49 protein-coding genes and 1 pseudogene (2 of these 50 running past the window's edge) are annotated in these 57,190 nt (G+C 72.1%); 34 read left to right on the top strand and 16 right to left on the bottom strand.

The window, feature by feature from the left end; genetic code table 11:
* The 4 genes in view from tsaB to BJ965_RS15155 are tightly spaced (each overlapping or abutting the next) and all read left to right on the top strand, a layout consistent with a single transcriptional unit that may run on beyond the window.
* Nucleotides 1-374: the 3' portion of a tRNA (adenosine(37)-N6)-threonylcarbamoyltransferase complex dimerization subunit type 1 TsaB gene (gene tsaB / locus BJ965_RS15170; protein WP_184909130.1), read on the top strand. Its footprint begins 280 nt before the window's first position; 374 of the gene's 654 nt are visible here — the last part of the coding sequence; its start codon lies beyond the left edge, outside the window; its stop codon occupies nt 372-374.
* A complete protein-coding gene (gene rimI, locus BJ965_RS15165) occupies nt 371-877 on the top strand; it encodes a ribosomal protein S18-alanine N-acetyltransferase (protein ID WP_313666876.1) in 507 nt (168 codons plus the stop codon). Before tsaB ends, rimI begins: the two co-directional genes overlap by 4 nt.
* A complete protein-coding gene (gene tsaD, locus BJ965_RS15160) occupies nt 870-1,961 on the top strand; it encodes a tRNA (adenosine(37)-N6)-threonylcarbamoyltransferase complex transferase subunit TsaD (RefSeq protein WP_030854618.1) in 1,092 nt (363 codons plus the stop codon). The genes rimI and tsaD overlap by 8 nt, the downstream gene beginning before the upstream one ends.
* Nucleotides 1,958-2,215, top strand: coding sequence for a hypothetical protein (locus tag BJ965_RS15155; protein ID WP_184909129.1), 258 nt, complete (start codon nt 1,958-1,960; stop codon nt 2,213-2,215). The genes tsaD and BJ965_RS15155 overlap by 4 nt, the downstream gene beginning before the upstream one ends.
* An 18-nt stretch (nt 2,216-2,233) precedes the next feature.
* Here BJ965_RS15155 and BJ965_RS15150 read toward each other — a convergent pair whose 3' ends face one another.
* On the bottom strand, nt 2,234-4,534 hold the full coding sequence (locus tag BJ965_RS15150; protein WP_184909128.1) for a beta-xylosidase/alpha-l-arabinosidase: 2,301 nt from the start codon (nt 4,532-4,534) through the stop codon (nt 2,234-2,236).
* Nucleotides 4,535-4,671: 137 nt separating this feature from the next.
* Here BJ965_RS15150 and BJ965_RS15145 point away from each other — a divergent pair, with 137 nt between their 5' ends.
* The 4 genes from BJ965_RS15145 (at nt 4,672) to BJ965_RS15130 (ending at nt 9,060) form a co-directional block, all read left to right on the top strand.
* A complete protein-coding gene (locus tag BJ965_RS15145) occupies nt 4,672-5,745 on the top strand; it encodes a LacI family DNA-binding transcriptional regulator (protein ID WP_184909127.1) in 1,074 nt (357 codons plus the stop codon).
* Between the two features lie 255 nt (nt 5,746-6,000).
* Nucleotides 6,001-7,038, top strand: a complete 1,038-nt coding sequence (locus tag BJ965_RS15140) for an LCP family protein (RefSeq protein ID WP_313666875.1) — start codon at nt 6,001-6,003, stop codon at nt 7,036-7,038.
* A gap of 167 nt (nt 7,039-7,205) precedes the next feature.
* A complete protein-coding gene (locus BJ965_RS15135) occupies nt 7,206-7,562 on the top strand; it encodes a YciI family protein (RefSeq protein ID WP_184909126.1) in 357 nt (118 codons plus the stop codon).
* A gap of 292 nt (nt 7,563-7,854) precedes the next feature.
* Nucleotides 7,855-9,060 (top strand): RNA polymerase sigma factor, encoded by a 1,206-nt coding sequence (locus BJ965_RS15130; RefSeq protein ID WP_184909125.1) that lies wholly within the window; start codon nt 7,855-7,857, stop codon nt 9,058-9,060.
* 3 nt (nt 9,061-9,063) lie between these two features.
* Here BJ965_RS15130 and BJ965_RS15125 read toward each other — a convergent pair whose 3' ends face one another.
* Nucleotides 9,064-10,233: a THUMP-like domain-containing protein gene (locus BJ965_RS15125; RefSeq protein WP_184909124.1), complete on the bottom strand. Its 1,170-nt coding sequence runs from the start codon at nt 10,231-10,233 to the stop codon at nt 9,064-9,066.
* Nucleotides 10,234-10,409: 176 nt separating this feature from the next.
* On the opposite strand from BJ965_RS15125, the gene BJ965_RS15120 reads away from it, so the two are divergent.
* The 5 genes from BJ965_RS15120 (at nt 10,410) to BJ965_RS15100 (ending at nt 15,524) form a co-directional block, all read left to right on the top strand.
* Nucleotides 10,410-11,291 carry a polysaccharide deacetylase family protein gene (locus tag BJ965_RS15120; RefSeq protein WP_313666874.1) on the top strand — a complete coding sequence of 294 codons (882 nt, stop codon included), beginning with the start codon at nt 10,410-10,412 and terminating at the stop codon, nt 11,289-11,291.
* Nucleotides 11,288-12,016 carry a polysaccharide deacetylase family protein gene (locus BJ965_RS15115; protein ID WP_184909122.1) on the top strand — a complete coding sequence of 243 codons (729 nt, stop codon included), beginning with the start codon at nt 11,288-11,290 and terminating at the stop codon, nt 12,014-12,016. Before BJ965_RS15120 ends, BJ965_RS15115 begins: the two co-directional genes overlap by 4 nt.
* Before the next feature lie 238 nt (nt 12,017-12,254).
* On the top strand, nt 12,255-12,563 hold the full coding sequence (groES, locus tag BJ965_RS15110) for a co-chaperone GroES (RefSeq protein WP_003974211.1): 309 nt from the start codon (nt 12,255-12,257) through the stop codon (nt 12,561-12,563).
* Between the two features lie 115 nt (nt 12,564-12,678).
* On the top strand, nt 12,679-14,304 hold the full coding sequence (gene groL / locus BJ965_RS15105) for a chaperonin GroEL (RefSeq protein ID WP_184909121.1): 1,626 nt from the start codon (nt 12,679-12,681) through the stop codon (nt 14,302-14,304).
* A gap of 161 nt (nt 14,305-14,465) precedes the next feature.
* Nucleotides 14,466-15,524 (top strand): hypothetical protein, encoded by a 1,059-nt coding sequence (locus BJ965_RS15100; RefSeq protein WP_184909120.1) that lies wholly within the window; start codon nt 14,466-14,468, stop codon nt 15,522-15,524.
* 162 nt (nt 15,525-15,686) lie between these two features.
* Here the strand turns inward: BJ965_RS15100 and BJ965_RS15095 are convergent, their stop codons facing one another.
* The 5 genes from BJ965_RS15095 to BJ965_RS15080 all read right to left on the bottom strand — a co-directional run bounded on the left by BJ965_RS15095 (nt 15,687) and on the right by BJ965_RS15080 (nt 19,028).
* Entirely contained in the window at nt 15,687-16,292 is a 606-nt protein-coding gene (locus BJ965_RS15095) for a hypothetical protein (RefSeq protein ID WP_246545903.1), read from the bottom strand.
* A gap of 15 nt (nt 16,293-16,307) precedes the next feature.
* The gene (locus BJ965_RS39335; RefSeq protein WP_246545902.1) at nt 16,308-16,463 is read right to left on the bottom strand and encodes a hypothetical protein; all 156 of its coding nucleotides are present in this window, start codon (nt 16,461-16,463) and stop codon (nt 16,308-16,310) included.
* 210 nt (nt 16,464-16,673) lie between these two features.
* The gene (locus BJ965_RS15090; RefSeq protein ID WP_184909119.1) at nt 16,674-17,381 is read right to left on the bottom strand and encodes an ester cyclase; all 708 of its coding nucleotides are present in this window, start codon (nt 17,379-17,381) and stop codon (nt 16,674-16,676) included.
* A gap of 110 nt (nt 17,382-17,491) precedes the next feature.
* A complete protein-coding gene (locus BJ965_RS15085; RefSeq protein WP_184909118.1) occupies nt 17,492-18,265 on the bottom strand; it encodes an SDR family NAD(P)-dependent oxidoreductase in 774 nt (257 codons plus the stop codon).
* Nucleotides 18,266-18,359: 94 nt separating this feature from the next.
* The gene (locus BJ965_RS15080; RefSeq protein ID WP_184909117.1) at nt 18,360-19,028 is read right to left on the bottom strand and encodes an MOSC domain-containing protein; all 669 of its coding nucleotides are present in this window, start codon (nt 19,026-19,028) and stop codon (nt 18,360-18,362) included.
* An 81-nt stretch (nt 19,029-19,109) separates the two neighbouring features.
* Between BJ965_RS15080 and BJ965_RS15075 the strand changes: the two genes are divergently transcribed.
* Nucleotides 19,110-20,009, top strand: a complete 900-nt coding sequence (locus BJ965_RS15075) for a LysR family transcriptional regulator (RefSeq protein ID WP_184909116.1) — start codon at nt 19,110-19,112, stop codon at nt 20,007-20,009.
* Between the two features lie 62 nt (nt 20,010-20,071).
* Here BJ965_RS15075 and BJ965_RS15070 read toward each other — a convergent pair whose 3' ends face one another.
* Nucleotides 20,072-20,401, bottom strand: a complete 330-nt coding sequence (locus BJ965_RS15070; RefSeq protein ID WP_004927066.1) for a WhiB family transcriptional regulator — start codon at nt 20,399-20,401, stop codon at nt 20,072-20,074.
* 380 nt (nt 20,402-20,781) lie between these two features.
* Here BJ965_RS15070 and BJ965_RS15065 point away from each other — a divergent pair, with 380 nt between their 5' ends.
* The 4 genes from BJ965_RS15065 (at nt 20,782) to BJ965_RS15050 (ending at nt 25,321) form a co-directional block, all read left to right on the top strand.
* Complete coding sequence (locus tag BJ965_RS15065) at nt 20,782-21,393, top strand: response regulator transcription factor (RefSeq protein ID WP_003948568.1); 612 nt, start codon at nt 20,782-20,784, stop codon at nt 21,391-21,393.
* A 451-nt stretch (nt 21,394-21,844) separates the two neighbouring features.
* Complete coding sequence (locus tag BJ965_RS15060) at nt 21,845-22,432, top strand: sigma-70 family RNA polymerase sigma factor (RefSeq protein WP_033311556.1); 588 nt, start codon at nt 21,845-21,847, stop codon at nt 22,430-22,432.
* Between the two features lie 153 nt (nt 22,433-22,585).
* Nucleotides 22,586-24,091 (top strand): IMP dehydrogenase, encoded by a 1,506-nt coding sequence (guaB, locus tag BJ965_RS15055; RefSeq protein ID WP_030854672.1) that lies wholly within the window; start codon nt 22,586-22,588, stop codon nt 24,089-24,091.
* Nucleotides 24,092-24,196: 105 nt separating this feature from the next.
* Nucleotides 24,197-25,321 (top strand): GuaB3 family IMP dehydrogenase-related protein, encoded by a 1,125-nt coding sequence (locus tag BJ965_RS15050; protein WP_184909115.1) that lies wholly within the window; start codon nt 24,197-24,199, stop codon nt 25,319-25,321.
* A gap of 67 nt (nt 25,322-25,388) precedes the next feature.
* On the opposite strand, the gene BJ965_RS15045 is transcribed toward BJ965_RS15050, so the two are convergent.
* Nucleotides 25,389-26,597: a nucleotide sugar dehydrogenase gene (locus tag BJ965_RS15045; protein ID WP_030854678.1), complete on the bottom strand. Its 1,209-nt coding sequence runs from the start codon at nt 26,595-26,597 to the stop codon at nt 25,389-25,391.
* A gap of 271 nt (nt 26,598-26,868) precedes the next feature.
* Between BJ965_RS15045 and BJ965_RS15040 the strand changes: the two genes are divergently transcribed.
* A complete protein-coding gene (locus tag BJ965_RS15040; protein ID WP_184909114.1) occupies nt 26,869-28,575 on the top strand; it encodes a glycerol-3-phosphate dehydrogenase/oxidase in 1,707 nt (568 codons plus the stop codon).
* Between the two features lie 214 nt (nt 28,576-28,789).
* On the opposite strand, the gene BJ965_RS15035 is transcribed toward BJ965_RS15040, so the two are convergent.
* Nucleotides 28,790-29,833: a serine hydrolase domain-containing protein gene (locus BJ965_RS15035; protein WP_184909113.1), complete on the bottom strand. Its 1,044-nt coding sequence runs from the start codon at nt 29,831-29,833 to the stop codon at nt 28,790-28,792.
* A 171-nt stretch (nt 29,834-30,004) separates the two neighbouring features.
* Here BJ965_RS15035 and BJ965_RS15030 point away from each other — a divergent pair, with 171 nt between their 5' ends.
* From BJ965_RS15030 to BJ965_RS14995, 8 genes are all read left to right on the top strand, one after another.
* Nucleotides 30,005-32,050: a serine/threonine-protein kinase gene (locus BJ965_RS15030; RefSeq protein WP_184909112.1), complete on the top strand. Its 2,046-nt coding sequence runs from the start codon at nt 30,005-30,007 to the stop codon at nt 32,048-32,050.
* Between the two features lie 153 nt (nt 32,051-32,203).
* A complete protein-coding gene (locus tag BJ965_RS15025) occupies nt 32,204-34,744 on the top strand; it encodes a protein kinase (protein ID WP_184909111.1) in 2,541 nt (846 codons plus the stop codon).
* 167 nt (nt 34,745-34,911) lie between these two features.
* On the top strand, nt 34,912-36,636 hold the full coding sequence (locus tag BJ965_RS15020; RefSeq protein WP_184909110.1) for a protein kinase domain-containing protein: 1,725 nt from the start codon (nt 34,912-34,914) through the stop codon (nt 36,634-36,636).
* Between the two features lie 92 nt (nt 36,637-36,728).
* Complete coding sequence (locus tag BJ965_RS15015) at nt 36,729-37,955, top strand: serine/threonine-protein kinase (RefSeq protein WP_184909109.1); 1,227 nt, start codon at nt 36,729-36,731, stop codon at nt 37,953-37,955.
* 125 nt (nt 37,956-38,080) lie between these two features.
* Nucleotides 38,081-39,736, top strand: a complete 1,656-nt coding sequence (locus BJ965_RS15010) for a serine/threonine-protein kinase (protein ID WP_184909108.1) — start codon at nt 38,081-38,083, stop codon at nt 39,734-39,736.
* 71 nt (nt 39,737-39,807) lie between these two features.
* Nucleotides 39,808-41,730 (top strand): serine/threonine protein kinase, encoded by a 1,923-nt coding sequence (locus BJ965_RS15005; protein WP_184909107.1) that lies wholly within the window; start codon nt 39,808-39,810, stop codon nt 41,728-41,730.
* 145 nt (nt 41,731-41,875) lie between these two features.
* The gene (locus BJ965_RS15000; protein ID WP_184909106.1) at nt 41,876-43,513 is read left to right on the top strand and encodes a succinic semialdehyde dehydrogenase; all 1,638 of its coding nucleotides are present in this window, start codon (nt 41,876-41,878) and stop codon (nt 43,511-43,513) included.
* 38 nt (nt 43,514-43,551) lie between these two features.
* Complete coding sequence (locus tag BJ965_RS14995; protein WP_184909105.1) at nt 43,552-45,339, top strand: GMC family oxidoreductase N-terminal domain-containing protein; 1,788 nt, start codon at nt 43,552-43,554, stop codon at nt 45,337-45,339.
* Between the two features lie 91 nt (nt 45,340-45,430).
* Here BJ965_RS14995 and BJ965_RS14990 read toward each other — a convergent pair whose 3' ends face one another.
* The gene (locus tag BJ965_RS14990; protein WP_184909104.1) at nt 45,431-46,411 is read right to left on the bottom strand and encodes an LAETG motif-containing sortase-dependent surface protein; all 981 of its coding nucleotides are present in this window, start codon (nt 46,409-46,411) and stop codon (nt 45,431-45,433) included.
* A 238-nt stretch (nt 46,412-46,649) separates the two neighbouring features.
* Between BJ965_RS14990 and BJ965_RS14985 the strand changes: the two genes are divergently transcribed.
* The 3 genes from BJ965_RS14985 to BJ965_RS14975 all read left to right on the top strand — a co-directional run bounded on the left by BJ965_RS14985 (nt 46,650) and on the right by BJ965_RS14975 (nt 50,124).
* The gene (locus BJ965_RS14985) at nt 46,650-47,018 is read left to right on the top strand and encodes a hypothetical protein (protein WP_184909103.1); all 369 of its coding nucleotides are present in this window, start codon (nt 46,650-46,652) and stop codon (nt 47,016-47,018) included.
* 48 nt (nt 47,019-47,066) lie between these two features.
* Entirely contained in the window at nt 47,067-48,236 is a 1,170-nt protein-coding gene (locus tag BJ965_RS14980) for a hypothetical protein (protein ID WP_184909102.1), read from the top strand.
* Between the two features lie 649 nt (nt 48,237-48,885).
* Entirely contained in the window at nt 48,886-50,124 is a 1,239-nt protein-coding gene (locus BJ965_RS14975) for an RNA-guided endonuclease InsQ/TnpB family protein (protein ID WP_184909101.1), read from the top strand.
* Here BJ965_RS14975 and BJ965_RS14970 read toward each other — a convergent pair.
* Nucleotides 50,121-50,543: a chorismate mutase gene (locus tag BJ965_RS14970; protein ID WP_281402996.1), complete on the bottom strand. Its 423-nt coding sequence runs from the start codon at nt 50,541-50,543 to the stop codon at nt 50,121-50,123. The two genes, BJ965_RS14975 and BJ965_RS14970, sit on opposite strands and share 4 nt — an antisense overlap.
* A gap of 204 nt (nt 50,544-50,747) precedes the next feature.
* Between BJ965_RS14970 and guaA the strand changes: the two genes are divergently transcribed.
* The gene (gene guaA / locus BJ965_RS14965; RefSeq protein WP_184909099.1) at nt 50,748-52,328 is read left to right on the top strand and encodes a glutamine-hydrolyzing GMP synthase; all 1,581 of its coding nucleotides are present in this window, start codon (nt 50,748-50,750) and stop codon (nt 52,326-52,328) included.
* Nucleotides 52,329-52,358: 30 nt separating this feature from the next.
* On the opposite strand, the gene BJ965_RS14960 is transcribed toward guaA, so the two are convergent.
* Nucleotides 52,359-52,832 (bottom strand): pyridoxamine 5'-phosphate oxidase family protein, encoded by a 474-nt coding sequence (locus tag BJ965_RS14960; RefSeq protein WP_184909098.1) that lies wholly within the window; start codon nt 52,830-52,832, stop codon nt 52,359-52,361.
* Between the two features lie 189 nt (nt 52,833-53,021).
* On the opposite strand from BJ965_RS14960, the gene BJ965_RS14955 reads away from it, so the two are divergent.
* A complete protein-coding gene (locus BJ965_RS14955) occupies nt 53,022-53,816 on the top strand; it encodes a class II aldolase/adducin family protein (RefSeq protein WP_031108514.1) in 795 nt (264 codons plus the stop codon).
* 53 nt (nt 53,817-53,869) lie between these two features.
* Here the strand turns inward: BJ965_RS14955 and BJ965_RS14950 are convergent.
* Nucleotides 53,870-54,091: pseudogene (locus BJ965_RS14950) on the bottom strand (DUF4429 domain-containing protein); the annotation flags it as partial.
* 184 nt (nt 54,092-54,275) lie between these two features.
* Here BJ965_RS14950 and BJ965_RS14945 point away from each other — a divergent pair.
* Together BJ965_RS14945 and BJ965_RS14940 are read left to right on the top strand one after the other, a co-directional pair.
* Nucleotides 54,276-55,652 (top strand): hypothetical protein, encoded by a 1,377-nt coding sequence (locus tag BJ965_RS14945; RefSeq protein WP_313666871.1) that lies wholly within the window; start codon nt 54,276-54,278, stop codon nt 55,650-55,652.
* A 147-nt stretch (nt 55,653-55,799) separates the two neighbouring features.
* On the top strand, nt 55,800-56,330 hold the full coding sequence (locus tag BJ965_RS14940; RefSeq protein ID WP_030841961.1) for a DoxX family membrane protein: 531 nt from the start codon (nt 55,800-55,802) through the stop codon (nt 56,328-56,330).
* A gap of 39 nt (nt 56,331-56,369) precedes the next feature.
* Here the strand turns inward: BJ965_RS14940 and BJ965_RS14935 are convergent, their stop codons facing one another.
* Together BJ965_RS14935 and BJ965_RS14930 are read right to left on the bottom strand one after the other, a co-directional pair.
* Complete coding sequence (locus tag BJ965_RS14935; protein WP_184909097.1) at nt 56,370-56,594, bottom strand: hypothetical protein; 225 nt, start codon at nt 56,592-56,594, stop codon at nt 56,370-56,372.
* Nucleotides 56,581-57,190, bottom strand: partial view of a PspC domain-containing protein gene (locus BJ965_RS14930; RefSeq protein ID WP_184909096.1) — the 3' portion only. The gene runs 845 nt beyond the window's last position; the window shows 610 of its 1,455 coding nt (coding positions 846-1,455); the start codon falls outside the window, past its right edge; the stop codon is at nt 56,581-56,583. The genes BJ965_RS14935 and BJ965_RS14930 overlap by 14 nt, the downstream gene beginning before the upstream one ends.

Genomic DNA, 57,190 nt, shown 5'->3' with positions numbered 1-57,190 from the left:
GCACACTGGACGGCCTCGCCTACGCCGCCGACCTGGAGGGCCCGTTCGTCGTCGCGACCGACGCCCGCCGCAAGGAGGTGTACTGGGCCCGCTACAGCGACTCCCGGACCCGGGTCACCGACCCGGCGGTGGACCGGCCCGCCGACATCGCCGAGCAGGTCGAGGGGCTGCCCGCGGTCGGCGCGGGCGCCCTGCTGTACCCGGACACCTTCCCCAAGGCGCACGAGCCGCAGCACGTGTCCGCCGCCGCCCTCGCCCGGCTGGCCGCCGAGAAGCTGGCGGCAGGCGAGGAACTCCCCGCACCCCGGCCGCTGTACCTGCGCCGCCCCGACGCCCAGGTCCCCAAGAACTACAAGGTGGTCACCCCCAAGTGACCGGACCCGTGACGTGTGAGCTGCGCGAGATGCGCTGGTGGGACATCGACTCCGTGCTGGAACTGGAGCGGGCCCTGTTCCCCGAGGACGCCTGGTCCCGGGGCATGTTCTGGTCCGAACTGGCCCATGCGCGGGGGCCCGGGGCCAACCGGCGCTACGTGGTCGCCGAGGACGCCTCCCGGATCGTCGGCTACGCCGGTCTGGTCGCCACCGGTGAGCAGGCCGACGTCCAGACCATCGCCGTGGCCCGCGAGCTGTGGGGCACCGGCCTCGGCGGACGGTTGCTGGCCGAACTGCTGCGGGCGGCCGGCGCCTTCGAGTGCGCCGAGGTGATGCTGGAGTGCCGGGTCGACAACGTCCGCGCACAGAAGCTGTACGAGCGCTTCGGCTTCGAGCCCATCGGCTTCCGGCGCGGCTACTACCAGCCCGGGAACGTGGACGCCCTGGTGATGCGCCTGACCGCCCCCGAGAACTCCGTACAAGGAACCGAGATCAATGGCTGACGAACCCCTCGTACTGGGAATCGAGACCTCCTGCGACGAGACCGGCGTCGGCATCGTCCGGGGCACCACCCTGCTGGCCGACGCCGTCGCCTCCAGCGTCGACGAGCACGCCCGCTTCGGCGGCGTCGTCCCGGAGGTCGCGAGCCGCGCCCACCTGGAGGCGATGGTCCCCACCATCGACCGCGCGCTGAAGGAGGCGGGCGTCACCGCCCGCGACCTCGACGGCATCGCCGTCACCGCCGGTCCCGGCCTCGCCGGTGCCCTGCTGGTCGGCGTCTCCGCGGCGAAGGCCTACGCCTACGCCCTCGGCAAGCCGCTCTACGGCGTCAACCACCTCGCCTCGCACATCTGCGTGGACCAGCTGGAGCACGGCGCACTGCCCGAGCCGACCATGGCCCTGCTGGTCTCCGGCGGCCACTCCTCGCTGCTGCTGTCCTCGGACATCACCTCCGACGTCCGCCCGATGGGCGCCACCATCGACGACGCGGCCGGCGAGGCCTTCGACAAGATCGCCCGCGTGCTGAACCTCGGCTTCCCCGGCGGCCCGGTCATCGACCGGTACGCCAAGGAGGGCGACCCGAACGCGATCACCTTCCCCCGGGGCCTGACCGGCCCTCGCGACCCGGCCTACGACTTCTCCTTCTCGGGGCTGAAGACCGCCGTGGCCCGCTGGATCGAGGCCAGGCGGGCGGCGGGGGAGGAGGTGCCGGTGCGGGACGTGGCGGCGTCCTTCCAGGAGGCGGTCGTCGACGTGCTGACCCGCAAGGCCGTCCGGGCCTGCAAGGACGAGGGCGTCGACCACCTGATGATCGGCGGCGGCGTGGCGGCCAACTCCCGGCTGCGCGTCCTCGCCCAGGAGCGCTGCGAGGCCGCCGGCATCCGGCTGCGCGTGCCGCGGCCCAAGCTGTGCACGGACAACGGCGCGATGGTCGCCGCCCTGGGCGCCGAGATGGTCGCCCGGAACCGGGCTGCGTCGGCCTGGGACCTGTCGGCGGACTCGTCCCTGCCGGTGACCGAGCCGCACGTGCCCGGGCACGACCACGACCATGTGCACGAGGTCAGCAAGGAGAACCTCTACTCGTGACGGTCGCGTTGATGTGGGAGGCCCGGGCGTCCGAGGGGCGGGGCGCCGACCTGCTCGCCTGGGCGCGGGCGCAGGAACTCGCGCGGGAGCCCCTGCGCCGGGAGATCTTCCGGGCGCCGCAGGACCGGGTCCTCGTCATCACCTGGTGGGACGCGCCCTACGACGCCGAGCTGCCCGAACTGCCGGAGCCGGACCGGGAACTGGTCACGCGGGCGGTGCACCGGTGGCGGTTCGAGTCGGTCACCGACGACTGACCGGGGCCGGCCCGGGTCCTACGACACCTCGGTCTCGCAGCGCAGCCGGCGGTCGGTGCCGAGCATCCGGACCGGACCCGTCAGGGTGAGGTGCGCGGTGTGCCGTACGTCGGAGCTCGACGCCGCCAGCCGCAGTTCCAGAGCACCCGGCTCGACCACCCGGCGGCCCGAGCGGTCGGTGAAGGACGACAGGTCCGCGTGGAAGCGGAAGGTGACCCGGGCCGCGTCGCCCGGGGCCGCCGTCACACGCTGGTAGCCGATCAGCCGCATGTCGGGGCGGGTCACGGACGCCACGGGGTCGTGCAGATACAGCTGCACCACCTCCGCGCCCTCGCGGTCGCCCGTGTTGCGGACGGTCACCGACACCTCGTACGAGCCGTCCGTGCCGATCTCGACCGGCCCGGTGGCGGCGGGCGCCTCCCAGGCGAACGCCGAGTAGGAGCGGCCGTGGCCGAAGGCGTACAGCGGGGTCGGGTCGAGGTTGCTGACCTCGCCCGCGAGGCCCAGGGGCGGCTGGAGGTAGGTCCAGGGCTGCCCGCCGGGAAGCCGCGGAACGCTGACGGGGAGGCGGCCGGAGGGGTTGACCCGGCCCGACAGGACGCCGGCGACCGCCGGGCCGCCCTCCTCGCCCGGGAAGAACGCCTGGACGACCGCGCCCAGCCGGCCGTGCCAGCGCCCCAGCGCGTAGGGCCGGCCGGTCAGCAGCACCAGCACCACAGGGACGCCGGTGGCGACCAGCGCGTCCAGCAGCTCGCCCTGGGCGCCCGGCAGGCCCAGGTCCGTCGCGTCGCAGCCCTCGCCGGAGGTACCGCGGCCGAACAGGCCCGCCCGGTCGCCGAGGACCGCCACGCACACGTCCGCCTCGGCGGTGCGGGCGATGGCCTCCTCGAAGCCCCCGGTGTCCGGGTCCGTCACGTCGCAGCCCTGCGCGAACGTCACCTTGGCGTCGGGGAGTTCGGAGCGCAGGGCGTCCAGCACGGTCGGGATCTCGATGCCGTGCGGCACGTCGGGGTGGTGGGTCAGGACGTGGGACGGGAAGGAGTAGCAGCCCAGCATGGCCAGGGCGTCGGCCGCCCGGGGACCGACCACGGCGATGCGGGTGTCGGGGGCCAGCGGGAGCAGGCCGTCGGGGTTGTCGAGCAGGACCACCGACTCCTCGGCCAGGCGGCGGGCCAGGATCCGGTTGCCCGTCGAGTCGAGGGCGATCGCCGTGGCCGGCTCGGGCGTCCAGTCCTCGTCCAGCAGGCCCAGTTCGCACTTCTGGAGCAGCACGCGGCGAGCCGCGCGGTCCACGAGCTCCTCGGGGACCTCGCCCGACCGGACCGCCTCCAGCAGCGGCCGGCCGTAGCACTTGACGGTGGGCAGTTCGACGTCGATGCCGGCGGTGAGGGCCGCGTGGGCCGCCGCGGCGGGTGTTCCGGCGACCCGGTGGAGGGTCTGGAGGAAGCCGATGCCGAAATAGTCGGCGACGACCGTGCCGGTGAAACCCCACTCCTCGCGCAGAAGGCGAGTCAGCAGCCCGGGGTCCGCGGAGGCCGGGACACCGTCCGTCTCGGTGTAGGCGGCCATCACCGAGCGGGCCCCGCCCTCGCGCAGGGCCATCTCGAAAGGCGGCAGCGTGACATCGGCGAACTCGCGGACCCCGGCCCGCACCGGGGCGAGATTGCGGGCACCGGCCGAGGAGGCGTACCCGGCGAAGTGCTTGAGCGTGGCGACGACCCCGGCCGACTCCAGGCCCCGCACATAGGCCGTGCCGACCGTGCCGACCAGGTACGGGTCCTCGCCGATCGTCTCCTCCACGCGGCCCCAGCGCGGATCGCGTACGACGTCCAGCACGGGCGCGAGGCCCTGGTGGACGCCGGCCGAGCGCAGGTCGTCGCCGATGCGGCGGGCCATCTCCTCGACCAGCGGCGGATCCCAGGTCGCACCCCAGGCCAGTGGGACCGGATAGGCCGTGGCCTGCCAGGCGGTGAAGCCGGCCAGGCACTCCTCGTGCGCGATCGCGGGGATGCCGAAGCGGCCGGCCGCGGCGATGCGGCGCTGGGCGCGCGCCAGGGCCTGCGCGCCGAGCGCCGGCTCCACGGGGGCGGTGCCGAAGGAGCGCGTCAGCTGGCCGAGGCCGTGGGTGATCAGCTCGGCCCAGTCGTACTCGACGCTCATGTCGTGCTGGTGCGGAGCGACTCCGTCGCCGTCCGTCGCGGCGCCCACCCACACGCCGTACAGCTGGGCGGTCTTCTCCTCCAGGGTCATCCGGGAGAGCAGGTCGTCGACGCGGGCGGCGGCGGGCAGCGCGGGGTCACGCCAGGGCGCGGTGGTCATGAAGCTCCTGTCGGGTGGACGGACGGCCCTCTCACGAACGTATCCACGAATGTTTCGTTATGAACTTCGAATGTTCCGGGAACCTATGGCGGTGCGAGGACTTCGTCAAGGGGGTCCGCAGGGTTACGATCGCCGCCATGACATCCCCGGAGCCCGTTGAAAGCCGGACGCAGACCCGGACGCAGGGGCGCACCGCGCAGACCGCGACGCTCGCCGAGATCGCCCGTGAGGCGGGCGTCTCGGCGCCGACTGTTTCGAAGGTCCTCAACGGCCGGGCCGACGTCGCCCCGGCCACCCGGTCCCGCGTCGAGGACCTGCTGCGCGCCCACGGCTACCGGCGCCGCCGTGCCGAGGCGACCCGCTCACCCCTGATCGACCTGGTCTTCCACGAGCTGGAGAGCGCCTGGGCGATGGAGGTCATCCGGGGCGTGGAGAACGTGGCCCGGGACGCCGGGCTCAGTGTCGTGCTGTCCGAGAGCGCGGGGCGGCTCACGCCGGGGCGGACCTGGGCCGACCAGGTCGCCGCGCGCCGGCCGCACGGCGTGATCCTGGTCCTGTCCGGGCTCGACGAGTCCCAGCGGGCGCTGCTGACCAGCCGCTCCATCCCGTTCGTGGTGATGGACCCGGCGGGCGACCCCGGCGCCGACGTGCCGTCCATCGGCGCGACCAACTGGCAGGGCGGTCTCGCCGCCACCCGGCATCTGGTCGAGCTGGGGCACCGCAGGATCGGCGCGATCAGCGGGCCCTCGCAGATGATGTGCAGCCGGGCCCGGGTCGACGGCTACCGGGCCGCGCTGGAGACGGCCGGGCTGCCGGTGGATCCCGCCCTGATCGCGACCGGCGACTTCCACCACGAGGCCGGCTACCGGCGGGGCCTGGAACTGCTGCGCCGCCCGGACCGGCCGACCGCCGTCTTCGCCGGGAACGACCTCCAGGCGCTGGGGCTGTACGAGGCCGCGCGCGAGCTGGGGCTGCGCATCCCGGAGGACCTGAGCGTGGTCGGCTTCGACGATCTGCCGGTGGCGCCCTGGGTCGGCCCGCCGCTGACGACCGTACGGCAGCCGCTGACGGAGATGGCCGAGGCGGCGGCCAAGCTGGTCCTCGACCTCGGGCGGGACGAGGGGACTCCGGCGGCGACGAGAGTGGAGCTGGCGACGAGTCTGGTGGTGCGCAGCAGCACGGCGGGGCCCGCGGAACAGCCGGTGCCATAGGGGCGGGTGTTCCGGACGCCTCCACACCGCACCGACGCCAATCGGTTACACCATCGAAACTTTCGGATGCGCCTGCAACAGCTCTGTGCCGGACGGCGGTTCGGTGACGTTCGGGTGCAACGGCTCGGGGAGCGGCAGCAATCCGGGGCCGGTGGTGTCACCGGGGGTGAGTCCGGGTCCTGAAGTCTGAGAATTTCCGAAGAAAGGGCTCCCTGGGCTCCCTGCCCGTAATAATTCGGACTTACGTTCCTGCCCGTGACGGGACTCAACGGGGACGAGGGCACAGACGTGGGCCGGCGGTCCAGAGCGCTGAAGATCGCCGGCCTGACTCTGGCGGGGACGCTGGTGCTGGGCGCCGGAGCGGCGGGCTGGGCCTACTGGCATCTCAGCGACAACATCACCGGCGTCGACATCGACAACGCCCTGGGCGACAACCGGCCGCCGAAGCCGGTGACCACACCGTCGCCCTCGGGCCCGGCCCTGCCGGGCGAGGCCCTCAACATCCTGGTCCTGGGCTCGGACTCGCGCAGCGGCGAGGAGAACCGCCGGCTCGGCGGCGGCGACAGCTCCGGCGCCCGCTCCGACACGGCGATGGTCGTCCACCTCGACGCCGGGCGGACCAGCGCGACGGTGGTGAGCATCCCGCGCGACACCCTGGTCACCCGGCCGCCCTGCCCGCGCCCGTCCGGCGGGTCGACGGCGGTCGCCCACCACTCCATGTTCAACAGCGCCTACGAGGTCGGCGGACCGGTCTGCGCGGTGAAGACGGTCGAGGAGATGACGAACGTCCGCATGGACCACTACCTCGAGATCGACTTCTCGGGGTTCGCCCGGCTGGTCGACGCGCTCGGCGGCGTCACCGTCACCACGGACGAGGACATCTCCGACGAGGACAGCCATCTGCGGCTCGAGGCGGGCACCCACCACCTCGACGGCACCCGGGCCCTCGCGCTGGCCCGCACCCGGCACGGCATCGGCGACGGCAGCGACCTGGGCCGCATAGGCCTCCAGCAGAAGCTGGTGAAGGCCCTGCTGGAGCAGATCGCCTCCCAGGACCTGCTCACCGACCCGGCCCATCTGTACCGCGTCGCGGACACGGTCACCGCCGGCCTCACCACCGACACCGGCCTGGACTCCCTGGCCGAACTGACCCGGCTCGCCCAGAGCCTGAAGGGCCTCCCGGCGAGCAGGGTACGGACGGTGACGATGCCCGTGGTGCAGGCCCCGTCGGATCCCAACCGGGTGATGGCGGAGGAGCCGGAGGCGGGGAAGCTGTGGGAGTCGCTGCGCTGACCTGCGGGGCTGCGCTGACCCGCACGGGCATGCGCTGACCTGCGCGAACGTGTCCCGGAAAAAATCTTCGAGAAATTCCGGCGGGCATGTCGATCCGGCGGTCTCCCGATCGACGCAGGGGTGAGAGCGGGGAGGAGCCCCGCTCCCGAAGCCCCCTGGGAGTCACCATGCCGCGCTTTCTCACCCTGATCCGCATCGACGAGAAGAACGTACCCGCCGAGGGCCCCAGCCCCGAGCTCATGGAGCGGATGGGCAAGCTGCTGGAGGAGATCACCAAGGCGGGGGTCATGCTCGACACGGCCGGGCTCACGCCGACCTCGGACGGCAGCCGGGTGACCTGGGAGGGCGGGCAGCTCTCCGTCACCGACGGGCCGTTCACCGAGTCCAAGGAGGTCATCGGCGGTTACTCGATCAGTCAGTGCAAGGACAAGGCCGAGGCGATCGAGTGGACCAAGCGGTTCCTGTCCCTGCACGAGGACTACTGGACGATCACCGCGGAGGTCCGGCAGATCGCCGAGGACTGACCGGCCCGCGCGCCGGTTCCGCTCCGCTTGGCCGACCGGCACCACGGGTGTCTGATGGTGGGCTGTGACCCCGCAGCCCACCCCGGCCTCCCAACCCCCACCGGACCCGCAGCAGGTCCCGGCCTCGCAGCCGGCGTCGGACCCGCAGCCCCATCCGGTCTGCCGGCCCCCGTCGGTCTCGCAACCGGTCCCGGCCCCGCAGCCGCCGTCGGACCCGCAACCGGCCCCGCCCCCGCGGCCCGCCCCACCCCGGCCCGACCGGATCGCCGAGGTCATCGAGACCGTCTTCCGTATGGAGTCGCCCCGGATCATCGCCGGTGTCACCCGGGTCGTCCGGGACGTCGGGATCGCCGAGGAACTCGCGCAGGACGCGCTGGTCGCGGCGCTGGAGCGGTGGCCGAGGGACGGGGTGCCCGACAACCCGGGCGCCTGGCTCATGACCACCGCCCGCCACCGTGCCGTCGACCTGGTCCGGCGCCGGGAGAACTACGCCCGCAAACTCGCGGACATCGGCCGCGACCTGTCGGCCACGACTCCCCCGGAGGAGCCCGCCGACCCCGACGACATCGACGACGACCTGCTCCGCCTGGTCTTCACCGCCTGCCACCCGGTGCTGTCCACCGAGGCCCGTACCGCCCTCACCCTGCGTCTGCTCGGCGGCCTGACCACGGCCGAGATCGCCCGTGCCTTCCTCGTCCCGGAGCCGACGATCGCGCAGCGCATCGTCCGCGCCAAGCGCACCCTCGCGACGAAGAACGTCGCCTTCGAGGTGCCGCACGGCCCCGACCGCGAGGCCCGTCTCGGTTCGGTCCTCGACGTCATCTACCTGATCTTCAACGAGGGGTACGCCGCCACGGCCGGGGACGACTGGCTGCGGCCGTCCCTGTGTGAGGACGCCCTGCGCCTGGCCCGGGTGCTCTCGGGCCTCATGCCGAAGGAACCCGAAGTGCACGGCCTCACCGCGCTCCTGGAGCTCCAGGCCTCCCGCACGGCCGCCCGCACCGGCCCCTCCGGCGAGCCGGTCCTCCTGAAGGACCAGAACCGCTCCCGCTGGAACCGCATGCTCATCGCCCGCGGCATCACCGCACTGGGCCAGGCCGAGGCCACCTCCTCCGGCGCCCCGGGCCCCTACCTCCTCCAGGCGGCCATCGCCGCCTGCCACGCGCACGCGTACACCTACGAGGAGACCGACTGGTCCCGCATCGCCACCCTCTACAGCCTCCTGGCCGCCCGCTCCCCGTCCCCCGTCGTGGAGCTGAACCGCGCGGTGGCCGTCTCGATGTCCGAGGGCCCGGCCGCGGCCCTCGCCCTCGTCGACGCCCTGACCGGCGCCCCCGCCCTGCGCGACTACCATCTGCTGCCCAGCGTCCGCGGTGACCTCCTGGCCCGCCTCGGCCGTACGGCCGAGGCCCGGGCGGAGTTCGAACGGGCGGCGGCCCTGACCCGGAACGAGCGGGAGCGGGAGCTGTTGCTGCGCCGAGCGGCGGAACAGTCCTGACGGCTACGCCCGGACGGGGTGCCCGATGAGCATCGCCGGTGCCCCCGCGACCCGGGTCAGGAACACCGTGGCCGCGTTCGGGCCCTGCGGCTTGACCTTCCTGCGGAGCTCCTCCGGTTCGACCGCCGAGCCCCGCTTCTTCACGGTCAGCGTGCCGACCCGCCGCTCCCGCAGCAGCGCCTTCAGCTTCTTGACGTTGAAGGGCAGATGGTCGGTGATCTCGTAGGCGGTGGCGTACGGCGTCGGGTGCAGGGCGTCGGCCGTGACGTACGCGATGGTCGCGTCGAGCAGCCCGCCGCCCACCCGGTCGGCCACCTCGGCGACCAGGTGGGCGCGGATGACGGCGCCGTCGGGCTCGTAGAGGTAGCGGCCGGGCGGGCGGACCTCCGGGTCGGGCAGGCCGCGGGAGAGCAGGGTGCGGGGGCCCGGCAGGAGGGTCGCGCGCACCGCCCCGGGCTCGGTGCCGAACCACAGCACGGCCTCCTTGACGTCCCCGCCGTCGGAGATCCACTCGGCCTCGGCGTCCTCGGGGACCGCCTCGTGCGGGATGCCGGGGGCGACCTTCAGCGCGGCGCCGCGAGGGGCCCGGCGGGCCGCGGAGACCGCCCAGGACAGGGGCGGTGAATAGGCCTCGGGGTCGAAGATCCGGCCGCGGCCGCCGCGTCGGGCGGGGTCGACGAACACGGCGTCGAAACCGGCCGTGTCCACGTCCGTGACATCCGCCTCGCGCACCTCGACGAGGCCCGAAAGGCCCAGCGCGTCGGCGTTCGCCCGGGCCGCCGCGGCCGTCTGCGGGTCCCGGTCCACGGCCAGCACCCGGATCCCGGCGCGGGCCAGCGCGATCGCGTCCCCGCCGATGCCGCAGCACAGGTCGGCGACCGAGGTGATGCCCGCCTCGGCCATGCGCCGGGCCCGGTAGGCCGCCACGCTCGCCCGGGTCGACTGCTCGACGCCGTTCGGCGTGAAGAACATCCGGCCCGCGTCCTCGGCCCCGAACTTCACCACCGCCCGCTGCCGCAGCCGCGCCTGCCCGAGCGCCGCCGACACCAGCTCGGCGGGGTGCTCGCGGCGCAGCCGGGTCGCGACGGCCAACTCCTGCGCCGGGTCGGTGTCCCGCACCTCGTCGAGGAGGGCGCGGCCTTCGGGGGTGAGGAGGGGAGCGAGGTCGTTCACCGGTTCATTGTCGGCCACGGCGGCGGGCGGGTGGCTTGTGGGCCAGTCGGTGGAAGGCGGGGCGCCGGTCGCGGTGTCGGGCCGGGACCGACGGGGGGCGGCTGCGAGGATCCGGCACCATGCGAGCAGTCGTACAAAATGACAAAAGCCGGGCATTGGGGCAGAGGTCCGCGGGTGTGCGGATCGGCCTCGCCGTGCTCGTCCTCGCCGCCATCGCCTCCGGCTGCGCGCAGGACGGCGGCACCGACCAGGTCACCCCGGCGGGTGGCCAGCAGCCCCTCGACGCGCCCCCGGCCCGCGCGCTCGACTCCTACGCCACCAAGCTGCGCGCCGCGCACGCCGCCCGGGTCGCCGCCGCGCACCGCTGGGGCCTGCGCAAGGTCCCCCGGGCCGCCCCGCCGGCCCCCGCGCACAAGCCCAGGATCAGGACCCGCGAGGGCTTCGAGGTGAAGGGCCACCGGGAGCTGGACCTGCCGCCCGTCTTCACCCGGGTCCCCACCCGGGACAAGGTCGTCTTCCTCACCATCGACGACGGCGCCGAGAAGGACCCCGCGTTCCTGCGGATGATGGGCGACCTGGACGTCCCGTACACCGCCTTCCTCAGCGGCTACCTGATCAAGGACGACACCCGCTACTTCCGGAGGATGCAGTCCAAGGGTGTGGTCCTGAACAACCACACCCTCCACCACCCCAACCTGCGGGGCATGTCCTACCGGGCGCAGAAGCGCGAGATCTGCGGGATGCAGCGCTACATGGAGAGGCAGTTCGGCAAGCGCCCCACCCTCTTCCGCCCGCCCTACGGCAGCTACGACCGGGCGACCCTGCGCGCCGCCAGGACCTGCGGCATCACGTACGCGCCCCTGTGGAACGAGGAGGTCTTCGCCGACCACTGGGAGTACCGCGAGGGGGATCGCAAGCTGCGCCGGGGCGACATCGTCCTCACCCACTTCCGGGGCCGCGACCAGTGGAAGGGAACCATGACCGACATGATCCGCCGTTTCCTGAACAAGGTGACGGCCCAGGGGTACGCGGTCGGGCGGCTGGAGGACTACCTGTGAGGCGGCCGGTCGCCGCCCTGTTCTGTGCGGTCCTGCTGGCCGGCTGCGCCGGAGGCGCGGGGGAGCGGCCGGAGGCCTCCGACGGCCGCGCCCAGGACCCGCCCCGCGCGGTGAGCGCCCCCGGCTCCCTGCCGCCCGTCGTGGACCATGTCCCCACCCGCGAACCCGTCGTCTTCCTCACCTACGACGACGGCGCCGAACGCGACCCCCGCTTCGTCGGCCTCGTCCGCGAACGGCGCCTCCCCGTCAGCATGTTCCTCACGGACAGCGTCGTGGGCCCCGGCTACGGCCACTTCGCCCGGCTGCGCGCGGTCGGCGCGTCCATCCAGAACCACACCCTGGACCACCCCGCCCTGCGCGGCCTGCCCTACGCCGGCCAGCGCGCCGAGATCTGCGGCCAGCAGCACAAGCTCCGCTCCCGCTTCGGCGTCAGCCCCCGCCTCTTCCGCCCGCCCTACGGCACCTACGACCGGACGACCCTGCGCGCGGCGGCCGACTGCGGCATCACGGCGGTCGTCCTGTGGCGCGCGTCCCTGACCGCCGACGGCGAACTGACCTACACCCGGGGCGAGCCCGCCCTGCGCGCCGGCGACATCGTCTCGGTGCCGGCGGGGGAGTCGATGTCCCCGAGCCTGACGGAACGGACCGGGCGGCTGCTGCGCGAGATCGAGCGGAGGGGGCTTCGGGTGGGGCGGCTGGAGGACCACCTGGAAGACCACTTGTAGGGCCACCTGGAGGACCGCCTGGAGCGCCGTCCGTGGAGAACACCCGGCCGACGCGCCGCCGGCAATTAGCAGTCCGCTTGACCGAGTGCTAATCGCAGTCATAGTCTCGGCTCTGGCACTCCTCCTAGGAGAGTGCCAACACAGCGACGGGCAGGTCCGGCACCCGCGACGACGGATCCACCTGGTCGCCACCTCAGACAGTTAACCCCGTGAGATCTCCGAAGGGGGAGGTCGGATCGTGACGACCACCAGCTCCAAGGTTGCCATCAAGCCGCTCGAGGACCGCATTGTGGTCCAGCCGCTCGACGCCGAGCAGACCACCGCCTCTGGCCTGGTCATCCCGGACACTGCCAAGGAGAAGCCCCAGGAGGGCGTCGTCCTGGCCGTGGGCCCGGGCCGCTTCGAGGACGGCAACCGTCTTCCGCTCGACGTCTCCGTCGGCGACGTCGTGCTCTACAGCAAGTACGGCGGCACCGAGGTGAAGTACAACGGCGAGGAGTACCTCGTCCTCTCGGCCCGCGACGTGCTCGCGATCGTCGAGAAGTAATTCACCCCAAGCACGTTGCTTTGAACTGCGCCCCTGGCCCCCGCGATCGACAAGAGCCGGGCGCCCGGGGCGCAGTTGCCGTTACCCCAGATTCCGGAAGAGGGCTCACGCTCCCATGGCGAAGATCCTGAAGTTCGACGAGGACGCCCGTCGCGCCCTCGAGCGCGGCGTCAACAAGCTTGCCGACACGGTCAAGGTGACGATCGGCCCCAAGGGCCGCAACGTCGTCATCGACAAGAAGTTCGGCGCTCCCACCATCACCAACGACGGTGTGACCATCGCCCGTGAGGTCGAGGTCGAGGACCCGTACGAGAACCTCGGTGCCCAGCTGGTGAAGGAGGTGGCGACCAAGACCAACGACATCGCGGGTGACGGTACGACCACCGCCACCGTGCTCGCCCAGGCGCTCGTGCGCGAGGGCCTCAAGAACGTCGCCGCCGGTGCCTCCCCGGCCGCCCTGAAGAAGGGCATCGACGCGGCCGTCGCCGCGGTCTCCGAGGAGCTCCTGGCGACCGCCCGGCCGATCGACGAGAAGTCCGACATCGCCGCCGTCGCCGGCCTGTCCGCCCAGGACAGCCAGGTCGGCGAGCTCATCGCCGAGGCCATGGACAAGGTCGGCAAGGACGGTGTCATCACCGTCGAGGAGTCCAACACCTTCGGTCTGGAGCTGGACTTCACCGAGGGCATGGCCTTCGACAAGGGCTACCTGTCGCCGTACTTCGTGACGGACCAGGAGCGCATGGAAGCCGTCCTGGACGACCCGTACATCCTCATCACGCAGGGCAAGATCTCCGCCATCGCGGATCTGCTGCCGCTGCTGGAGAAGGTCATCCAGTCCAACGCCTCCAAGCCGCTGCTGATCATCGCCGAGGACGTCGAGGGCGAGGCCCTGTCGACCCTCGTCGTGAACAAGATCCGCGGCACCTTCAACGCCGTCGCCGTGAAGGCCCCCGGCTTCGGCGACCGCCGCAAGGCGATGCTGCAGGACCTGGCCGTCCTCACCGGCGCCACGGTCGTCTCCGAGGAGGTCGGCCTCAAGCTCGACCAGGTCGGTCTGGACGTCCTCGGTTCCGCCCGCCGCGTCACCGTCACCAAGGACGACACCACGGTCGTCGACGGCGCCGGCAACAAGGACGACGTGCAGGGCCGCGTCGCCCAGATCAAGGCCGAGATCGAGTCCACCGACTCCGACTGGGACCGCGAGAAGCTCCAGGAGCGCCTCGCGAAGCTGGCCGGCGGCGTGTGCGTCATCCGCGTCGGTGCCGCCACCGAGGTCGAGCTCAAGGAGCGCAAGCACCGTCTGGAGGACGCCATCTCCGCGACCCGCGCCGCGGTCGAGGAGGGCATCGTCTCCGGTGGTGGCTCCGCGCTGGTCCACGCCGTCAAGGTCCTCGAGGGCAACCTCGGCAAGACCGGCGACGAGGCCACGGGTGTCGCGGTCGTCCGCAAGGCCGCCGTCGAGCCGCTGCGCTGGATCGCCGAGAACGCCGGCCTGGAGGGTTACGTCATCACCTCCAAGGTCGCCGAACTCGACAAGGGCCAGGGCTTCAACGCCGCGACCGGTGAGTACGGCGACCTGGTCAAGGCCGGCGTCATCGACCCGGTGAAGGTCACCCGCTCCGCCCTGGAGAACGCCGCCTCCATCGCCTCCCTCCTCCTCACGACCGAGACCCTGGTCGTCGAGAAGAAGGAAGAGGAGGAGCCGGCCGCCGGTGGTCACAGCCACGGCCACTCCCACTGAGGCTCACACCTCACGCCTGACGACGTAAGGTCGCCAGACACCGAGTGAAGGCCCGGCACCCCGGAAACGGGGCGCCGGGCCTTCGCCGTTGCGCCCGCCCGTGAAGGGAACCGCCGCGACCGTTCCCGGCCTCCTGAATACCGGAGCAGAAGGGGGTTGCGATGAGCCAGGTGCTCTACGAGGAACGGTCCCGGAATCCGCTGGCGCGCACCGCGGAACTCACCGAGGACCGGCTGCGCAGGGGCGGTCGGACCACACCGCTGGACGAGCTGAACCTGGGCGCCATGGCCGAGGCGTATCTGCGCGGACACTGGCTGGGGGGCGGCGGTGCCGAACGCCCCCTGGAGTCGCTCGTGGAGGGCCCGGGCATCGTCCCGGTCACCCGCGTGACCGGCACCACCACGCCCCTGAAGGTGCGCCGCACCGCCGACTTCGCCCGGGCACTCGGCGAACTCGCCGTCCGCAGGTGCGGCGGGGCGGACCAGGTGGCCGCGCTCGCCGCGCGGGCCCGGGCGGAGGGCGTGCCGCTGTGGATCGCACGCCGCTGTGCGCCGGGGCCCGCCGGGCCGGTCGCCGTCGCCGTGGACCGGCGCCTGGTTCGCGTGGACGTCTGGGGTCCGCACGCGCCCGCCGTACGGCTCCGGGCACCGTGGGGATATCGCCCCGACGCCGCCGACCGTGCAGGCGGCCTGGTCATGACCGTCGGTGACGTCACCGCACGCCTCGAACTGCGCAAGAAGATGCGCAAGTCCAAGAGCAGCGTCGAGATCCGGCTGTCCGACCGGCACTGGACACTGCGCCGCGAGAACGCCGAGAGCTCGTGGCTGCTGCGCGACGACCGGCGCGTCGCGCTGCTGACCCGGCCCTCACGACGGCCCGGCCCTCCGCCCGGCACGGTGCTGCTGCCGCTGGCCGACGTGCACCACGAGAGCCCCGACCCCCTGGACGCCGTCATGGCCCACGCGGTCGCCGTGTCCTTCGGCCTCGGCGACACGACGGGCCTGGCCCGGTTCCGTGCCGTGAGGTCCCGCCGGGAGACGGACGACGAACTCTGGGAGCGCCCCTGGTTCAGCAACCTCGGCAGGGACCGCGACGACAACGAACCCGGCGGAGGCGACGGCTGGGGCAGCGACGGTGGGGACGGCGGAGACGGCGGAGACGGGGGCGGGGGCGGCAGTGATGGCGGCGGAGACGGAGGAGGCGGTGGCGGGGGCGACTAGCCGTCCCGCGGCCCTCCGCTCCGCGTCCTCAGAGCGCCCGTACCCGCCGAGCAGTGCCTCGTCGACGCCGGCCGTGCCCGCCAGGTGGTGCGACACCATGAGGAACCACCGCCCGCGCAGCCAGAGGGCGGCGCGGTTCGGCGCGGGCCGCGGCGCGGTGGATCAGGCGCGCAGCCGGCGCACTCCGTTGTCGTCCGTCACCTCGTACACGTCGATCCGCAGAAGTTCGCGCACATGGGCCGGCACCCGCTCCACGGCCGTCACGGACGAGGACGGTACGACGAGTGCGTACCGTGTCCGGGGAGCCCGGCTCGTCATGCGGCGCAGCAACTGCCCGTAGGCGATGTCGGCGTCGACGCCCTTGTCGTCGGTGCGGCCCTTGGCCTCGCAGATCAGCCGATCCTCGCCGCGCACGGCTTCGAGGTCGCTCCAGCGGTCCGTGGGCTCGACGGGTGTCCACCCCTCGCCGAGCAGCCAGGCGCGGAAGGCGTCGGTGACCCGGTCCTCGTCGCTGTCCCGGGCCAGGATTTTCCGCAGCGCCGCCAGGTCGGCCTCCTCGTCGCGCCGCAGCCGCCCACGTCGGTCCGAGTCGAGGTCGGCGGGCCGGACCACGATCAGCCGCAATCCGTGAGCGGGGATCTCGGTGTGGCGGCGGGCGTCGTACAGGGCCCGCTGCTCGCCCCGGTGGACACCGCTCACGGTGAGCCGGTCCGGCTTGTCGAAGTGCGGCACCGGCTGGTCGTGCTGGAGCTCCCGGTACTCCACCACGAGTCGATGGCCGGGTCAGTACGCGTCGACAGGCAGCCTGACCTGCCGGCCCCCGGCCCCCGGGTCGCCCAGCAGCCAGTCGAACCGGTGCTGGGTCAAGGCCTCTTCGCCGAGCACGCGGTTGCACAGGCCCACCACGTACGCCTCGTCGCTGTCACCTCTCGATGCCATGGCGCGCATCTTGCCAGGTGTCAACGACAACACCGGATGCGCGGTGAGTGCCTTCTGCGGCAGCTTCGTGGCGACCTGTCTCGACATCATCCCCGCGACCTCCCGACGGCCGCTGGGCGAACGGCAGGTCCGCCCACACATCGATCATCGGCATCGTGACGGCGAAGAGGGGCGCGGAGCGAGTCCGTCGGCCGAGGGAGCGGCGGGTGGTCAGAGCTCCGCGGGATCCAGCGCCCCGAGCTGCTGCATCAGCCCCAGCCGGTCGTACTGCCACCAGCCCTCGGCGATCTTCCCGTCCGGGGTGCAGCGGTGGACGGTCGTCCCGGTCATGGTGACCTCCTGACCGGTCGGCGGGATGCCCAGGAACTCGCCGGTGTGGCGGCCACGGAAGGTCCACCTTGTGCATACCCGGTCGCCCTGGGCCATCTGGTCCTCGATGGTGAAGGAGAAGTCGAACCCGCCCCGCCACACCTCCACCTCGCGCCGGAGCGCGTCCAGCCCGATCACGTCCTGCACATTGGCGGGGTCGTGGTCGTGGTAGTCCTCGATGAACACGTCGTTGAACGGCGGAGCGCTCCCCTGGCCGGGCGCGAGCTCGAAGAACCTGCGCGCGGTGGCCGCGTACAGCTGCTCGTCCCGCACCACGTCCAGGTCCGTGAAGGTCGGCGGCCCCTCGCAGAGCGCCACCATGTCCTGGAAGATCCGGTCGGTCTCCGGCAGCCCGGAGTTGCGCATCGCCTCCTCGTACGACGGGAACTCCACGATCTCCACGATGTGCGAGGCATCGGCCCGGTCCTTCGCCACCACACTGTGCGACGCGGTCCGCTTCCCCTTGGTCTGCTCGACCCACCGGTCCATCAGCAGGTTCATCTCGTCGAGCCGGCTGGTCCTGCATTCGATGAGCTGTACGAAGGTCATGGCCTCGCCTCCGGCCCCCCTGGGTCCGGGTGAACCGTTCCATTGTCCCAAGGGGAATGCCCGGGTGCCTCTCGGCTCATGGCGTAGAAGAGGAGCCGGCCGACGCGCGCCTACTGCGGCCCGTACTTCCGTCCCGTCCTGGAGGAAACGGCCCCGAGCATCCCGCGCGGCACCAGCTTCGCCGCACCCATCAGCGCCTTGTAGCGCGGGTCGGGGACGGACAGCGTCTTGCCGCGCGCCAGATCGTGCAGCGCCGCCGCCACCAGCTTGTCCGCGTCGAGCCACATCCAGCCCGGGATGTTGTCGGTGCCCATCCCGGCCCGGTCGTGGAACTCGGTGCGCACGAACCCCGGGCAGAGCGCCATCAGCCGTACGCCGCTGCCGGCCAGGTCGCGTGCCGCGCCCTGGGTGAACTGCACGACCCAGGCCTTGGACGCGCCGTAGGTGCCCCGGGGGACGAAGGCGGCCACCGACGCGACGTTGACCACGCCGCCCCGGCCCCGCTCGCGCATGGCCTCGGTCGCCGCCGACGTCAGCCGCAGCACCGCCTCGCAGTGCACCTTCAGCATGCGCAGCTCGTCGGCCATCGAGACGTCCAGGTAGCGGCCCTTGTTGCCGAATCCGGCGTTGTTGATCAGGAGGTCGACGGGATTCCTGCGGTCACCGAGGCGTCCGGCCACCGCCTCGATCCCCTTGTCCTCGGCCAGGTCGGCCGTCAGGACCTCTGCCTCGATGCCGTGCCGGTCGTGCAGCTCGGTCGCCTGTTCCCTCAGCCGCTTGGTGTCGCGGGCCACCAGCACCAGGTTGTGCCCGTCGGCCGCCAGTCGCCGCGCGAACGCGGCCCCGATGCCTGCCGTCGATCCCGTAATCAGAGCCGTTGTCATGGCAGAAGGTTAGTGACCTGGACTGCGTGCATCCGCTTCGCCGTGGGGCCGTCCGTGGTGAAGGGTCGGTGGAGACGGGCGTGGTGAGCGGCGGTCAGGCCCCGTACCTCTCCTTGTACTCCCGCGCCGTCCGCAGCAGTTCCGGGTGCAGGGCCTCGCCCGCCGCCAGCAGCCGCGGCAGCAGCGTCCGCTCGGTCGTCACCGCCCGGAACTGCAGGGCCACGGTCACCTCGTGCCCGGGCCGGTGCACGATCTCGACGGCATCGCCCGCACGGATCTCCCCGGGCACGATCACCCGCAGATACGCCCCTGGCGCCCCCCGCTGCGTGAACCGCTTCACCCAGCCCTTCTCGTCCATGTGGCCCTGGAACGTGCGGCACGGAATCCGCCCGGAGGTGACCTCCAGCACTACCTCGGGCCCGACCCGCCAGCGCTCGCCGATCAGGGCACCGGACACGTCCAGCCCACGGGTCGTGAGGTTCTCGCCGAACGCGCCGTCGGCCAGCGTCCGGCCCAGCTCGCGCTCCCACTCGTCCATGTCCTCGCGGGCCATGGCGTACACCGCCTGGTCGTCGCCGCCGTGGTGCTCCAGCTTGCACACCGCGTCACCGGCCAGCCCGCTCCCGCCGATGCCCTTGGGCCCGGGCGCGGACACCCGCACCGGCCCGTCCACCGGCCGCTTGTCGATCCCGGTCACGCCCCCCGGGGCGTCCGCGTAGGGCACAGCCTCGGCACGGCCCAGATTCACAGACAGAAGCTTCATGCACCGCACGGTAGGCGACAGCACCCCAAAGCGTCGACGCATTATTCGCATCTTCATCAAAGGGTCGCTTATCCTCGAAGGGTGATCGAAGCTCGTCATCTCCGCGTCCTGCGCGCCGTCGCGACCACCGGCTCCTTCTCCGCCGCGGGCCGCGAACTGGGCTGCACCCAGCCCGCCGTCAGCCAGCAGATGAAGGCCCTGGAAACCTCCGTCGGTACGCCGCTGCTGATCCGCACGGGTCGTGAGATGCGCCTGACCCAGGCCGGTGAGGCCCTGGTGCGGCACGCCTCCGGGATTCTCGCCGGGCTCACGGCCGCGGAGGAGGAGGTCGCCGCCATCGCCGGGCTGCGTGCGGGCCGGGTCCGGCTCGTCTCCTTCCCCAGCGGCAGCTCCACCCTGGTCCCCACGGCGCTGGCCGCGCTGCGCGAGGCGCACCCCGGCACCCGCGTCTCCCTGGAGGAGGCCGAGCCGCCCGCCTCCGTGGGCCTGCTGCGCGAGGGCGACTGCGACGTGGCGCTCGCCTTCCGATACGAGGGGGCGGCGGGCGCGGAGGAGTGGGACGACCTCGTCGTACGGCCGCTGCTGTCGGACCGGCTCGTCGCGCTCGTGCCGGAGCGGCACCGGCTCGCCGGCGCGGAGTCCGTCGACATCGGCGAGCTCACCGAGGAGCCGTGGATCGCGGGCTGCCCGCGCTGCCGCGGACAGCTGGTCGAGGTGTGCGCGGCGGCCGGGTTCACCCCGCGCATCGACTTCGCCACCGACGACTATCCGGCCGTCGTCGGGCTGGTCGGCGCCGGTCTGGGCGTGGCGGTGCTGCCCCAGCTGGCCGTCGAGTCGGTACGGCCCCGGGGGGTGCGCACCGTGCGCCTCGAACCGGCGGTGCGGCGGGAGATCGTCGCGCTCACCCTGCCCGACCTCGCGCAGGTCCCGGCCGTGGCCGCGACCCTCGACCAGCTGACCCGGGCCGCCCGCCGCCAGTAGCGGCCCACCCGCGTCAAAAACCAACGGCACGCGTGCGCGTGCCCGTTCGAAGAAACGTTCCTTCAGTTGTTCGAGGCGGTGTGCCCGCCCGATGCCGACGCCGACACCAGCCGGTTGCGCGCCCGCCCCATGAGCTCTTCGCGCTCGTCCTCGGTCAGCCCGCCCCACACGCCGTACGGCTCGCGCACCGCCAGGGCATGGGCAGCGCACTCGGCGCGTACCGGGCACCTCATGCAGACCTCTTTGGCCGAGTTCTCACGAGCGCTCCTCGCCGCACCGCGCTCACCCTCCGGATGGAAGAACAGCGAGCTGTCCACCCCGCGACAGGCAGCCAGCAGCTGCCAGTCCCACAGGTCCGCGTTCGGTCCGGGAAGGCGGGAGAAATCTGCCATTACGTGACCCCTTGTAGCCGTTTTGGGCGGATCCGGTGTCTACGACCGTACAACTACGATCTAAGGAGATGAAAATATGACTCATTGCGAATCTAGCTCCAGACACTGGCAAAGCGGAAGAAATGGGTCTGAATGGGGCATAGGTTGTGATGAAAGTTCGAGGGTCCGCTGCGCATATCTGCACCGTGTCCGCCCCCTCACGTAGAGTGCCGAAGATGGCAGCCACCCCCGTAACTCTTTCGAGTGACCGTCGTTGAGAGTGCGAGGCGGTTGAAGGAACAAGCGCTCGGACGGGTGTCCGAGACGGTCGACCGCACAGGTGACGATTTCGTACCAGCCTGGAGGCTCAAGGTGACGCGCATCAGCTGCGGAGGGCGGTCATGACATCCGTCCTCGTCTGTGACGACTCCCCGCTTGCCCGAGAGGCGCTCCGTCGCGCGGTCGCGACCGTGCCCGGCGTAGAGCGCGTGACGACGGCGGCCAACGGCGAGGAAGTCCTCCGCCGCTGGGGGGCCGACCGCTCGGACCTGATTCTGATGGACGTACGCATGCCCGGACTGGGCGGCGTCGAGACGGTCCGGCGGCTGCTGTCCGCGGACCCCGGTGCGCGCATCATCATGCTCACCGTCGCCGAGGACCTGGACGGCGTGGCCCTCGCGGTCGCCGCCGGTGCCCGCGGCTATCTGCACAAGGACGCCTCCCGCGCGGAACTGCGCGCGACGGTGACCCAGGCCCTGGCCGACCCGACCTGGCGGCTCGCCCCGCGTCGGCTGCGCTCGGCCGAGATGGGCGCGGCGCCCACGCTCACGGCGCGTGAGATCCAGGTCCTCGAAGGCATGAGCCACGGCCGCTCGAACGCCGAGATCGGCCGCGAGCTGTTCCTCTCCGAGGACACCGTCAAGACGCACGCCCGGCGCCTGTTCAAGAAGCTGGGCGCCTCGGACCGGGCCCATGCCGTGGCGCTCGGCTTCCGGTGGGGTCTGGTGCGCTAGGGCCTGTCCTTCGGATCGGGTCGGCTTCGACGCGCGGCCTCCGGCGAGGGTCGGAGAGCGGGGGCACCTGGATGCCCCCGCGCGGACCGGAGCCGGCGGCCGACGGCAACGCCGACAGGGAGCCACTCCCGCCCGGGCGAGGCCGAGAGCCCGGGAGGGCGTGGGCGCGGGCCGACGTCCCCGGGATGATCCGAACGGCAGGTCCCAGCTGTCGTGGTGAGAGCACGGAACACCAGGTGGGCGCGGGTGGACCGGGGGTCCGTCGGAGGCCCGCTGCTCGTTTCGCCGCGGATGCCGCATCCTTGAGGGTGTGGAGTTCCTCGGGGACGAGTCGGTCGAGCGGAAGGGGAGGGCGCAGGGGATGAGTGCCGGCGCACCTGCTCATAACGCTTCGGTGCACAACAACGGGCGCGGTGCCGCGGACCCTGCGGCCGCAAGGCACCATGGACCGATGCGCGACGACGAGGCGGCCCATGCCCAGGGCGCGATCGGTGCGCTCGTCCATCGCGCCGTCGACGGGGACGAGCAGGCGACGCACGACCTGCTCGCCCATGTCCACCCCCTGGCCCTGCGCTATTGCCGCACCCGTCTGTCCCGTCTCCCGGGCGACGCGCGGCACTTCGTGGAGGACCTCGCGCAGGAGGTCTGCGTGGCGGTGCTGCTCGCGCTGCCCCGCTACCGGGACACCGGGCGTCCCTTCGAGGCGTTCGTCTTCGCCATCGCCGCTCACAAGGTCGCCGACCTGCAGCGCGCGGCCATGCGGCACCCCGGCTCGACGGCCGTCCCCTCCGACGAGATGCCCGAGCGCCCCGACGACTCCCTGGGTCCTGAGGAGCGCGCCCTGCTCAGCAGCGACGCGGAATGGGCCAAGAAGCTCCTGGCCAACCTCCCCGAGAACCAGCGGGAACTGCTGCTGCTGCGGATCGCGGTCGGGCTGACAGCCGAGGAGACCGGCCAGATGTTGGGAATGTCACCCGGTGCGGTCCGGGTGGCTCAGCACCGGGCTCTGAGCCGGCTGCGGGCGCTGGCCGAGCAGTAGCCCCGCTTCAACAACCCCCCTGCTGAACAGGCGGTGCGCCGCTTCCGTACGAACATACGAAGCCCGGAGCGGGGCGGAACCGTGGAATGAGACAGCCGCGCTTCCCGTTAGCATGGACATCCGCACCGATCAAGGCCATTTGGGGAAGGTGTCATGACTGCCAACGTCGACGGAGTGCCCGGTAAATTCGCGACACTCGGGCTGACCTACGACGACGTGCTGCTGCTGCCGGGTGCATCCGAGGTGCTCCCCAACGCGGTCGACACCTCGTCCCGCATCTCCCGCAACGTCCGGGTCAACATCCCGCTGCTCTCCGCGGCGATGGACAAGGTGACCGAGTCCCGCATGGCGATCGCGATGGCCCGCCAGGGCGGCGTCGGCGTGCTGCACCGCAACCTCTCGATCGAGGACCAGGTCAACCAGGTCGACCTGGTGAAGCGCTCCGAGTCCGGCATGGTCACCGACCCGATCACGGTGCACCCCGATGCGACGCTGGGCGAGGCCGACGCCCTGTGCGCCAAGTTCCGCATCAGCGGCGTCCCCGTCACCGACGGCAACAAGAAGCTGCTCGGCATCGTCACCAACCGCGACATGGCCTTCGAGACCGACCGCACCCGTCAGGTGCGCGAGGTCATGACGCCGATGCCGCTGGTCACCGGCAAGGTCGGCATCTCCGGCGCCGAGGCCATGGAGCTGCTGCGCCGCCACAAGATCGAGAAGCTTCCCCTGGTCGACGACGCGGGCGTCCTCAAGGGCCTCATCACGGTCAAGGACTTCGTCAAGGCCGAGCAGTACCCCAACGCGGCGAAGGACGCTGAGGGCCGGCTGCTCGTCGGCGCGGCCGTGGGCGCCAGCCCCGAGGCCCTGGAGCGTGCCCAGGCGCTCGCCGGAGCGGGTGTGGACTTCCTGGTCGTCGACACCTCGCACGGCCACAACAGCAACGCGCTCAGCTGGATGGCGAAGATCAAGTCGAGCGTGGGCGTCGACGTGATCGGCGGCAACGTCGCCACGCGTGACGGCGCCCAGGCGCTCATCGACGCCGGCGTCGACGGCATCAAGGTGGGCGTGGGCCCGGGCTCGATCTGCACCACCCGCGTGGTGGCCGGTATCGGCGTCCCGCAGGTCACGGCCATCTACGAGGCGTCCCTCGCGGCCCGTCCGGCGGGCATCCCGCTGATCGGCGACGGCGGCCTGCAGTACTCCGGTGACATCGGCAAGGCCCTGGCCGCCGGTGCCGACACGGTGATGCTCGGCAGCCTCCTCGCGGGCTGTGAGGAGTCCCCGGGCGAGCTGCAGTTCATCAACGGCAAGCAGTTCAAGTCGTACCGCGGCATGGGCTCGCTCGGCGCCATGCAGTCCCGCGGCCAGGCCAAGTCGTACTCCAAGGACCGCTACTTCCAGGCCGAGGTCGGCTCCGACGACAAGCTCGTGCCCGAGGGCATCGAGGGCCAGGTGCCCTACCGCGGTCCGCTGGCCAACGTGCTGCACCAGCTCGTCGGCGGTCTGCGCCAGACCATGGGTTACGTGGGCGCCGCCTCCATCGACGAGATGGAGACCAAGGGCCGCTTCGTCCGGATCACCTCCGCGGGCCTCAAGGAGAGTCACCCGCACGACATCCAGATGACGGTCGAGGCACCGAACTACAGCCGCAGCAAGTAGCGGCTCGGCCTTCCGAGGGCGGCTCCGGGGCATCCGGGGCCGCCCTCGTCGTGCCCGTCGGCGATACTGGAAGACGCTGCAACGCATCAGGGAAAGGCCACAGACGTGACTGAGATCGAGATCGGGCGCGGCAAGCGCGGCCGCCGGGCGTACGCCTTCGACGACATCGCCGTCGTCCCCAGCCGCCGTACGCGGGACCCGAAGGAGGTCTCGATCGCCTGGCAGATCGACGCCTACCGCTTCGAGCTGCCCTTCCTGGCCGCCCCCATGGACTCGGTCGTCTCCCCGGCCACCGCGATCCGCATCGGCGAGCTCGGCGGCCTCGGCGTGCTGAACCTCGAGGGCCTGTGGACGCGCCACGAGGACCCGCAGCCGCTGCTCGACGAGATCGCCGGGCTGGACTCGGAGACCGCGACCCGCCGTCTGCAGGAGATCTACGCGGCTCCCATCAAGGAGGAGCTGATCGGGCAGCGCATCAAGGAGGTGCGCGACTCCGGCGTCGTCACCGCCGCGGCGCTCTCCCCGCAGCGCACCGCCCAGTTCTCCAAGGCCGTCGTGGACGCGGGCGTGGACATCTTCGTCATCCGCGGTACGACGGTCTCGGCGGAGCACGTCTCCGGTGCGCACGAGCCGCTGAACCTGAAGCAGTTCATCTACGAGCTGGACGTCCCGGTGATCGTCGGCGGTTGCGCCACGTACACCGCGGCCCTGCACCTGATGCGCACCGGCGCGGCCGGCGTGCTGGTCGGCTTCGGCGGCGGCGCCGCGCACACCACGCGCAACGTGCTCGGCATCCAGGTCCCGATGGCCACGGCGGTCGCGGACGTGGCCGCCGCCCGCCGTGACTACATGGACGAGTCCGGCGGCCGGTACGTGCACGTGATCGCGGACGGCGGTGTCGGCTGGTCCGGCGACCTGCCCAAGGCGATCGCCTGCGGCGCCGACGCGGTCATGATGGGCTCCCCGCTCGCGCGCGCGACCGACGGTCCGGGCAAGGGGCACCACTGGGGCATGGAGGCCGTGAACGAGGAGCTCCCGCGCGGCAAGAAGGTCGACCTCGGCACGGTCGGGACCCTCGAGGAGATCCTCACCGGCCCGTCCCACACCCCCGACGGCTCCATGAACCTCTTCGGCGCCCTGCGCCGCGCCATGGCCACCACCGGCTACAGCGAGCTGAAGGAGTTCCAGCGCGTCGAGGTGACGGTGGCGGACTCGCAGCACCGGCGGTAGGCCGCCCGGGAACGTGGAAGGGCCGGTCACCCCGGGTGGGGTGACCGGCCCTTCTTGTCCGGCCCCCTCAGAGCCGGTGTGCCGCTCCCGTGGGCGCGGCGCCCCGCGTGTCCAGCAGCAGCTGGGCCTTCACCGACAGGCCCTGGAGGTCGTAGGTGCGGTGCTGCTGGAGCAGGATGGTCAGGTCCGCGTCGGCCGCTGCCTCGTAGAGGGAGTCCGCGCGGGGGATGGGGCGGTCGAGGACCCTCCAGGCGGGGACGTGGGGGTCGTGGTAGCTGACCGAGGCGCCCAGTTCCATCAGGCGCAGGGCGATCTCCTGGGCGGGCGTGCCCTGGAGGTCGGCGAGGTCGGGCTTGTAGGTGACGCCGAGGAGGAGCACGCGGGCGCCCCGGGCCGACTTGCCGTGTTCGTTGAGGAGCGCGGCGGCGCGCTGGACGACGTAGCCCGGCATGCGGTTGTTGACCTCTTGGGCCAGTTCCACCATGCGCAGGCCGCGGCCGCCGCCGGTGGTCATGTCCTGGGGGACGGAGTGGCCGCCGACGCCGGGGCCCGGGCGGAAGGCCTGGAAGCCGAACGGCTTGGTCTCCGCGCAGCGGATGACGTCCCACAGGTCGACGCCCAGGTCGTTGCAGAGGACGGCCATCTCGTTGACCAGGGCGATGTTCACGTGCCGGTAGTTGGTCTCCAGCAGCTGCACGGTCTCCGCCTCGCGGAGGCCACGCGCGCGTACCACCTTGTCGGTCAGCCGTCCGTGGAACGCGGCGGCCGACTCGGTGCAGGCCGGGGTGAGGCCGCCGATGACCTTGGGGGTGGTGGCCGGCGTGACGTCGCGGTTGCCGGGGTCGACACGGCTGGGGGAGTACGCGAGGTGGAAGTCGCGGCCCGCGCGCAGTCCGGAGCCCTCTTCGAGGAGCGGACGCAGGAAGTCCTCCGTGGTCCCCGGGGACACGGGTGACTCCAGGATCACCGTGGTGTGCGGGCGCAGATGGGCGGCCAGGGTGCGGGCGGCCGCTTCCAGCTGGCTCAGGTCGAGCCCGCCGTCCGCTCCCCGCGGCGTCGGTACGCAGATGACCGCCGTGCGCACCCGGCCGAGCTCGGCCGGGTCGGTGGTCGGCCGGAAGCCCCCCGAGAGCATCCGGCGCAGCTCGGCGGGGCTGAGCGAGCCCGCCTCGGGTCCGGTCCGGTAGCCGATGGTGGGGATGCCTGCGGCGACTGCGGCCTGGGCCAGGGGCAGGCCGTACGCGCCGAGTCCGATGACGGCGAGATCTGCGGGCATGGCGTGGCCGTCCTTCCCGTTAGCCGAAGTGGGACAGGTGCGCAAGCCCTGTGGACAGGACGGGCGAGCGCAATGTCAGACTAGGAGTAAATATGACCGATATGCGGGATTGCTCGGCCGAGTTTCGGTGAGTGTTCCGTGAGCGTTGTCCACAGGCTGAGGGTCCGTGGTGGCTGAAGTCGGGCAACCCGGTCAGAATCTGGGCAGGGGGATACGGACGGGGTCTCACCCGACGGGTGCGGCCCGCGCTACCGATGAGCGGGAGGCAGCGGTGAGGACAGCGACACTCGGACCGGCGCAGCGCGCCGAGTCACTCGCATCCATGGCCGAGCGCGAGCTGGACGTGCTGGTCGTGGGTGCAGGCGTGGTCGGTGCGGGCACCGCGCTCGACGCCGTGACCCGTGGCCTGTCCACAGGTCTGGTCGAGGCGCGTGACTGGGCGTCCGGCACCTCCAGCCGGTCCAGCAAGCTCATCCACGGTGGCCTGCGCTATCTGGAGATGCTCGACTTCGCGCTCGTCCGCGAGGCCCTGAAGGAGCGCGGCCTGCTGCTGGAGCGGCTCGCCCCGCATCTGGTGAAGCCCGTGCCGTTCCTGTACCCGTTGCAGCACAAGGGCTGGGAGCGGCTGTACGCGGGCTCGGGCGTCGCCCTGTACGACGCCATGTCCATGGCCCGCGGCCACGGCCGGGGCCTGCCGATGCACCGCCACCTGACGCGCTCTCACGCCCTGCGCGTGGCCCCCTGCTTGAAGAAGGACGCCCTGGTCGGGGCGTTGCAGTACTACGACGCACAGATGGACGACGCCCGGTATGTGACGAACCTGGTGCGCACGGCGGTGGCGTACGGCGCCAAGGCCGCCAACCGGGCTCGGGTGACGGGCTTCCTGCGCGAGGGCGAGCGGGTCGTCGGCGCCCGGGTGCAGGACGTCGAGGCGGGCGGCGAATACGAGATCCGAGCCAAGCAGGTCGTCAACGCGACCGGCGTGTGGACGGACGACACCCAGGCGATGGTCGGGGAGCGCGGCCAGTTCCACGTCCGCGCGTCCAAGGGCATCCACCTGGTCGTGCCGCGCGACCGGATCCACTCCACGACCGGGCTGATCCTGCGCACGGAGAAGTCGGTGCTGTTCGTCATCCCCTGGGGCCGGCACTGGATCGTCGGCACCACGGACACCGACTGGGACCTCGACAAGGCCCACCCGGCCGCTTCCAGCGCGGACATCGACTACCTGCTGAACCATGTGAACTCGGTGCTGGCGGTGCCGCTCACCAGGGACGACGTCCAGGGCGTGTACGCGGGCCTGCGGCCGCTGCTCGCGGGTGAGTCCGACGCGACCAGCAAGCTGTCCCGCGAGCACACCGTGGCGCATCCGGTGCCCGGGCTGGTCGTCGTGGCGGGCGGCAAGTACACGACGTACCGGGTCATGGCCAAGGACGCGGTGGACGCGGCGGTGCACGGGCTCGACATGCGCGTCGCCGAATGCGTCACCGAGGATGTGCCGCTGCTGGGCGCCGAGGGCTACCGGGCGCTGTGGAACGCGCGGGCGCGGATCGCCGCCCGGACCGGCCTCCACGTGGTGCGGGTCGAGCACCTGCTGAACCGCTACGGGGCGATGACCGAGGAACTCCTCGAACTCATCGCCGAGGACCCCTCGCTGGGTGAGCCGCTGGTCGCGGCCGACGACTATCTGCGCGCCGAGATCGTGTACGCGGCCTCCCACGAGGGGGCGCGGCACCTGGACGACGTGCTGACCCGGCGGACGCGCATCTCGATCGAGACCTTCGACCGGGGCGCGCGCAGCGCACGCGACGCCGCGCAGCTGATGGCGTCGGTGCTCGGCTGGGACAAGGACCAGATCGAGCGCGAGGTCGAGCACTACCAGAAGCGCGTGGAGGCCGAGCGGGAGTCACAGCGGCAGCCGGACGACCTGACGGCGGACGCGGCGCGGCTCGGGGCGCCGGACATCGTGCCGTTGTAGATCCGGCGGGGGTTCGGCAGGTCTGGCGGCGGGGCTTGTCGGGACTTGCCGGGCCCGTCGGGACTTGCCGGGCCCGTCGGGCCTTGTCGGCTCCCGCCGGATTTCGTCGGCCGCGGATTTCGTCGGCCGCCGGGTTCCGCCGGTCTCCCGGTTCCGCCGGATGTCACTCGAACGAGTGTCTGGAAGCGGGATCTTCGTTCGGGGGCGGATCGTTCTACGAGGGGCGGGGGCAGAACTCGGTGGCGAGCATCGCGGGTTCGAGACCGGGATCTGCGATCGCGTCCGTGTTCACGCGGAAGGTGAGGACACGACGGCCGTCGACGGTGGCCGCGGTGCGCACGTAGCTGCCGGATATGTGCCCGTTGTGTCCCCACACCCTCGTGCCGCACGGAAGTTTCTCGGGAAACAGCCCCATGCCGTACGCGCCGTGTGCGGCACGGGTGTCGAGCATCTCGCGCAGCCAGCGTGGGGGCAGCAGCCGGCCGCCGAGCAGAGCCGCGTAGAAGCGGTCCAGGTCGGCGAGCGTGGACACCAGTTCGCCCGCGGCTCCGGCCACCCGCGGGTCGAGTGCGGTGACGTCGGTTCCGTCGGCCGTGTAGGCGCGGCCGTGCGGTGAGGGCAGCGAGGAGCGGGACCCGGGGAAGGAGGTGCCCGTCAGACGCAGAGGCTTGATGATGCGGCGCTCGGCCTCCGTGGCGTACGAGTGGCCGGTGACCTGCTGGATGACCAGGCCGAGCAGGACGTAGTTGGTGTTCGAGTAGGAGAAGCGGCCGCGTTCGGCCGGGGGGTGGGTGAGGGCGAGATTCAGGGCCTGACGGGGTGTGACGGGGGCGGTTCCGTCGGTGTCCGTGGTGAAGTCGTGCAGGCCGCTGGTGTGGGTGAGCAGGGAGCGCAGGGTCAGCGCGCGGCCGTCGTTGCCGGCTCCTCGCACCAGGCCCGGCAGGTGCTGCTCCACCGTGTCGGACAGCGACAGCCTTTGCTCGGCGGCCAGTTGCAGCACGACCGTCGCGGTGAACGTCTTCGTGATGCTGCCGGCGCGGAAGTGGTCCGACCGGGCGATTCCGGGCCCGGCCTCGGCATAGCGGGTGGCGGTGCCCTCCTGGGCGAGCAGGGCCGCGGCCGGGGCCCTGCCCTGCGTCACCAGCAGCGGCAGCACCGCGTCGGTGGGCGGCGTCGAGAGGGCCGACGAGTCGGCCGGGGGCAGCGCGAGGAGCGCGGCGGCCGCAGGCAGCGCCAGCAATGTCCGAAACGGCGGCATGCGGGCTCCTCCCTGGTCAGGGCCCATCATGCAAGGCCGCGTGGGGCGTGCCGCACCCGGGTGTCCGGGCGGCGGGGCCGTGGGGGCTCGCCAGGGGGCCCCTGGGCGCCGGGCACTTGTCGGGTGAGAGACAATGGAGGCTCTGTCAGGGCGGGTTGTATGAGGGGACGCATGTCGGAGGCGGAGCGGGCGGGCACATCTCGTCAGGACACTCGTCAGGACACCAGGGAGCGTCTCCTCGCGGGGCGTTACCGGCTGGGCAAGGTGCTCGGCCGCGGGGGCATGGGCACGGTGTGGCGCGCCGAGGACGAGACGCTGGGGCGGACGGTCGCCGTCAAGGAGCTGCGGTTCCCGACCAACATCGACCAGGAGGAGAAACGGCGGCTGATCACGCGGACGCTGCGCGAGGCCAAGGCCATCGCGCGGATCCGCAACAACAGCGCCGTGACGGTCTTCGACGTCGTCCAGGAGGACGACCGGCCCTGGATCGTGATGGAGCTCGTCGAGGGCAAGTCGCTCGCCGAGGTCATCCGGGAGGACGGCCTGCTCGAGCCGAAGCGTGCCGCCGAGGTCGGCCTCGCCGTCCTCGACGTGCTGCGGTCCGCCCACCGTGAGGGCATCCTGCACCGCGACGTGAAGCCGTCGAACGTCCTGATCTCCGACGACGGCCGGGTCGTGCTCACCGACTTCGGCATCGCCCAGGTCGAGGGCGACCCCTCCATCACCTCGACCGGCATGCTCGTCGGCGCGCCCTCCTACATCTCCCCGGAGCGGGCGCGCGGGCACAAGCCGGGCCCGGCGGCCGACCTGTGGTCCCTCGGTGGGCTGCTGTACGCGGCGGTGGAGGGCGCGCCGCCGTACGACAAGGGGTCGGCCATAGCGACGCTCACGGCGGTGATGACCGAGCCGCTGGAGGAGCCGAAGAACGCGGGCCCGCTGAAGGACGTCATCCACGGGCTGCTCACCAAGGACCCCGCACAGCGGCTCGACGACGCGGGTGCCCGGGCGATGCTGAACTCGGTGCTGCACGCGCCCGAGACTCCCGAGCCGGAGCCGATGGACGCCACGAAGGTCGTGCCGCTGCCGGCGCAGCCCGACAGGTCCTCCCGCAAGGGGGGCTCGTCAGGGTCCGGCGGCAAGCGGGGCGAGGAGGCCGGGGAGCGGTTGCGCGGGGCGCTGCGTTCCGTGCGCAAGGCCGCCTCGGGCTCGGCTGCCGCGGGAGCTGCCGCCGCGTCCGCCAAGTCCGGTGCCGGCGAGGCCTCTTCCGGATCGGCGGGCACGGCTTCCTCCGCGTCCGACAGCGGTGCGGGCCGGAGCGGGACGGCGGGTGCGTCGTCGTCGAAGCCGGCCTCGGGGGTGGACTCCGCCGCCGGTGAGCGCGGGGCGCCGGAGACCAGGACGGCCTCCGGGGGGCGGAGTTCGGGATGGCCCGTGGTGCCGCCGCCGGACCTGCCGTCGAGGCCCGTCCCCCGCGCGCCGCTCACCGACGTGGTGCCGCGGCGGACGTTGATGATCATCGCGGTGGTCGTCGCGATCGCCGTGATCGGCACCGTGCTCGCCATCGCGCTCAGCGGCGACGACAAGGGCTCGAAGGGAGCCTCCGGCGCAGGCGGCGGGAAGACCGTGGCCACGGCGTCGGACGGCGCCGACACCAAGGGCGACGGCACACGCACCGACGGCGCCGAGACCGAGTCCACGCCGTCCGGGCCCGACTCGAACAGCACACCGGCCGGCCAGTCCGGCGGTTCCTCGGACGAGGGCGGATCCGGCAGCGGGAAGGGCGCCGCGACGGAGTCGACTCACCAGGGCAAGCAGGGGTACTCGATCGGTCTGCCGAAGGGGTGGAAGTTCCAGACCACGGCTGCGGCGGGCGACCGCTTCACCGGCCCCGACGGGCAGAAGCTGCTCGTCGCCTGGACGTCCACGCCCAAGGGCGACCCGGTGGCGGACTGGAAGAACCAGGAGCGCTACATGGTGCGCGCGCAGTACAAGAAGATCCGTATAGAGAAGGTGGACTACCGCGGCTGGAACACCGCCGACTGGGAGTTCACCTACACGGACGGCGGCACCAAGTACCGCACCATCGACCGGGGTTTCGTGGTCGACGGCAAGTACGGGTACGCGCTGATGTACACGGCCAAGGCGGCGGGCTGGGGCGGCGACTTGCGCAAGGAGACGTGGCGGACGCTCACACAGACCTTCGAACCCAAGTCCTGAGCATGGGGCGCCCCGGTATTGGGGAGTGAGATCTGGCATCCCCGCATTGCGGGTTGCCTGCGGCACGTATCGTAAATGTTTGCGGACCGTGCGCAGCCGAAACGGACCGCGGGGCGAACGGATGCGACCGACCGGGCTGCCGGGGGAGGCAACGTGGACGACTACGCGGGTCGGGTGCTCGCCGACCGCTACCGCCTGCCACTGCCGCCGTCCGACGAGTACGAACTGACCGAGACCCGGGCCTTCGACACCTACAGCGGACAGGAAGTCCTGGTCCGGCAGGTGCCGTTGCCCGAGGTGGTCGAGGCGGAGGTCCTCGACGCGGAGGGGCTCCCCGACGGTTTCACGGCACGTGACGGTGGTGTCCGGCGGTCCGGCGGCCGGGCGGGCACCCGTGCCGGTACCCGGCGGCCCGCGGATCCGGTGGTGCGACGTGCGGTGGAGGCGGCGCAGGCCGCAGCCGCCATTCCCGACCACCCCCGACTCGACCAGGTCTTCGACGTGTTCGCCGAGGGCGGTTCGCTGTGGATCGTCAGTGAGCTGGTGGCAGCGCGCCCGCTGGCCGCGCTGCTCGCCGAGAAGCCGCTGACGCCGTACCGCGCGGCCGAGGTGGCCTCCGACGTCCTGACGGCCCTTCGGGTGCTGCACGCGCACGGCTGGGTGCACCGGAACATCACCGCGCGGACGGTGCTCGTCTGCGACGACGGCCGTGTGATGCTGACCGGCCTCGCGGTGGGCGCGGCCGAAGAGGCACTCTGCGGGTACGACCCGGTTCCCGAACCGCCCTTCGAGGACTCCGGGCAGGTGCCGGGGCAGCAGGGCGGCGCTGCCGGGACGTCCCGCGGCGTCGGCGGCCCGGGCGGTTCCGGGCCGGGCGGTGGCATCGGCGGCGCGGGGGATCCCGAGGCGGCGCGGCGCGCGGCCATAGAGGCCCGGGAGGCCAGGGGACTGCCGTCGGCGGGGGGCGAGACCGCGAGCGGTGGTTCGGTCGTACCGGCGCGTGGGCCGGTGGAGGGCGGCGGGGACCCGCGGGCGGCGCGTGCCGGTGCGATCGCGGCCTACCGGGCCGGCGCCCGGGCCGCCGCACGGGTGCAGGAGGCGCAGCAGGGCGGGTGGGCGGCACTGCCCGGAGCCCGCACCGACCCGGACGGCGGGGACGCGCCCCACGGCAACGGATCGGCGCAGTCGCCGTACATCCCCGGGCAGGGCACCGCCCCCGGGGCCGCACCGCCCGGGCGGATCGCCGACCCCTACGGTGTGAGCGGCAATCCGCGGACGACGGCGTGGCACGGTGCGGCGCCCCGCGGCACGACCGGCGGGGCTCCGGCGGCGCAGGGCCGGGAGCAGGCGGCGCTCCCCCCGGCCACGGACATGGACACCGCGGCCCACGGCGAGCCCACCCGGTGGGACGACCTGGTCGCCGATGCCCCCGCACCCCGGCGCGGTCCGGCCACGGCGCTGGCCGCCGAGCGGGCGCGGCAGGCGCGGATGGCCGTGGTCGGGCCCGTGACCGAGCGCTGGGCACCCGAGCAGGCCGGACCCGTGCACGAGAACTGGCAGCTGGCCGCGCCGATCGGTCCCGCGACCGACCTGTGGGCGCTCGGAGCGCTGCTCTTCCGGGCCGTGCAGGGGCATGCGCCCTACCCGGAGGAATCGACGGCCGAGCTGGTGCAGATGGTGTGCGCCGAGCCGCCCGCGTACGCCGAGGAGTGCGGGCCGTTGCGGCCGGTCGTGGAGTCGCTGCTGCGTCAGGATCCGACGGAGCGCCTCGACTTCGAGGAGGTGCGCGGCTGGCTGCGCTCGCTGGTGCGCTCGGCGCCCGAGCCGGAGGCCGGGCTGCACGTGGTCGCGGCGCCGCCCGTCGACGCCCGGCGGCTGCCCGTCGTACGGCGTCGGGGTGAGCTCGTGCGCCGGCGGAAGGCCGGGCTGCCCGCGCACCACGGGCGGCACAAGAGGGCCAAGCAGGAGTCCGGTTCGCCGCGCCGCCTCGGCCGCACCCTGCTCGTGCTGGTCCTGCTCGCGATGGCCGCGGCGATCGCCTACGCCATGCTCTTCATGCCCAAGGCGAAGACCGACGGCGCGGACGGAACCGACCGCACCGGAGCCGCCGGTGAAGTCAGCCGGGCACCCGAACCGGACGCCAGCAGCGAGCCCCGGACCGAGCAGACCTCGCCCGGGCCGGAGAAGAGCCCGTCGTCGTCGGCCGGCACCACCGAGACCCAGACCACCGGCCCGGACGTCGCCGACGGCTTCACCCTGCGCAAGGACTCGGCGGGCTTCCAGGTCGCCGTCGCCAAGGGCTGGGACCGCGCTCCCCGCAACGGCAGCGGCCAGATCGTCTACTCCAAGGGCGACTTCGAACTCATCGTCGTCGCGGGCCGGGACAGCGCGTCCTCGTACGGCAGTGATCCGATGGCCTACCAGCGGGAGAAGGAGCGCGAGTTGCAGCCGTACCGCGACTCCAGCTGGGCCACCTCCACCGGGCTGAAGACGATCGAGGTGGGCGGACGGACCATGGCCGAGGGGCAGTTCACCTGGACCGGCGGCGACGGGGGCGAACTGTACGTCCGCAACCTGGCGATGCTGGTCGAGGGGCGCTACCACGTGGTCCAGGTGCGCGGCCCGGAGTCCGAACGGGACGAGGTGACACGGCTGTACGAGCAGGCTGCGGCGACGTACAAGGTGACGGGGTGAGCGACCGGCGCGCCGCCTGTACGCCGCAGTTCACACTCTGGTTGCCTCCCGTCCCGGCAGTCGACAACCGTCACAGTGCGGTCACCGTGGTACCCCGCTTGTTCCCTGGGTGAGGGCGGGTCCTTACGCTGACCCTGTCAAGACCATTGCGGGGCAACGTGAATCAGATGCAGGGCCTGCTCATCGCGGGCCGCTACCGGCTGGCCGAATCCATCGGCAGTGGTGGCATGGGCCGGGTCTGGCGTGCGCATGACGAGGTGCTGCACCGGTCCGTCGCCATCAAGGAGCTGACGGCCGCCCTCTACGTCTCCGAGAGCGAGCAGGCGATCCTGCTGGCGCGCACCCGGGCGGAAGCCAGGGCGGCGGCGCGCATCAACCACTCCGCGGTCGTCACGGTGCACGACGTGCTGGAGCACGACGGCCGCCCGTGGATCGTGATGGAGCTGGTCGAGGGCCGCTCCCTGGCCGACGCGGTCAAGGAGGAGGGGCGGGTCGAGCCGCGCGAGGCGGCGCGCATCGGCCTCTGGGTGCTGAGGGCCCTGCGTGCCGCGCACAACGCCGGCGTCCTGCACCGCGACATCAAGCCGGGCAACGTCCTCCTCGGCCGCGACGGACGCGTCCTGCTCACGGACTTCGGCATCGCCCAGATCGAGGGCGACACGACCATCACGCGCACCGGAGAGGTCGTCGGGTCGGTCGACTACCTGGCGCCCGAGCGCGTACGCGGCAACGACCCCGGCCCGTCCTCCGACCTGTGGGCCCTGGGCGCGACGCTCTACACGGCGGTGGAGGGCCGCTCGCCGTTCCGCCGCACCACGCCGCTGACCACCATGCAGGCCGTGGTGGAGGAGGAGGCCGCCGAGCTCCGGCACGCCGGTCCGCTCGCGCCCGTCATCATCTCCCTGCTGCGCAAGGACCCCAGCACCCGGCCCGACGCGTCAGAGGCCGAGCAGATGCTCGCCGAGGCGGCGGAGGGGCGGCGGCCGAACGGGGCGCAGGCGTACGTGCCCACGCAGTACGGCGGGGCGACGCCGTACCGGGACTCCCACAGCGGCACGGGGAGGGCCGTCACCGGCACCTCCGGCACCGGTCCCGTCGGCACCGGCCCCATGGGTACCGGCTCGGGTTCGCACACCGGGACCCCGCTCCCGCCGATGGCCGGCACTCCGGCCACCGGGACGTCCCCGGCCGGCACTTCGCCGTACGGCCCCACCGGCCCCACCACGATCGGGCCGACGGGGACGGGCCCGCAGCCGACCGGTACGGGCAGGCGCCGCAGACTGCGCACCCTCGCCCTGGTCGTCGCGCTCGCGGCCATCATCGGCGGGGGCACGGCCGTGGTGCTCCAGCAGTGGCACCAGAACCGGCAGGGCGGCTCCGGCTCGTCGGTCTCGACGACGCAGGGGCCGGGGGGATCGGTTCCGGCCAGCTGGACCCGCTACGACGACCCCGCGGGCTTCAGCCTCTACCTGCCGAAGGGCTGGAAGCGCTCGCCCTTCGGCCCGCAGGGGGAGCTCAAGCAGATCGACTACTCACCGGACGGCGGCCGGCACTTCGTCCGGATCGCCGTCGACACGTCACCGGACTTCGCCGACCCCTACGCCCACCAGCTCGACCTGGAGCAGCAGCTTCGGCGGCTGGTCCACTACAAGAGGGTCACGCTGGAGCGCAACGTCTACCGGGACCGGGAGGGCGCCCGGTGGGAGTACACCTGGACGGCCCAGCCCAAGGACATCAAGTTTCCCGGCCCGCGCCGGGCCGTCGAGGAGACGTACGTGGCCCGCGACGGCACCGAGTACGCGCTCTACATGTCGGCCCCCGCCGCGGACTGGCCGACGGCGAGCAAGCAGTTCACCGCGCTGTTGCAGGGTTGGCAGGAGAAGACCTCCTGAGGCGAGGACACGTCTGACGAGGGGCTGTCTGTTTCGGCCACCGGCACTTCACCGCCCCGGAGTGGTTCCGTCCGTTGGGGCATGATTGCCACATGGGGACCGAGGGGCACAGCAGGCGTGTCATCGCGGGCCGTTACCAACTCGAGGAGAAACTCGGGCGCGGCGGCATGAGCGTGGTCTGGCGGGCGACCGACCGGTTGCTCGGCCGGAGCGTGGCCGTCAAGGAGCTCCCCTACGACGACACGCTCTCCGCGGCTCAGGCGCGCCGGCAGCGGGACCGTACGCTGCGCGAGGCCCGGGCCGTCGCCCAGCTGAGCCATCCGCACATCATCGTCGTCCACGACGTCGTCGAGGACGACGAACGCCCCTACATCGTCATGGAGCTGATCGAGGGCGGCTCGCTCGCCGACCGGCTCGCCCACCGGGGTCCCGTCGACGCCGCCGAAGCGGCCCGTATCGGCATCGCCCTGCTCGGTGCGCTGGCCGCCGCGCACGCGGGCGGGGTGCTGCACCGCGACCTCAAGCCCGACAACGTGCTGCTGGAGACGGGCACCGACCGGGTCGTCCTCACCGACTTCGGCATCGCCCAGGTCGCGGGCACCCCCACGCTCACCGAGAACGGGGCCTTCGTCGGCTCCCCCGAGTACACCGCGCCCGAGCGGATGTCCGGGGCCAGGACCGGGCCCGAGTCCGACCTGTGGTCGCTGGGCGCACTGTTGTGCACGGCACTCAGCGGTGAGTCGCCGTTCCACCGCGACTCGCTGGGCGGCATCCTGCACGCGGTCGTCGTGGGCGACATCCAGCCGCCCGCGCAGGCCGGGCCGCTCATGCCCGTCGTACGCGGTCTGCTGGAGCGCGATCCGGACCGGCGGCTGGACGCGGCCCGGGCGGAACGGATGCTCCGGGCCTTCCGTGACACGGGCTTCACCCCCATGTCGCCGCCGCCCGAGTACGCGCCGACGGTGGGGGAGGCGCCGCGCCGGCGGCCGCTGGATCTCGTCGTCCGGCGACCGTCCGCGGCACCGGTGGACCCGTCCGGTGGGAGCCGGCCGGAGGAACCCTTCCTCCGGCAGCCCGCCCGGCGCGTGCTCATCGCGGCGCTGCTGGTCGCGGCGATGGCGGGAGCGGGGGTGTCCGCGGCGGCCCTGCTCAGGCAGGAGAGCGACAGGGACGGCGGCCCCGCGCCGACGCGTTCCGCATCGACGCCGCCGAAGGCGCCTGCGACGCCGAAGGCACCGGAGACTCGGAAGGCACCGGAGACTCGGAAGGTGCCGACGACTCCGGCGGCCTCCCCGAGCGCGCCCGCGCCCACCCCGTGACGATGGCCGAACTCCGCTCGGCACCGGAACAAAGAGGGCGATAAGCCCCCTTCGACGTCACGGGTCGGTGACCGGCTCGCGTCCTTTGTGGATCCGCGGGCGGTTGGCGCGATATGGATGAACCCATGAGCAACAACGGGGGAGCCCGATCCGGGGCCGACGAGCCAACGAGTTTTGTACTGCAACCACCGAACCAGCAGGCGCCGGTGCCGGGCAATCCCTACGCCACGCCGGCCGCGTCACCCACCCAGGTCGTGCCGTCCCAGTCGGCCCAGGCGGCCGAGGGCCCCGGTGCCGGGCGTCTCATCGCGGGACGTTACCGGCTGCTGGCGAAGCTCGGGCACGGCGGCATGGGTACGGTGTGGCGGGCCAAGGACGAGACGGTGGACCGGGAGGTCGCCGTCAAGGAACCTCGCGTCCCGGAACATCTTCCCGAACGCGAACGTTCCAACGCCTTCGAGCGAATGCGCCGCGAGGCCCGGGCGGCGGCCCGGCTCGACCACCCGGCGGTGGTCGACGTGCACGACGTCGCCGTCGTGGAGGACCAGCCCTGGATCGTGATGGAGCTGGTGCGGGGCCGCTCGCTGGGCGACGCGCTCCAGGAGGGCACCCTGTCCGCGCGCGAGGCCGCCCGGATCGGCCTGGAGGTGCTCGGCGCGCTGGAGGCCGCGCACGCGGCGGGCATCCTGCACCGTGATGTGAAACCGGACAACGTGCTGCTCGGCCGGTACGACCGGGTCGTCCTCACGGACTTCGGGATCGCCCAGATCGAGGGCGAGACCAACCTGACCGACACCGGCGGCTTCGTCGGCTCGCCCGAGTACATCGCGCCCGAGCGCGTGCTGGGGCAGCGCCCGGGACCGGCCAGTGACCTGTGGTCCCTCGGCGTGGTGCTCTACGCGGCGACGGAGGGCGTCTCCCCGTTCCGCCGCAGCAACACCCCCGCCACGCTCCAGTCCGTCCTCAACGCCACCCCCGCGCCGCCGGCTTCGGCCCAGGGCCCGCTCGCCGAGGCCATCAACGGCCTGCTGCACAAGGACCCGGCCAGCCGCCCGAACGCCGCGCAGGTGCGGGCCCTGCTGGAGGCGGCCGCGCACCCGCCCGCCGCCCGGCCCACGCAGGCCGTGCGGGTCATGGGCCCGGGCGAGGGCGGCCGGGGTGTCCGGCTCGGCCGGAAGGCCTGGATCGGACTGGGTGCCGCGGTCGTCGCGGCGGCGGCGTCGTCGTACCTGGTGATCGCGGACCCGTTCGCCGGGCCGCTGCCCGAGGGCTGGAAGGTCAAGCAGGAGAAGGACCTCGCCGCGTCGCTCGCCGTCCCCGCCGGATACCAGCGGACCGTGCCCGACCGGAAGTCCGACCAGGGTCACTGGGTCACGTACAGCGACTGGAGCGGCAGCATCTGGATCGGCCTGAGGCTGGAGAAGAAGGCCGAGGACACCGGCGGCACCATCGCGGGATCCGCGGCTGCCGAGATGTACGACGACGACACCGGGTTCAAGGAGAGCGGCAGCTACGAGCTGGACATGGACGAGGGGCCGAAGAAGTCGGACCCCAAGGTGACCACGTACCGGGACAAGAAGGCCGCCCGGAACACCGTCCCCTTCAGGACCGACGACAGCGAGAACCCGCGCCCCCGGGAGCTCCAGATCTTCTACTACCGGACCCCCGGCGGAGACATGTACAAGCTCACCGTCAGCTACCCGGACAAGAGCGACTTCACCGCCCGCGGACGCGAGGTGGCGAGCCTGGCGATCGCGAATCTGGACATCGACAACACCTGATCCCGGTGGATCAACTGCCTTGAAATCGACCCGCGTCGACAAGGGTGCGTCCCGCGGGGTACTGATGGGGCATGAGCAACGACGGGGGCGGGACGGACGACGCCCGGGGCCGGCTGGTCGGCGGACGGTACCGGCTGATCGAGCGCATCGGCTCCGGCGGCACGGGCACCGTCTGGCGGGCCCAGGACGAACACGCCGAGTGTGAAGTCGCCGTCAGACAGCCCCGGTTGCCGGGCGGCCCGGACGACGAGGGTCACCGGCGGGCGGCCCACCGGCTCCACCGCGAGGCCCGGGCCGCCGCCCGTGTCGACCACCCCGCAGCCGTCACCATTCACGACGTGGTCGTCGAGGCGGAGCAGCGGTCCGAACGACCGGGCCCCGTAGGCCCCGACGAACTCGACGCGGCCGAGGCGCTCGACGGGCTGCCGTGGATCGTCATGGAGCTGGTGCCCGGCGAGTCCCTGCGCGAGATGCTCCGGCGCGGTCCGGTCGACGTGCGCGAAGCCGCCCGGATCGGGCTGGCCGTGCTCGGTGCCCTGCGCGCGGCGCACTCCGTCGGCATCGTGCACCGGGACGTGAAACCCGCCCATGTGCTGCTCGGCCCGCACGGGCGGGTCGTCGTCACCGACTTCGGTATCGCCCATGTCCAGGGCGAGGGCTTCCTCACCGCGAGCGGGGAGTCCGCCGCGGGCTCGCCGGAGTTCGTCGCCCCCGAGCGGATGTCCGGCCGCATCGCGGGGCCCGCGTCCGACCTGTGGTCGCTGGGCGCTCTGCTGTACGCGGCCGTCGAGGGCTCGTCTCCGTTCCTGCGGACCACGCCGGAGGCCACGCTCGCCGCGATCCTCGCCGCCGAGCCGCCCGAACCGACACGGGCCGGCCCCCTCGGGCCGCTGATCACGCGACTGCTGGTGGCCGACCCCGACCGGCGGCCGGTCGCCGAGGAGGTCGCGAAGGATCTGGAGGCGGTGGCGGGACCGGCACCGGGCGAGCGGACGCGGCAAGCCGAACGGCCGCGGCCGGCCGAACAGATACGCACCCCCGACGACCGTGCCGCCCGACACCCCGGCCGTGCGCCTTCGCGACAGGCCGAGCCGACACCGGCCGCGGTGCCCTTCGGACAGACCGGCCAGGTGTCCGCCGCGGTGCCCTTCGGGCAGAGTGACGCGGTGCCCGCCGAGCAGACAGGCCCGGTGTCCGCCGCATTTCCCGCAGGGCAGACAGGCCCGGTGTCCCCCGCAGGGCCCTCCGGGCAGACCGCCCCTGTCCCCGCCGCAGTGCCCTCCGGCCCAGACCCGTCCCCCGCCGCCGCCTCCGGCCGGCCGGCCCCGTCCCCCGCCGCGGCGTCAGGCCCCGTACCCACGCCCCGGCCCGCTTCCGCCCCTGACGCCGCCCAAGACGCTCCTGCGACCGCCGCCCGCCAGAGCCTCCTCCGCCCCGGCCCCCTCGCGCTCCTCTCCGCGTTGCTCGCCGGCGGCATCGGGGCCGTCACCCAACTCGCCGAGCCCAGCAGCGCGGAGAGCGCCGGACAGGTCGCCGACGTGGCCGGCGTCTGGATCCCGCACCCCGAGTCGGACATGGCGGCCGTTCTCCACCTGCCGCCCCACTACCGCCCACTCGAGCGCACCGGCAGCGCGTCCGACCAGCCCCGCACGGCGCTCTACGGCGACGGACGGACGGGCACGATCCAGGTCCGTCTCCTCTCCTGGGACAAGGCCCCGGCAACGCCGATGGACCAGGCCAGGAAGGCGGACGGCGCCCAGGGGAAGGCGCGGTACACCCGCACCAGCGTCCAGGGCCGGGAGGCCGCCCTCGCCGACACGGCGTACCTCCGGGGCGAAACCCCGAGACGGGTCATGCGGCTGATCGCGCGCACCGGTGACGACCGCATGTACGAACTGCGCGTCGACATGCCCAGGGGCACGCCGGAAGAGGAAGAAGGCACCTCGGTGTTCGAGGGGGCCAGGGAGCGGCTCGGCAGCGCCCCGGGATCGTAAAAGGCCGAATCACCTCAACCGGCCACCGCACAACGTCCTGATCAGCACGTTTGTTGCCAGCAGTCACTGGCGTCGTGTGAGCACTCGGTGAAGCCGTATTACCGACGGGTACCCAAAGCCTGCGTCGCGGCATACCCTGCGCCTCATGACGGACGCGCAGGCCGCAGAGAAGACGGCAGAGACCGGCACGGCACCCACCGGTACGAACCCCCTCGCCCCCGCCCCGGAGGGCGCCCGCACCGCCGCGGACGTGGTCACGCCCGAGCTGGTCGCCCAGCTCACCAAGGGCGTCGCCGGCTCCGGCCGGACCGCCAACCACACGCCGTTCACCGGCGAGAAGCTGGCCGACCTCCCGGAGTCGACGCCCGAGGACGTGGCGAAGGCCTTCGAAGCGGCCCGCACCGCCCAGACCGTATGGGCGCAGACTCCCGTACGGCAGCGCGCCGCCGTCCTGCTCCGCTTCCACGACCTGGTGCTGGAGCGCCAGGCCGAGGTGCTCGACCTCATCCAGCTGGAGACCGGCAAGGCCCGGCTGCACGCCCACGAGGAGGTCCTGGCCGTCGCGGTCGCCGCCCGGCACTACGGCCGCAAGGCCCCCGCCTACCTCCGGCCCAAGCGGCACGCCGGCGCCGTGCCGACCTTGACGAAGGTCACCGAGCTGCGCCACCCGCGCGGTGTCGTCGGCCAGATCGCCCCCTGGAACTACCCCCTGGAGCTGTCGGTCGGCGACGCCCTCCCGGCCTTCGTCGCGGGCAACGCCGTCGTCATGAAGCCGGACACGGAGACCTGCCTGACCGCCCTGTGGGCCCGTGACCTGCTGATCGAGGCCGGCCTGCCCGCCGACGTCTTCCAAGCCGTCCTCGGCGACGGCCCGGTCATCGGCCCCGAGGTCGTCCGGCACGCCGACTACGTCTCCTTCACCGGCTCCACCCGCACCGGCCGCGAGGTCGCCCAGGGCGCGGCGGCCCGGCTGGTGGGCGTCTCCCTCGAACTCGGCGGCAAGAACGCCATGCTGGTCCTGGAGGACGCCGACATCGAGAAGGCCGCGGCCGGCGCCGTCCGCGCCTGCTTCTCCTCCGCCGGCCAGCTCTGCATCTCCATCGAGCGGCTCTACGTCCACGAGTCGATCGCGGACGCCTTCCTGGAGCGCTTCGCCGCCCGCACGAAGGCGATGCGCCTCGGCACGTCCCTGGCGTACGGCGCCGAGATGGGGTCCCTGGTCGGCGAGCGCCAGCTCGAGACGGTCACGCGGCACGTGGAGGAGGCCGTCGCCAAGGGCGCGAAGGTCGTCGCGGGCGGTGTGGCCCGCCCCGACATCGGCCCGTACTTCTTCGAGCCCACGATCCTCGACGGGGTCGCCACGGACATGTCCGTCTGCGACGAGGAGACCTTCGGCCCGGTCGTCTCCGTCTACCGCTTCACGAGCGAGGACGAGGTGATCGAGCGCGCCAACGCGACGGCGTACGGCCTGAACTCCTCGGTCTGGACGCGCAACGGCCGCCGCGGCCAGGAGATCGCCGCCCGGCTGCGCACCGGCACGGTCAACATCAACGAGGGCTACGCCCCCGCCTACGGCAGCGTCCAGTCCCCGATGGGCGGCATGAAGGACTCCGGCCTCGGCCGCCGCCACGGCTCCGAGGGCATCCTCAAGTACACCGAGGCCCAGACGGTCGCCCACCAGCGCATCCTGCCGATGGCCCCCTCCCTCGGCATGGACGACGAGAAGTACGCCCAGTTCATGAGCCGCAGCCTCCGCCTGATGAAGGCGTTCCGGTTCCGGTAGACGATCCTCGCTTCAGCCACTCAAAGGGGAGACGGCACGTGCCTCAGGACGCTTACGACTACGACGTCATCGTCGTGGGTTCCGGCTTCGGCGGCTCGGTGACCGCCCTGCGCCTCACGGAAAAGGGATACAAGGTCGGCGTCCTTGAGGCCGGCCGGCGCTTCACCCGCGAGACCCTCCCGAAGAACTCCTGGGACCTCAAGAACTACCTCTGGGCCCCGAAGCTCGGCATGTACGGCATCCAGCGCATCCATCTGCTGGGCAACGTCATGGTCCTGGCCGGCGCGGGCGTCGGCGGCGGCTCCCTGAACTACGCCAACACCCTCTATGTCCCGCCGAAGCCGTTCTTCGAGGACCCCCAGTGGCGTGACATCACCGACTGGCAGGACGAGCTGGCGCCGTACTACGACCAGGCCCGGCGCATGCTGGGCGTGCGGCTCAACCCGACCATGACCCCCTCCGACGTCCATCTGAAGGCCGCCGCGGAGCGCATGGGCTGCGGCGACTCCTTCCACATGGCCCCGGTCGGCGTCTTCTTCGGCGACGGCGAGGACGCCGACGGCTCGGCGAAGGCCAAGCCGGGCCAGGAGGTGCCCGACCCGTACTTCGGCGGCGCGGGCCCGTCCCGCAAGGCCTGCGCGGAGTGCGGCGAGTGCATGACCGGCTGCCGCCACGGCGCCAAGAACACCCTCAACGAGAACTACCTGCACCTCGCCGAGAAGGCGGGCGCGGTCGTCCACCCCATGACCACGGTCGTGTCGGTCACCGACGACTCGCGCGGCGGCTACGCCGTCGCCACCCTGCCCACCGACGACCGCGGCAAGAAGAAGGGCCGCACCTACACGGCGCAGCGGGTGGTCCTCGCCGCCGGCACCTACGGCACCCAGACCCTGCTGCACCGCATGAAGGCGGGCGGCCGGCTGCCGTACCTCTCGGACAAGCTGGGTGAGCTGACCCGCACCAACTCCGAGGCCCTGGTCGGCGCCCAGACCGACGACCGGCGCTACCGCAAGGCGCACGGCGCGCCCAAGGCCGACTTCACCCGGGGCGTGGCCATCACGTCCTCCATCCACCCCGACGCCAACACCCACATCGAGCCGGTCCGCTACGGCAAGGGCTCCAACTCGATGGGCGGCCTGTCCATCCTCCAGGTGCCGTACGCGGGGACGAACTCGGGCAGTTCGCGGGTCCTGGGCTTCCTTGCCAACGCGGCGAAGCACCCGCTGCTGGTACTGCGCTCGCTGTCGAACCGCCGCTGGTCGGAGCGGACCATCATCGGCCTGGTGATGCAGTCGCTGGACAACTCCCTGACGACGTACGTGAAACCGTCGGGTGTGGGCCGCGGACTGCTCACCGCCCGCCAGGGGCACGGCGCCCCGAACCCGAAGCAGATCAAGGCCGCGACGGAGGGCGCGTCGGCGCTGGCCGCCGAGATCAACGGCTTCGCGGGCTCCAACGTCGGCGAACTGATGGGCACCCCGCTCACCGCCCACTTCCTGGGCGGCTGCCCGATCGGCGACTCCCGCGAGTCCGGCGTGATCGACCCGTACCACCGCCTCTACGGCCACCCCGGCATCTCGGTCGTCGACGGCGCCGCGGTCTCCGCGAACCTGGGCGTCAATCCGTCCCTCACCATCACCGCCCAGGCCGAGCGGGCGATGTCGTACTGGCCCAACAAGGGCGAGGAGGACCCGCGCCCGCAGCAGGGCACGGCCTACGAGCGGCTCCAGCCCGTCGAGCCGAAGTCCCCGGCCGTCCCGGCGGAGGCGTTCGGCGCGCTGCGGCTGCCGTTCCTCGGCATGCCGGCCGTACCGCCGAAGAACTGAGCGACCCGGGAAGACAGAAGAGGGACCTGCGCCCCCCTCCGAGCGCAGGTCCCTCTTCTGCTTGGTGCAACGGCCTGTCGGCCGCTGTGGCTTACGCCTGGACGCCGGCCTTGCGGCGACGGACCACGAAGATCGCGCCGGCACCGGCGACGACCGCGGCACCGCCGACGAGGCTGATCATCGGCAGGGCGGAGCTGGAGCCGGTCTCGGCGAGGCTGCCGGTGACCTCCGGGGTGTTGCCGCTCGGCTTCTCGTCGGTGACGGGGGCCTTGCCGCCTTCCTGCGGCTTGGTGCCGCCGGTGTCGGTACCGGCGGAGACGATCTGGAACTTGTACGACACGTCGCCGAAGCCGGTGCACTCGGCGTCGTTGTCGCCGTAGATCGTCGCGCCGAGCGAGAAGCCGGCGCCGACCGGGGCGGACTTGCTGACGTTGAGGCGCAGCGGGATGTCGACCTCGTACTCGGGCTTCAGCTCGTCGGTGTAGCCGACGTAGCCGACCGCGTAGCCGCCCTCGTTGAGGTCGACCCAGGTCTTGTCCGCGGGGTCCCAGGCCTGGAGCTGGACCTGCTTGCTGGTGAACAGCTCCTCGCCGTTCTTGTCGGGGGAGGCCCCGGCGAAGAAGTCGAGGTCGTTCAGCGTGGAGTCGGAGTTGTTCAGCACGTTCAGCGAGAACTTGTGCCAGCCGCTGCCCGCCGCGATCTTGCCGGGCAGGCCGGAGATGCTGACGTCGACCTTGGTGTCCTCGCACACCGACGGCTCGGGGTCGGGGGACTCCGACTCCTCGGGCTCGGAGGCGCTGGGCGCCGGGGAGGACACGCTGGCGGACGCGCTCGGCGAGCTGGACGTCTCGGGAGCGGACTCGCTCACGGACGTGCTCGGAGCCGGCGACGTCTCGGGAGCGGACTCGCTCACCGACGGCGAGGGCGACGTCTCGGGAGCGGACTCGCTCACCGACGCGCTCGGCGTGGGCGTCGTTTCGTCGGTCGCGTACGCGGCCGGTGCCGCGAGCAGTGCCACCGGGGCTATGACCGCCGTAGCGGCCGCTGCTGCCATGGCGCGGCGAAGCTTCATGAAGACCTCGGAGAGTCCGGCGTACCGCGGGATGCGGTACGAACGTTGGGGGAGGCCTCCGCGTGTGGGGCGCGGGAGTGGCCCTTGGTACGCCGTGTTTGATCAGTGAAGACAGTGAATGGTTGTGCTGGCCCTAACAAGGACTTTATGTGTCCTGCGTCACAGACCTGTCGGCGCGGCGCACGAGGTCCCGGGCGGTACCACCACAGGGCCTGCCGAATGCCCCAGGAGGTGACATATGAGTGACAGGGAGAGGCTGGCCGCGCTACTGGGCGCACCGCCGCACCGAAGGAGCCCGGAGGCGTGGACGCCCCTGGAACGCGAGCTGGGCGTCGGGTTCCCTGATGACTACAAGGAGTTCATCGACGGGTACGAGCCGGTCCGGATCAACTTCCACCTGCACTTCGACCATCCCGCTCACCCGGTCTGGAGTCTCGGGAAGTGGGTCGCCGAGACGGTGGAGACCTACCGCACTCTCGACTGGCCCGGTCCGCTTCGATGCCCTGCCGTATGTCTCGGAGGGCAGGCCGGAGTCCTGGTTCGGTCCCGACAGGCCGGACCCGGTGGAGCAATGACGACGACACGCGGGTCCGTGTCCGAGGGCTGACGTACGCTCGGCCGTCCGACAGGAGATCACGAGAAAGCGCGAAGAATCATGGCCGACAGACCGTCAGAAGGGCCCAGACCCGGCCCCGGTGAAGAAGGCGGCTCCTCCTCGTCGTCCATACCCGACGACATGTGGGAGAAGTTCCTCGAGGACAGCGAACGCGACATCCGTTCCTCCGCCCCCAAGGAACCGTCCGCCCGAGCCCGTATGGTCACCGAGCGGCTGCGTGAGCAGGACACCCGGGGCGAGCTGCCGCCGGGGTGGCGTACCGGTCCCGCCTGGCAGGAGATGGACGGCAGGGCCGCCCGGCGACGCAAGCTGTGGGCCGTCCTCGGCGTGGTGGTCACCGCCGCCGTGGTGCTGGTGGCCCTGAAGCCGTCGCTGCTGCCCGGCGACCCCTTCGGCCCCGGGGAGTCCGAGGCCGCGGAGGCCTCACCGCTGCCCGACGAGACGGCCGCCCCCACCGCCGCTCCGGGTGCGTCGGACCCCGAAACCCCCACCCTGGACCGGCCCTTCGCCGGCTCCCCGGCCGAGCGCTGGGCCGACGGCGAGGCCGGCATCGTCCTGCCGGAGGCGAAGGCCGTCGGCGCGGTCTCCGCGGACCGGGTGGAACAGGCGCTGAAACTGACGAAGAAGCTGCTGGTCGGGGCCAATCTTGACCCGAAGGCCGTGCGCGGGGCCCGCCCCGAGGCCGCGCTCTCCGTGCTCGACCCCAAGCAGCCCGGGCTCCTCGACGACCTCGACACCGGGCTGCGCTCCCCGAGCAGGAAGCACGACCCGGTGACGCTGTTCAGCCGCTTCGACCCCGCCAAGGTGCGGCCGGCCGGCGACGTGATCAAGACCCGCGGGCACATGACGATCAAGAAGGGCACGCAAGGAGGCGTGGCGGTGCACGCCGACTACACCTTCGTCTACCCCGTCGTCCGGGCGGACGGCCCCACCGAGGTCACCCGCACCATCGTGCGCCGGGTCCTCGACGTCGAAGTCGCCGACCCCGCCCGCTACAAGGTCACCCCCGGCCGCCTGCTCCTGATGAACTACGACCAGGAGATAGGCAACTCCTCCTGCTTCGTCTACGACGGCTACCTGCACCCGGAGTTCGCGTCGAGCACGTCCGCGGGCCCTGACCCGAGCGGCCCGGCGACGGACCCGTACGACCGGAGCAAGCCCCTCGAACACGGCGACGGCGGCGACTGCGGGACGGTGACCCGCACCTGAGCCGAGCGAAGGGCCCTGCGGGGTGGAGCCGCAGGGCCCTTCTTCTCGTCAGCACCGACGTCAGGGCTGCGCCGGTGCCTGGAAGCGGCGCCGGGGGGGGGGTGCGCCGCTGGTCTGTACCTCTGGCATTGGGGTAATGCGGGTGCCCGCTGGGGGACTTGGACCGTGTAGGCATCGTGCTTGATGAACGCGGCGCCCGCAACCGTTTGACCCGGACTTGTGCATTTATGCAAGGTCCGCCGGTCGGCCCCGGGCGTCCCCGGAGCCGGCCGTTCTCTTGGGTGACCGGGCTGCTGTCCCCTGCCGTCCGGTCACTCCCTGGAGCGAGGTCCCACGACGCACGGCACGATCCGTGCGTCTCATCGCCCCAGTGAGCCACGCGTGGTTCTTTCGGGCCCGCGCCTGGCTGGCACGGACACCGGGACCAACGATGCGGCTCCGGGACGGTCACGCGCCGTACGGGTGAGGCGGGGGCGTACGTCTGTCCCATGAGTGCGGTTTCAGCTTGTTCTTGCGACCATCCCCAGGGGTACAGCCCTGGGGATTCTTCGGCGGAGCCGGAGGGCGCGCGATGACGGGTTCACCCGGTCGGCTGATCAAAAGGGGAACATGCGGTGGGTGGTCGTACGTGTGTGTACGTTGGGTGATCGTGAAGCTGACCGTGCAGGTGAGGCTGCTGCCGACGCCGGAGCAGGCGACGGCACTTGAGGCGACTCTGCGCGCCTGCAACGAGGCGGCCACCTGGGCTAGCGGGGTGGCGTTCGAGAAGGACGTGAAGCGGAACTTCGCGCTGCGTGAGCACGCCTACGGCGAGGTCAAGGCGCGGTGGGGGCTGGGGGCGCAGGCCGCCCAGCACGTGATCAAGAAGACGTGTGACGCGTACGCCACGCTGAAGGCGAACCTGACGGCGGGGAATCTGGGCAGGCCCGGCTCGAAGCGGTACCGGAAGGCCACCGAGAAGCCGATCGTCTTCCGGCCGGAAGGTGCGCAGCCGTACGACGATCGGATGCTGTCCTGGCAGATCGGCGGGCAGCGGGTCTCGATCTGGACCGTGGCCGGGCGCATCAAGGACGTGGCCTTCACCGCGTCCCCGGAGCAGCTGGCCACACTGGCCCTGTACCGCAAGGGCGAGTCGGACCTGGTGTGCCGGGACGGCACGTGGTTCCTGCTGGCGACCTGTGAGGTCCCCGAGCCCGAGCCGAACACCGATCCGCACGACTTCCTCGGCGTCGACCTGGGCATTGTCAACATTGCCACGACCTCCGACGGCGAGATCATGGCCGGACGCGAGATCAACCGAGCCCGCATCCGGGAACGGACCCTGCGCACCAAACTCCAGAAGAAGAACACCCCGTCCGCCAAGCGTCGCCTGACGAGACGCAGGCGCCAGGAGGCGCGACGGGCGAGGGACATCAACCACAAGATTGCGAAGCATGTGGTGGCCGAGGCTGAACGCACCGGTCGCGGGATCGCCCTGGAGGATCTGACGGGCATCCGTGAACGGGTACGGCTCCGAAAGCCCCAACGGGCCACCCACTCCAGCTGGTCCTTCCACCAACTGGGCAGTTTCATCGCGTACAAGGCCCGGCAGGCGGGAGTGCTGGTGGTGTACGTCGATCCGGCGTACACCTCTCGTACCTGCGCCGAGTGCGGGCACATCGACCAGGCGAACCGGGTCTCGCAGCCCTGGTTCGCGTGCCGGTGCTGCGGATTCGTTGATCACGCAGACCGGAACGGCTCCCGCAACATCCGCGCCCGCGCGTGGGAGTTGTGGCGACGCGGGGCCCAGTCAACGGCCCCCGCCCCACCACCGCGCCCGCGGGACGGGGCTGGACGCGAACGAAGCATCACCGCCAGTGGTGCCCGTTGCGCAAGCCCGGCGCTTTAGAGCCGGGTAGTTGACATCTTGCCGCGGCACAGCTCCAGCAGGGTCATCGCGAGCGCGGTGCCCGGCTTGCCCAGCGCCTCCCTGTAGTGGCCGAGGACGTCCATCTCACGGGAGAGGTTCACGCGCCGGCCGCCGGAGGCGATCCGTGCCTCCTGGATGACGGCCGAGACGGCCACCCGTTCCTGGATCAGGCCGATGATCCGGTCGTCGAGCGCGTCGATCCGCTCGCGCGCTCCGGTGATCACGTCGGCGGCCTCGGTCGTGCGGGCGCCGGTCACGTCGATGGCGGTCATAAGGGGCTCCTGGTGGTCAGGGGCTGCCCCGGGGCGGCAGGGCCCGGACGACGACAGGCGCCCCGGGCCTTGTCGGCCCGGGGCGCCTGGTAAGTCGCTTGTCAGTTGCTCAAGCAGCACGACCATGGCGTCCGGCGGGCCGGATGCCATAGGTAAAGACGAACGTCTGGTGCTTGAGCATGGGGGCAAGTATGCACCGCCTCCGGAGGCCGTCCAAGCCGGTTCGCATCCTGAGACGGGGGCGGTCCTGCGGCACACGGAAAGAGCGCGGCGGCCCCCCGGTAGAATCGGGTGGCACAAGACCCCCGCCCCACCGCCGGAAGGCACCCCGTGTCATCAGCGACTCCCGCTGCCAACGCCGCCGACACCGTCCTGGTCGTCGACTTCGGCGCGCAGTACGCCCAGCTCATCGCCCGTCGCGTCCGCGAGGCGCGGGTCTACAGCGAGATCGTGCCGAGCACCATGCCGGTCCAGGAGATGCTCGCCAAGAACCCCGCTGCGATCATCCTCTCCGGCGGCCCCTCGTCGGTCTACGCGGAGGGCGCGCCCAGCCTGGACCGCGAGATCTTCGAGGCCGGCGTCCCCGTCTTCGGCATGTGCTACGGCTTCCAGCTGATGGCGCGCACCCTCGGCGGCACCGTCGACAACACCGGCGCCCGCGAGTACGGCCGCACCGACCTGCACGTCTCCAAGGTGTCCTCCACCCTCTTCGAGGGCACCCCCGCCGAGCAGCCCGTCTGGATGTCGCACGGCGACGCCTGCTCCGCCGCCCCCGAGGGCTTCTCCGTCACGGCCTCCACGGACGTCGTACCGGTCGCCGCCTTCGAGAACGACGAGAAGAAGCTCTACGGCGTTCAGTACCACCCCGAGGTGATGCACTCCACGCACGGGCAGCAGGTGCTGGAGCACTTCCTGTACCGGGGCGCGGGGCTCACGCCGAACTGGACGACCGGCAACGTCATCGAGGAGCAGGTCGCCGCGATCCGCGAGCAGGTCGGCGACCGGCGCGCCATCTGCGGCCTGTCCGGCGGCGTGGACTCCGCGGTCGCCGCGGCCCTCGTCCAGAAGGCCATCGGCTCCCAGCTGACCTGCGTGTACGTCGATCACGGCCTGATGCGCAAGGGCGAGACCGAGCAGGTCGAGAAGGACTTCGTGGCCGCGACCGGCGTGCAGCTGAAGGTCGTGGACGCGGAGGAGCGGTTCCTCAAGGCGCTGGCCGGGGTCTCCGACCCCGAGGAGAAGCGGAAGATCATCGGCCGCGAGTTCATCCGGGTCTTCGAACAGGCCCAGGCAGAGATCATCGCCGATGAGGGCCCGGCCGTGGAGTTCCTCGTACAGGGCACGCTCTACCCGGACGTCGTCGAGTCCGGCGGCGGCACCGGTACCGCCAACATCAAGTCCCACCACAACGTGGGCGGCCTGCCCGAGGACCTCGAGTTCCAGCTGATCGAGCCGCTGCGCAAGCTCTTCAAGGACGAGGTCCGCATGGTCGGGCAAGAGCTCGGCCTGCCGGAGGAGATCGTCCAGCGCCAGCCGTTCCCCGGCCCCGGCCTCGGTATCCGGATCGTCGGCGAGGTCACCAAGGAGCGCCTGGACCTGCTGCGCGAGGCCGACGCCATCGCCCGTGAGGAGCTGACGGCGGCCGGCCTCGACCGCGACATCTGGCAGTGCCCGGTCGTCCTGCTCGCCGACGTCCGCAGCGTCGGCGTCCAGGGCGACGGCCGCACCTACGGCCACCCCATCGTGCTGCGCCCCGTCTCGTCCGAGGACGCCATGACGGCCGACTGGTCACGCCTGCCGTACGAGGTCCTCGCCCGGATCTCCACGCGGATCACCAACGAGGTGAAGGACGTCAACCGCGTCGTCCTCGACGTGACCTCGAAGCCGCCGGGCACGATCGAGTGGGAGTGACCCCCCTGGGGGCTTCCTCCCTGGTGCTTCCTACGTGCGCTTGATCGTGCGCAGGGGATGGCCGGGCGTCCAGATCTGGACGACGAGGTACGTCTCGTCCTCGATGTAGGTCCTCACGACCTCCGTCAGCTCGGTGCGGAAGAGGTGGAACGGCTCCGGCGGTTCCACCTCTTCGACGTATCCGGCCTTGGTCTCCACGTCGTCGACCTCGACCGCCCGGCCGCTGATCCGGACGTCGCCGCCGCCCATGCCCGTGCCATCCCCGGGGTTCGCCTGGAGCGCGAAGCGGGGGTCGCGGCGCAGGTCGAGGGCCTTGAGCGAGTCCGGCATCATGCCGAGCCACAGTTCGCCGTTCAGGAAGCGCACCTCCAGGCCGCTGGTGCGGGGCGAACCGTCCTTACGGAGGGTGGCGAGGATGTGGTGGGTGTAGGCGCCGAAACGCTTCTCGACGGTGCCGGCCAGATCCGGTTCGGCGGTGACGAAAGTCGCCCAGTTCGCTGTCATGGCACGAGTGTCGCGCCGAAACCCGACATCTTCTGTCGGCTATTCGTGGGGTAGGGGAGCCAGGGGGCACACGAGTGGGCACAGGGTGCTCACAGGGGCGCTCGTGTCATCTTCACGATTCGCTTCTGTTCTTCCCGGCCTCACGGACGGTAACTTCCGCCCGTACGCAGAACCAGTGCTGGAGGACCTATGAGCGGGCCCACCCCGCCCCTGCCGCTGCCCACCGACCGGCTGCGGTTCGCCATGCCGCCGATGCACGAGTCGGTCGAGGACGAGCGCCGGCACCGCAAGGAACGGCTCGCGGGCGCCCTGAGGATCTTCGGCCGGCTCGGCTTCGAGGACGGCGTCTCCGGGCACATCACCGCCCGCGACCCGGAATTCACCGACTGCTTCTGGGTCAACCCGTTCGGCATGCCGTTCCGGCACGTCACCGTGAGCGACCTCGTGCTCGCCAACCAGGACGGCCAGGTCGTCGAGGGCGGCTACCACGTCAACCAGGCGGCCTTCACCGTGCACGCCCAGGTCCACGCCGCCCGGCCCGACGTGGTCGCCGTCGCCCACTGTCACTCCGTGCACGGCCGGGCCCTCGCGGCCCTCGGCGAGCTGTTGGAGCCGATCACCCAGGAGAGCTGCGCCTTCTACGAGGACCACGCCCTCTACGACACGTACACGGGCGTCTCCGTCGACGCGGAAGAGGGGCGGCGCATCGCGGCCGTGCTCGGCTCCCGCAAGGCGCTCGTGCTGCGCAACCACGGGCTGCTGACCGTCGGGGACTCGGTGGACGCGGCTGCCTGGTGGTTCGTGTCGATGGAGCGCTCCTGCCAGGTGCAGCTGACGGCCCAGGCGGCCGGGCGGCCGGTCCGGATCGATCACCGGATGGCCGTGGCGACACGGGAGCAGCTGGGCGGCGACCTGGTGGCGTGGATCAACTACCAGCCCATGTGGGAGGACGTCAGCCGGAGTGAGCCGGGACTGCTGAGCTAGGGGCAGGCCTCAGAAGGTCCGCAGCACCGCCGCCTTCGTCAGGGCGAACTCCTCGTCGCCTGGAGCAACGGGTCGGCGCCCTCGCGCAGCCGCGACCGCAGCCGCCCGCCCCGTCGTTCGGGTTCCAGGACGATGCCGGAGACCGCCGCGAGCGGCACGGCGACCTCTCCGTACGTCTGCCGGAACAGCGGCACCGAGCGGTGCAGACCGGGCGTGATCCGGACCGTGTCGCCGTCGAAGGCCCAGGCCCCGTCACGCTGGATGATCTCGGCCATAGGGGAATTCCCCCAGCCGGGTCAACACGGCACGCCGAACTTCACCCGTGTTGACCAGACGGGGCGGACGTCAGGCGGGTGGTGTAGGGCACAATTCGCTGTCGTCGCACGGGAGTTGTACAGCGGTGTTTCCGGGGTCCGGAAGGCCGGCGGTGGTTGGGTCGCGGGAAGGCGGACATCGGGCGTGGCGATGCGGGAGGCGGGACAGGGCGGCGCGGACCCGGGCGGGTACGCGGGCACGCGGGCGGGTGCGTATACCGAGGGGTACTCGGGTCACTACGCCGGTGGGCACACCGGTGGGCGCCCGGGCGGGTCCGGCGGCGACCACGGAGGCGGATGCGCCTGTGGGGACTGCCCGCACGGCGCGCGTGAAGGGCACCGGCGGGCCGTCGCGGCGTTCCTGCGCCGACGGGACGAGTTCGCGGCCGGGCAGGGGCTGCCGGCCGCGGTGGCCCACTCCGCATCGGCCTCCCGCCAGTGGGTCTCCGAGGAACTGGCGCAGTCCGCCGAGCACGTCGCCGAGCGGGGACGAGCCGAGGGACAAGCCTGGCTGACCGGTCTGTGGCGCCGCACCGCGGCCGTGGTCTGGGCCGCCGTGGTGCTGTTGCTGCTCTGCCAGGCCCTCACCGCGGTCGGCGCGGGCTGGACGGCGGCGCGTACGGCCGGGCTGGCCGCGGCGCTGCTGATGGCCCTGTCGCTGACCGCCGGGTCGTGGTTCCACCGGGCCAAGGGCGGGGTGCTGGCGCCGGTGATCGGTGAGGACAACCGGCTGTCCACGTCCCGTACGGTCGCCGCGGCGTGGGTGGTCTTCGTGGCCTACTCGGTGCTCGTCCTCGCGGGACGGCTGGCCGCCGCCTCCCGGCAGCGGGACCGGGACGCGCTGATCTCCGGGCTGGATCTCGCCCGGGGCGCCGGGATCGTGACCGTCCTCGCCGTGCTGTGCGGGATCGCCGTGCTCGTGCGGCGGGTGGTCGGGCTGCGGGTGCTGGGACAACGGCTGCAGAAGGTGCGCGCCGACCGGCCCCGGGCCGCCGACCTGCTGACCGACGACGCGGGGCGGGGAACCTTCGCCGACATCCAGTACGTCGTGATCAGCGGTGTCGCCCTGGTCTTCGCGGCGGTACGGCTGGCCCGGCGGCCGGAGCAGTTGCCGGACCTGCCGTGGGGGCTGGCGGTGGTGGTGCTGGTGTCGGCGGCGACGTATCTGGCCGGCAAATACGCCGAAGGCGGCCGGCCGGTCGTCCTCTCCGTCGTCCGGGCCCGGGAGGCGGGCGACCTGGACGGGCCGATCCGCACGGGCGACGACATCGAGATCCGGGGTGCCGGATTCGTGCCGCCGGGGGCACAGGGGGCCGACCGGCTGGCCCGGATGGTGGTGCGCGTGGGCGCGGTCCACGTCCACGTGCCCCTGATCCCCGTACCCGGCGGGTTCCGCAACCCCACGGACACCCTCCTGACGGTGCCGGTGCCGGCGGATGTGGAACCGGGGAGGGTGGAGGTGCAGGTGGTCACGGCGGCGGGAGTGGAGACGAACCGCTACGCGGTCGACGTGACGGAGTGAGCGACGGCACCTCCGCAACGCCCTTCACGCCCCCGGCCCCACCGGCGGGACCACAAAAGCGGCCCGCGCGGGATTGAGCGCGGTCCGTTCGTCGTACGTATGGTCTGTTGAGGGGGTCTCGGCACCGGCGAGAGGCGGCTAGCAGCGATGACTCACAGTATGCGAACGGACACGCACTCCCCCCACTTCGGTGAGGGAGGAGGCCGGCGGGACAGCGCCGCCCGCTACGCCCTGCTGCCGCTGCGCATCTTCCTGGGCGTCACCTTCATCTACGCCGGCCTGGACAAGCTCACCGACAGTGCCTTCATGAAGGACTCCGGCACCGGATCGATCGGCGACATGATGCGTGCCGTACGGGACTCCTCCGCCATTCCCGCCCTGGTCGACCTCTCCCTCAAGAGCCCCGTCGGCTTCGGCTACGCCATCGCCTTCGGGGAACTGGCCGTCGGCATCGGAACCCTGCTCGGTCTGCTCGCCCGGCTGGCCGCACTCGGCGGCGCGCTGATCTCCCTCAGCCTGTGGCTGACCGTCAGCTGGGCCTCCGACCCGTACTACTACGGCAACGACCTCGCCTACCTCATGGCCTGGACCCCCCTCATCCTCGCGGGCGCGCCCCTGCTGTCCCTCGACGCCGCGCTACGGTCACGGCGACGGCAGCGGACCGGCGGGTACAGGTAGCGCGGGCCGCGGGTACCGGTAGCGAGCCGCAGCTCCCCGTCAAGCCGGGTCCGCGCCCGTACGGCCCCCCTGGCGGCGCCGGCGCGCCCGGCCCGTCAGAAGCGCCACCGCACCCGCGAGGCACAGCCCGCCCGTGACGAGGGGGATCGCCACGAACCACGGGGTCTCCCAGGCGCCGCCCGCGTCACCGGCGTAGAGGACGCCCGTCAGGATGAGGACGCTGCCGGCGATCAGCTTTCCGGGCTGGACTTCATGACGTAGCACGGGTCACCTCCGCCTGTCCCATCCCGACCTGGAGGTCCAGGTCGACGGTGCCGGACTTCTCGACGCCCTCGGCGGGGGAGAGGGTGATCTCCTTGTGCCGTCCCGGCTGCACGTCCACGTCCTTCGGGTCGTCGCCCGGCAGCTGGAGATCGCCGATTCCCACCTCGACGTCCAGCCGCACCGTCACTCCCTCGGGCACGAGCACTCTGAGCTTGCCCATGCCGACCTCCGCCTGCGTCGTCACCGTCTGCTTCCCCGACACGTCCAGCTTGCTCAGATCCAGCGTGCCGACGCCCGTGCCCAGGTCGTATCGCGGCCGTACGTCCGCCACCGTGGCCGGCTGCCAGGTGGTGCGCGCCCAGTGGGTGTCGATGTCCTTGGGCAGCGCCGCCGCGCCCGCGAGCAGGCCAGCCGTGAGGACCGCCAGGAAGACCGAGCCGGCGCCGGTCCGGCCCAGGAAGGCGCTGACGGCCATGCCCAGGCCCAGGACGGCGAGCGCGCAGGCCAGCCCCGTCTGCAGGCTGGTGCCGAGCGGATGCCCGTCCCAGGTGCGGCTCGTGCCCAGGGCTCCCGCGAGCAGGGCCAGCAGGAAGACC

Source organism: Streptomyces luteogriseus (assembly GCF_014205055.1).
Classification (GTDB): Bacteria; Actinomycetota; Actinomycetes; order Streptomycetales; family Streptomycetaceae; genus Streptomyces; species Streptomyces luteogriseus.
This window is presented reverse-complemented; position numbering and strand designations above follow the sequence as displayed.

Excerpts from the sequence above, each read along its gene's own strand:
- BJ965_RS15135 (WP_184909126.1), top strand. The coding sequence starts at position 7,206 with ATGCCGCGCTTTCTCACCCTGATCCGCATCGACGAGAAGAACGTACCC.
- BJ965_RS15030 (WP_184909112.1), top strand. The coding sequence starts at position 30,005 with ATGTCGGAGGCGGAGCGGGCGGGCACATCTCGTCAGGACACTCGTCAG.
- BJ965_RS15010 (WP_184909108.1), top strand. The coding sequence starts at position 38,081 with ATGAGCAACAACGGGGGAGCCCGATCCGGGGCCGACGAGCCAACGAGT.
- BJ965_RS15090 (WP_184909119.1), bottom strand. The coding sequence starts at position 17,381 with ATGACCTTCGTACAGCTCATCGAATGCAGGACCAGCCGGCTCGACGAG.
- BJ965_RS39335 (WP_246545902.1), bottom strand. The coding sequence starts at position 16,463 with ATGGCATCGAGAGGTGACAGCGACGAGGCGTACGTGGTGGGCCTGTGC.
- BJ965_RS15065 (WP_003948568.1), top strand. The coding sequence starts at position 20,782 with ATGACATCCGTCCTCGTCTGTGACGACTCCCCGCTTGCCCGAGAGGCG.
- BJ965_RS15145 (WP_184909127.1), top strand. The coding sequence starts at position 4,672 with ATGACATCCCCGGAGCCCGTTGAAAGCCGGACGCAGACCCGGACGCAG.
- BJ965_RS15020 (WP_184909110.1), top strand. The coding sequence starts at position 34,912 with ATGCAGGGCCTGCTCATCGCGGGCCGCTACCGGCTGGCCGAATCCATC.
- BJ965_RS15005 (WP_184909107.1), top strand. The coding sequence starts at position 39,808 with ATGAGCAACGACGGGGGCGGGACGGACGACGCCCGGGGCCGGCTGGTC.
- BJ965_RS15085 (WP_184909118.1), bottom strand. The coding sequence starts at position 18,265 with ATGACAACGGCTCTGATTACGGGATCGACGGCAGGCATCGGGGCCGCG.
- BJ965_RS15130 (WP_184909125.1), top strand. The coding sequence starts at position 7,855 with ATGGAGTCGCCCCGGATCATCGCCGGTGTCACCCGGGTCGTCCGGGAC.
- BJ965_RS15045 (WP_030854678.1), bottom strand. The coding sequence starts at position 26,597 with ATGCCCGCAGATCTCGCCGTCATCGGACTCGGCGCGTACGGCCTGCCC.
- BJ965_RS14990 (WP_184909104.1), bottom strand. The coding sequence starts at position 46,411 with ATGAAGCTTCGCCGCGCCATGGCAGCAGCGGCCGCTACGGCGGTCATA.
- BJ965_RS15070 (WP_004927066.1), bottom strand. The coding sequence starts at position 20,401 with ATGGCAGATTTCTCCCGCCTTCCCGGACCGAACGCGGACCTGTGGGAC.
- BJ965_RS14940 (WP_030841961.1), top strand. The coding sequence starts at position 55,800 with ATGACTCACAGTATGCGAACGGACACGCACTCCCCCCACTTCGGTGAG.
- BJ965_RS14955 (WP_031108514.1), top strand. The coding sequence starts at position 53,022 with ATGAGCGGGCCCACCCCGCCCCTGCCGCTGCCCACCGACCGGCTGCGG.
- BJ965_RS14985 (WP_184909103.1), top strand. The coding sequence starts at position 46,650 with ATGAGTGACAGGGAGAGGCTGGCCGCGCTACTGGGCGCACCGCCGCAC.
- BJ965_RS15080 (WP_184909117.1), bottom strand. The coding sequence starts at position 19,028 with ATGAAGCTTCTGTCTGTGAATCTGGGCCGTGCCGAGGCTGTGCCCTAC.
- groL (WP_184909121.1), top strand. The coding sequence starts at position 12,679 with ATGGCGAAGATCCTGAAGTTCGACGAGGACGCCCGTCGCGCCCTCGAG.
- BJ965_RS15100 (WP_184909120.1), top strand. The coding sequence starts at position 14,466 with ATGAGCCAGGTGCTCTACGAGGAACGGTCCCGGAATCCGCTGGCGCGC.
- BJ965_RS15015 (WP_184909109.1), top strand. The coding sequence starts at position 36,729 with ATGGGGACCGAGGGGCACAGCAGGCGTGTCATCGCGGGCCGTTACCAA.
- BJ965_RS15150 (WP_184909128.1), bottom strand. The coding sequence starts at position 4,534 with ATGACCACCGCGCCCTGGCGTGACCCCGCGCTGCCCGCCGCCGCCCGC.
- BJ965_RS14980 (WP_184909102.1), top strand. The coding sequence starts at position 47,067 with ATGGCCGACAGACCGTCAGAAGGGCCCAGACCCGGCCCCGGTGAAGAA.
- BJ965_RS14970 (WP_281402996.1), bottom strand. The coding sequence starts at position 50,543 with ATGGTCGTGCTGCTTGAGCAACTGACAAGCGACTTACCAGGCGCCCCG.
- guaB (WP_030854672.1), top strand. The coding sequence starts at position 22,586 with ATGACTGCCAACGTCGACGGAGTGCCCGGTAAATTCGCGACACTCGGG.
- BJ965_RS15000 (WP_184909106.1), top strand. The coding sequence starts at position 41,876 with ATGACGGACGCGCAGGCCGCAGAGAAGACGGCAGAGACCGGCACGGCA.
- BJ965_RS15035 (WP_184909113.1), bottom strand. The coding sequence starts at position 29,833 with ATGCCGCCGTTTCGGACATTGCTGGCGCTGCCTGCGGCCGCCGCGCTC.
- BJ965_RS15060 (WP_033311556.1), top strand. The coding sequence starts at position 21,845 with ATGCGCGACGACGAGGCGGCCCATGCCCAGGGCGCGATCGGTGCGCTC.
- BJ965_RS14960 (WP_184909098.1), bottom strand. The coding sequence starts at position 52,832 with ATGACAGCGAACTGGGCGACTTTCGTCACCGCCGAACCGGATCTGGCC.
- tsaD (WP_030854618.1), top strand. The coding sequence starts at position 870 with ATGGCTGACGAACCCCTCGTACTGGGAATCGAGACCTCCTGCGACGAG.